At 34.7% G+C, this 57671-nt stretch carries 40 protein-coding genes (2 of these 40 cut by a window edge); 19 read left to right on the top strand and 21 right to left on the bottom strand.

Annotated features, from left to right (window positions below; genetic code table 11):
- The 4 genes in view from AVL50_RS02930 to AVL50_RS02915 are tightly spaced (at most 15 nt apart) and all read right to left on the bottom strand, a layout consistent with a single transcriptional unit that may run on beyond the window.
- Positions 1–593, bottom strand: the 5' portion of a protein-coding gene (locus AVL50_RS02930) for a transglutaminase domain-containing protein (protein WP_062614976.1). Its footprint begins 553 nt before the window's first position; 593 of the gene's 1146 nt are visible here — the first part of the coding sequence; the start codon lies at positions 591–593; the stop codon falls past the left edge of the window.
- Between the two features lie 15 nt (positions 594–608).
- The gene (locus AVL50_RS02925) at positions 609–1799 is read right to left on the bottom strand and encodes an ABC transporter permease (protein ID WP_062614975.1); all 1191 of its coding nucleotides are present in this window, start codon (positions 1797–1799) and stop codon (positions 609–611) included.
- Complete coding sequence (locus AVL50_RS02920; RefSeq protein ID WP_082795629.1) at positions 1799–3037, bottom strand: ABC transporter permease; 1239 nt, start codon at positions 3035–3037, stop codon at positions 1799–1801. The genes AVL50_RS02925 and AVL50_RS02920 overlap by 1 nt, the downstream gene beginning before the upstream one ends.
- 2 nt (positions 3038–3039) lie before the next feature.
- Complete coding sequence (locus tag AVL50_RS02915; protein WP_062614973.1) at positions 3040–3732, bottom strand: ABC transporter ATP-binding protein; 693 nt, start codon at positions 3730–3732, stop codon at positions 3040–3042.
- 295 nt (positions 3733–4027) lie between these two features.
- Here AVL50_RS02915 and AVL50_RS02910 point away from each other — a divergent pair, with 295 nt between their 5' ends.
- Together AVL50_RS02910 and AVL50_RS02905 are read left to right on the top strand one after the other, a co-directional pair.
- Positions 4028–4606 carry an HAD family hydrolase gene (locus tag AVL50_RS02910; protein ID WP_062614972.1) on the top strand — a complete coding sequence of 193 codons (579 nt, stop codon included), beginning with the start codon at positions 4028–4030 and terminating at the stop codon, positions 4604–4606.
- A gap of 103 nt (positions 4607–4709) precedes the next feature.
- Positions 4710–5867: a DUF1624 domain-containing protein gene (locus AVL50_RS02905; RefSeq protein WP_062614971.1), complete on the top strand. Its 1158-nt coding sequence runs from the start codon at positions 4710–4712 to the stop codon at positions 5865–5867.
- 50 nt (positions 5868–5917) lie between these two features.
- On the opposite strand, the gene AVL50_RS02900 is transcribed toward AVL50_RS02905, so the two are convergent.
- The 4 genes from AVL50_RS02900 to AVL50_RS02885 all read right to left on the bottom strand — a co-directional run bounded on the left by AVL50_RS02900 (position 5918) and on the right by AVL50_RS02885 (position 12249).
- Complete coding sequence (locus tag AVL50_RS02900) at positions 5918–7375, bottom strand: TolC family protein (RefSeq protein WP_172826749.1); 1458 nt, start codon at positions 7373–7375, stop codon at positions 5918–5920.
- Positions 7376–7401: 26 nt separating this feature from the next.
- On the bottom strand, positions 7402–8649 hold the full coding sequence (locus AVL50_RS02895) for an efflux RND transporter periplasmic adaptor subunit (RefSeq protein WP_062614969.1): 1248 nt from the start codon (positions 8647–8649) through the stop codon (positions 7402–7404).
- 581 nt (positions 8650–9230) lie between these two features.
- Complete coding sequence (locus tag AVL50_RS02890; protein WP_062614968.1) at positions 9231–10658, bottom strand: DUF5723 family protein; 1428 nt, start codon at positions 10656–10658, stop codon at positions 9231–9233.
- Positions 10648–12249: a hypothetical protein gene (locus AVL50_RS02885; protein ID WP_157491117.1), complete on the bottom strand. Its 1602-nt coding sequence runs from the start codon at positions 12247–12249 to the stop codon at positions 10648–10650. Before AVL50_RS02885 ends, AVL50_RS02890 begins: the two co-directional genes overlap by 11 nt.
- 241 nt (positions 12250–12490) lie before the next feature.
- On the opposite strand from AVL50_RS02885, the gene AVL50_RS02880 reads away from it, so the two are divergent.
- The 3 genes from AVL50_RS02880 to AVL50_RS02870 all read left to right on the top strand — a co-directional run bounded on the left by AVL50_RS02880 (position 12491) and on the right by AVL50_RS02870 (position 15792).
- A complete protein-coding gene (locus tag AVL50_RS02880) occupies positions 12491–12913 on the top strand; it encodes a helix-turn-helix domain-containing protein (protein ID WP_157491116.1) in 423 nt (140 codons plus the stop codon).
- A 171-nt stretch (positions 12914–13084) separates the two neighbouring features.
- The gene (gene acs / locus AVL50_RS02875) at positions 13085–15010 is read left to right on the top strand and encodes an acetate--CoA ligase (protein ID WP_062614966.1); all 1926 of its coding nucleotides are present in this window, start codon (positions 13085–13087) and stop codon (positions 15008–15010) included.
- A gap of 95 nt (positions 15011–15105) precedes the next feature.
- Complete coding sequence (locus tag AVL50_RS02870) at positions 15106–15792, top strand: hypothetical protein (protein WP_062614965.1); 687 nt, start codon at positions 15106–15108, stop codon at positions 15790–15792.
- A 47-nt stretch (positions 15793–15839) separates the two neighbouring features.
- On the opposite strand, the gene AVL50_RS02865 is transcribed toward AVL50_RS02870, so the two are convergent.
- From AVL50_RS02865 to AVL50_RS02855, 3 genes are all read right to left on the bottom strand, one after another.
- Entirely contained in the window at positions 15840–19670 is a 3831-nt protein-coding gene (locus tag AVL50_RS02865) for a DUF3859 domain-containing protein (protein WP_062614964.1), read from the bottom strand.
- Positions 19671–19760: 90 nt separating this feature from the next.
- Positions 19761–20207 (bottom strand): hypothetical protein, encoded by a 447-nt coding sequence (locus AVL50_RS02860; protein WP_062614963.1) that lies wholly within the window; start codon positions 20205–20207, stop codon positions 19761–19763.
- An 8-nt stretch (positions 20208–20215) separates the two neighbouring features.
- Positions 20216–24367 carry a DUF3859 domain-containing protein gene (locus AVL50_RS02855; protein ID WP_062614962.1) on the bottom strand — a complete coding sequence of 1384 codons (4152 nt, stop codon included), beginning with the start codon at positions 24365–24367 and terminating at the stop codon, positions 20216–20218.
- Between the two features lie 427 nt (positions 24368–24794).
- Between AVL50_RS02855 and AVL50_RS02850 the strand changes: the two genes are divergently transcribed.
- From AVL50_RS02850 to AVL50_RS02840, 3 genes are all read left to right on the top strand, one after another.
- Positions 24795–26639, top strand: a complete 1845-nt coding sequence (locus tag AVL50_RS02850) for a histidine kinase (protein ID WP_062614961.1) — start codon at positions 24795–24797, stop codon at positions 26637–26639.
- Positions 26640–26644: 5 nt separating this feature from the next.
- Positions 26645–27379, top strand: coding sequence for a LytTR family DNA-binding domain-containing protein (locus AVL50_RS02845; protein WP_062614960.1), 735 nt, complete (start codon positions 26645–26647; stop codon positions 27377–27379).
- A gap of 134 nt (positions 27380–27513) precedes the next feature.
- A complete protein-coding gene (locus AVL50_RS02840) occupies positions 27514–29049 on the top strand; it encodes a hypothetical protein (protein ID WP_062614959.1) in 1536 nt (511 codons plus the stop codon).
- 116 nt (positions 29050–29165) lie between these two features.
- Here the strand turns inward: AVL50_RS02840 and AVL50_RS02835 are convergent, their stop codons facing one another.
- From AVL50_RS02835 to AVL50_RS02800, 8 genes are all read right to left on the bottom strand, one after another.
- On the bottom strand, positions 29166–30389 hold the full coding sequence (locus AVL50_RS02835) for a VWA domain-containing protein (protein WP_216639003.1): 1224 nt from the start codon (positions 30387–30389) through the stop codon (positions 29166–29168).
- 10 nt (positions 30390–30399) lie between these two features.
- A complete protein-coding gene (locus AVL50_RS02830) occupies positions 30400–32655 on the bottom strand; it encodes a DUF5682 family protein (protein WP_062614958.1) in 2256 nt (751 codons plus the stop codon).
- Positions 32656–32658: 3 nt separating this feature from the next.
- Positions 32659–35703, bottom strand: a complete 3045-nt coding sequence (locus tag AVL50_RS02825) for a DUF4132 domain-containing protein (protein ID WP_062614957.1) — start codon at positions 35701–35703, stop codon at positions 32659–32661.
- A 41-nt stretch (positions 35704–35744) separates the two neighbouring features.
- Complete coding sequence (locus AVL50_RS02820) at positions 35745–36827, bottom strand: AAA family ATPase (protein ID WP_062614956.1); 1083 nt, start codon at positions 36825–36827, stop codon at positions 35745–35747.
- Between the two features lie 36 nt (positions 36828–36863).
- Positions 36864–38513 (bottom strand): DUF5691 domain-containing protein, encoded by a 1650-nt coding sequence (locus tag AVL50_RS02815; RefSeq protein ID WP_062614955.1) that lies wholly within the window; start codon positions 38511–38513, stop codon positions 36864–36866.
- Positions 38513–39850: an SWIM zinc finger domain-containing protein gene (locus tag AVL50_RS02810; protein WP_062614954.1), complete on the bottom strand. Its 1338-nt coding sequence runs from the start codon at positions 39848–39850 to the stop codon at positions 38513–38515. The genes AVL50_RS02815 and AVL50_RS02810 overlap by 1 nt, the downstream gene beginning before the upstream one ends.
- A gap of 204 nt (positions 39851–40054) precedes the next feature.
- A complete protein-coding gene (locus AVL50_RS02805) occupies positions 40055–40423 on the bottom strand; it encodes a YraN family protein (RefSeq protein WP_062614953.1) in 369 nt (122 codons plus the stop codon).
- Entirely contained in the window at positions 40410–41519 is a 1110-nt protein-coding gene (locus AVL50_RS02800; RefSeq protein WP_062614952.1) for a transporter substrate-binding domain-containing protein, read from the bottom strand. The genes AVL50_RS02805 and AVL50_RS02800 overlap by 14 nt, the downstream gene beginning before the upstream one ends.
- Positions 41520–42540: 1021 nt before the next feature.
- Between AVL50_RS02800 and AVL50_RS02795 the strand changes: the two genes are divergently transcribed.
- The 7 genes from AVL50_RS02795 to lpdA all read left to right on the top strand — a co-directional run bounded on the left by AVL50_RS02795 (position 42541) and on the right by lpdA (position 53776).
- Complete coding sequence (locus AVL50_RS02795; RefSeq protein WP_157491115.1) at positions 42541–43911, top strand: T9SS type A sorting domain-containing protein; 1371 nt, start codon at positions 42541–42543, stop codon at positions 43909–43911.
- Between the two features lie 160 nt (positions 43912–44071).
- Positions 44072–45451 (top strand): hypothetical protein, encoded by a 1380-nt coding sequence (locus AVL50_RS02790; protein WP_062614950.1) that lies wholly within the window; start codon positions 44072–44074, stop codon positions 45449–45451.
- A 136-nt stretch (positions 45452–45587) separates the two neighbouring features.
- The gene (locus AVL50_RS02785; RefSeq protein WP_062614949.1) at positions 45588–46997 is read left to right on the top strand and encodes a T9SS type A sorting domain-containing protein; all 1410 of its coding nucleotides are present in this window, start codon (positions 45588–45590) and stop codon (positions 46995–46997) included.
- Positions 46998–47408: 411 nt separating this feature from the next.
- Positions 47409–50207: a 2-oxoglutarate dehydrogenase E1 component gene (locus AVL50_RS02780; RefSeq protein WP_062615052.1), complete on the top strand. Its 2799-nt coding sequence runs from the start codon at positions 47409–47411 to the stop codon at positions 50205–50207.
- A gap of 10 nt (positions 50208–50217) precedes the next feature.
- Positions 50218–50652: a GNAT family N-acetyltransferase gene (locus AVL50_RS02775; protein ID WP_062614948.1), complete on the top strand. Its 435-nt coding sequence runs from the start codon at positions 50218–50220 to the stop codon at positions 50650–50652.
- 34 nt (positions 50653–50686) lie between these two features.
- Positions 50687–52228 (top strand): 2-oxoglutarate dehydrogenase complex dihydrolipoyllysine-residue succinyltransferase, encoded by a 1542-nt coding sequence (odhB, locus tag AVL50_RS02770; RefSeq protein WP_062614947.1) that lies wholly within the window; start codon positions 50687–50689, stop codon positions 52226–52228.
- Positions 52229–52381: 153 nt separating this feature from the next.
- The gene (gene lpdA, locus AVL50_RS02765; RefSeq protein WP_062614946.1) at positions 52382–53776 is read left to right on the top strand and encodes a dihydrolipoyl dehydrogenase; all 1395 of its coding nucleotides are present in this window, start codon (positions 52382–52384) and stop codon (positions 53774–53776) included.
- 76 nt (positions 53777–53852) lie between these two features.
- Here the strand turns inward: lpdA and AVL50_RS02760 are convergent, their stop codons facing one another.
- Both AVL50_RS02760 and AVL50_RS02755 read right to left on the bottom strand, forming a co-directional pair.
- Positions 53853–54257 carry a hypothetical protein gene (locus AVL50_RS02760; RefSeq protein ID WP_062614945.1) on the bottom strand — a complete coding sequence of 135 codons (405 nt, stop codon included), beginning with the start codon at positions 54255–54257 and terminating at the stop codon, positions 53853–53855.
- Complete coding sequence (locus tag AVL50_RS02755) at positions 54251–54448, bottom strand: hypothetical protein (RefSeq protein WP_062614944.1); 198 nt, start codon at positions 54446–54448, stop codon at positions 54251–54253. The genes AVL50_RS02760 and AVL50_RS02755 overlap by 7 nt, the downstream gene beginning before the upstream one ends.
- Before the next feature lie 379 nt (positions 54449–54827).
- Between AVL50_RS02755 and AVL50_RS02745 the strand changes: the two genes are divergently transcribed.
- From AVL50_RS02745 to AVL50_RS02730, 4 genes are all read left to right on the top strand, one after another.
- Complete coding sequence (locus AVL50_RS02745; RefSeq protein ID WP_062614942.1) at positions 54828–55250, top strand: hypothetical protein; 423 nt, start codon at positions 54828–54830, stop codon at positions 55248–55250.
- 74 nt (positions 55251–55324) lie between these two features.
- Positions 55325–55891: a carboxymuconolactone decarboxylase family protein gene (locus AVL50_RS02740; RefSeq protein ID WP_062614941.1), complete on the top strand. Its 567-nt coding sequence runs from the start codon at positions 55325–55327 to the stop codon at positions 55889–55891.
- Positions 55892–55973: 82 nt separating this feature from the next.
- Positions 55974–56810: an AraC family transcriptional regulator gene (locus tag AVL50_RS02735; RefSeq protein ID WP_216639002.1), complete on the top strand. Its 837-nt coding sequence runs from the start codon at positions 55974–55976 to the stop codon at positions 56808–56810.
- Between the two features lie 266 nt (positions 56811–57076).
- Positions 57077–57671, top strand: the 5' portion of a protein-coding gene (locus AVL50_RS02730; RefSeq protein WP_253764247.1) for a YHYH protein. Its footprint extends 191 nt past the window's final position; only the first 595 of its 786 coding nucleotides appear in the window; the start codon lies at positions 57077–57079; its stop codon lies off the right edge, out of view.

The following is a 57671-nucleotide window of genomic DNA, read 5'->3' as shown; positions in this document are numbered from 1 at the left end:
GCTTCATCCAAGATAGTAATCGCATCATTTTTTGATGGAGAATTATTTCCATTATGATTCCATCTTGTTGCCACCCAGTTTAAGACTTCTAATACAACTTCAGTATCTGATTTAGAGTGGTCAAGAAAATCTAGAGGATACTTTTGAGCCAACTGCTTTAGGTATTCATTTGGCTTACTTTGGTATTTGATTTCATATCCCAATCCGTTTTTCTGATCATATTCGATCTTTTTAAACGTAAAAGGTTTCGCCTGAATATTTAACCTCACTATAGAGTCGGTTTCAAAAACCACCTCAATTATCTGATTAGTGTTTTGCACTAAATCATACTCAACAGAATCAGTATCGGACTTAATTTTAAGTTTTTCCGATTGAGCATAGCAATTCAATACCCAATCAACTTCTTTTGCTAGTGTATCTACTTTCAGCCAGTTAAAATGACTATCAACACCTTCGTTGATAAAAGCGGTAAGTTGGCCGGATTTAGTGTGAATCACTAGTTTCTCATTGGTCGTTTGTTTTTTAGAGGTAGAACAACCAATATTTAGGATTAATAAAATGAAGAATAAATTGAAGTTCGATAAATGATTCATAATTGGAGTTTGTTTTTAGAGTTCATGTAATGCCTCATTCGGCGTTACTTTCGTGGCTAGTTTACTTGGATAGTACCCACAAGCAACCGTAATGAGTAGTACGAAACCTAAAGATAATAAAGCTCCCATAAAATATTCTGTATTACTATAGTTAAATGCACCTAGTATTGGGAATTGAATAGCGAAAACTCCTCCAAGGATTACTCCAATGATAAATAATAATATCACTTCGCTAAACATCTGTAAGAAGATGTCTTGTTTAGATGCACCCATCGCTCTGCGGATTCCGATTTCACTTTTTCTTTTTGTGATGTTGTACCAAAGTACACCGTATAATCCTAAAGCGATATTAATCACTAAGAAAAAGGCAACAAAGGATATCAAGAAAAGAGGTAAAATTTCCCATTGATTTTTTTCTGCTTGAAGATCTTCAAAATAGTCAATTCCTATTTTTAAATCAGGGTTTAACCTTTCTAATGAATTAACAATACTAGCTTCAATCTTTCTAGGATCATTTTTAGTTTTTACAAAAATATTGCTTTGGTGACCGTCTTTGAACCAATCATAATGATCAAAACATCTAATAGCAAGATCCTCTTGATCCTCAAAGTCACTACTTCGGTTATAATAATCGATGACTCCAAAGATTTTAATTTTTACTTCCTCACTAATCAACATGTCCTCTTCATTGAGATAAGGCTTAAGTTTTTCATAGAAGTAATTGGTAACAATAACGGGTTCATAATCGTGTTGAGCATCTTCAAAAGTAAAAGGTCCACCTTTTATATAATTGAAGTCCATAAACTTCACAGCACTTGGTCTAAGGTTTTGTTCAATAGGCCAGAAAGTCACCCCATCGTCTAATTTCCATCGAGTTGAATTGGTACTGCCCGAGTAGGGGTGTGCATAATCCATCTCTGCAATTTCTTTTACTTCTGTATTTTGAGCAATAACCTGCTTTACGGCATCATAAAGAGCATGTTGTCCCTCTTTAGAAGTATTTTCTTCGGGTAGTTGACTTAAGTCTAGTTTCACAATCATCACATTTTCAGTTTTAAAACCTACTGGATGAGCATAGTTTTGAAACTTATTGTAAAGAAGTGAGAAAAGTAAAAATAAGATGATGAAAGAAAAAGCAATCTCAACTACCATTAGTGCGTTTTTCTTTTTTCTTGTCCAAAGGATCTGAAGTGAATGCTTTATCATTATTGCTTGTCGTTTTTAAGTGAAGAAATAATACCGAAATTGGAAATTTTGAGGGCAGGGTAGAAACCCGATAGGATACTGAAGAATAATGTACAGGTAAATCCATACCCTAATAAAATGAAGTGAATTTCAAGCCTTTCATCCTCACCCATCCAACTGTAATGATTGAATAAGGCTACAACTCCGAACGTCATGATCATTCCAATCACTCCACCAATGAGCGTTGTAAATACATTTTCTACTAATAGCTGTTTTAATAGATCAGAAGAGGAAGCTCCAAATGCTTTTCTAATCCCCATTTCTGAGGTTCTTTCTGAGATACGAGTGATATTTAGATTAATCAAACTAAGGGCTGGAATAAACATACATATGAAAGCAATGAGACTTAGGTAAACTCCAAACATTCTCTCATCATCTACATCAAGCATATTCCAAAATAATAATGCCTTCTCCGTTAAAGCTTTAGCTTCATTTTTCACTTCATTTTTTGAAGCATCGATTGGGAGTGAGGCTACTATTTCTTGGAACTCATTCTGTCCTCTAACCAGGTCTTCCTGATTTTTAAATTTCATATAGAATACACTTGAACCTAAGAACACGTGCCATTCTTGATCAGGTTTTTGATGAATGTTATAAGGCGTGTAAATATCAGCAAACACTCTTCTCCTTAATTTATTTTCTTTTTTAACCACACCAACCACTTCATAGTATCTTGACTTAGTCTTGATTTTCTTTCCTAAAGGCTCTTCATCCCCAAATAATTCATCAGCAAGCTGATCAGTAATAATGGCTACTTGTTTTCTTTGCTCTAAATCTTCTAAAGTAAATGCACGACCTTTTACAAATTCTAATGGGAATATCTTCGTGAAGTTGTGATCGATATCTTCTCTTGAAACTTTCTTTCCTAATTCTTTATAATACACATTGGCAAACCAGTGGCTTTCGCTGACTGAGCTGACTTCAGGGGTTTTCATTTTCGAAAAGTAATCCTTGTAAGCATTGTAAGAAAAAGAGGAGTTGGAGTAACCGTTTTCTCCACTTCTAATAACTTTTAAGTTTGATGCGATTAATATTCTATCGATGTCTTTGTAAGTACCGTTTGCTCCATAAGATGTATCTAAAATAGATCCGACAAACATGATTACCATAATGGTCATGCTAATCCCAAAAAGGATGATAAAAGAGAAGAAGGGATTTTTCTTCAAAGAGTACCAAGCGAGTTTTATATACGTTACCATAATTATGCAGTTTCAAAGTTGTTTTTAGCTTGAACAGATACTTGACGGCCATCAAAAATTCTTACAATTCTATCCGTCATTTTAGCTTGTTGCTCGTCGTGCGTAACCATCACGATGGTAGCTCCCTCTTTATTGAGTTTCATCAACATTTGCATTACTTCTTCCCCCATTACAGAGTCTAAGTTACCTGTAGGCTCATCAGCAAAAATGAGAGAAGGATTTCCAACAATTGCTCTTGCGATTGCTACTCTCTGACGTTGACCACCAGAAAGTTGAGTAGGTTTGTGATCCATACGATGTGATAATCCCACACGCTCTAACGCTTCCTCCACTCTTTTCTTTGTTTCTTTAGAAGAGATACTTCTATATAATAAAGGCATTGCTACGTTTTCTCTTACACTCAAATCGTTGATCAAGTGGAACGATTGGAATACAAAACCTAAATGTTCGTTTCTAAATTTAGCCAGTTTCTTATCCGATAGTTGTAATGGATTATTTCCATTAATCTCAATTGTTCCATCAGAAGGTAAATCCAATAAACCCATAATACTTAAGAGCGTTGACTTGCCACAACCTGAAGGTCCCATGATAGAAATAAATTCACCTTTCTCAATCTTCAATGATATATTCTCTAATGCCCAAGTTTCAACGGCATCTGTTTTAAATACTTTACTGATATTTTTTAATTCGATCATGATGGTAATCTTTTAGTTTTTAATTTGACACGAGTAGAAAACTCAAACGAACTGTACCAAAGTTCACTATTACTTATGAAAAAAGTATTCAAAAATAATTAAGATACTGATTAGTAGATGTTTGAGTTGTGTTGTAGGTGTTTTGAGTAGATTAGGAATGATTCGATTAATTGCAAAGTGTTCCGTTTTGTAGCACTTTGTGAATTGGGTTTCTTTTATTGGTTTGTGATTTTAATTCTGCTAAATTGATATTATCATTCAGATCATATGAATCATAAGAAGAATTAAACTATTTATGCAAACTACCTCCAAGCCTCTCCTTATTTTAGACATTGATGAAACATTAATTTTTGCCACGAAAGAAGAATTAGAACACCCTGCCCATTTTACAATGGACAAGTACTTTGTGTACATTAGACCATTTTTAGAAGAATTTATCAATGAGGTCAAAAATGATTATAGATTGGCAGTATGGTCTTCTGCCGGAGATGATTATGTGCATGAGATTGTAAGTCAATTGAAAGTTTTAGACAATCAATTAGAGTTTGTGTGGGCAAGAAGTAAATGTAAAAGAAAATATGTTCCACAAATGGATGAAGATGGCTATTATGATACAGATCCCAAAAGTCATTATTACTTTGTGAAACCACTCAAAAAAGTAAAACGAAAAGGGTACTCTTTAGAAAGAATATTAATTCTTGATGATACATTTAGAAAGTCTGAAGAAAATTATGGAAATGCAATTTACCCTGCACCCTATTTTGGACATGAAATCGATAATGAACTTCAAAAAGTAGCTTTGTACCTCAAGAAAATAAAAGATGTGGAGAATTTTAGAGCTATTGAGAAAAGAGATTGGAGGGAGAGGCTCTGAATTTTTCATTAGAAATTATTATATCTGTCTTATGCTCGAAAAGAAATGTGTTTATTATTTTTGAGGTAATGAATATGCGATAAGGTCGCAATTAAAAAATAAAATGAGTACAAACCAATTGAATCCCACTGCTAAAAAAAGAATATCTTCTATTGATATATTAAGAGGTCTAGTAATGTTAATAATGTTGTTGGATCATGTGAGAGAAAGATTCTTTTATCATATGCCCGTATCAGACCCTATTAATATAGATGATATATCCGTTGGATTATTCTTTTCTAGGATTTTGGCTCATTTGTGTGCACCAATCTTTGTGTTTTTAACGGGTTTATCGGCATGGTTATATGCTCACCCAAAAGGAAAGGCTCCACGTTCAGCAAGTAGCTTTTTATGGAAAAGAGGTTTGTTTCTTATTCTAATTGAAATCACATTGATTAATTTCTCTTGGTTTGGGAATTATCAAACGCTCTATTTACAGGTGATTTGGGCTATTGGTGTGAGTATGATTAGTCTTGCATTCTTGAGTAAGTTGAAGCATGAGTGGGTTGGAGTGTTAGGCTTTTTGATTGTTTTTGGCCACAACTTACTGACTTCAATTCATCTCAATGAAGATCAGATAGGTTACACTATTTGGTCCGTTTTATATCAGAGAGGATTTATTCTTCCAAATGATTTTATCGCTATAAAAGCTTCTTACCCTGTTTTGCCTTGGATAGGAGTAATTCTGTTGGGGTATTGTACTGGGCCTCTTTTTGGTGAGAAGTTCAATGCTGAAGCTAGGTTGAGAGCCTTAGTAAAAATTGGTTGCAGTAGCTTAGGTTTACTGTTGGTAATAAGAGGTTTTAATATCTATGGAGAGACTTTACCTTGGGAAGTGCGAGATACTTTTATACAATCTTTGATGTCATTTCTTAATTTCAAAAAGTATCCTCCTTCATTGGATTTTATTCTTTTGACGATTGGAGTAGGCTGTTTCTTATTATGTCTTTTTGAAAAAGTAGAAAACCGTTTTACTGAGTTTCTAAGGACGTATGGATCAGCCCCCATGTTTTTCTATATACTCCACCTTTATGTACTATTAGTTGCCTATAAAATCTTAGTCAATATCTACGGAACAAACCAAGGGGAATACTTTGGCTTTGATCACCTTTGGCAAATTTGGTTATGTACCATTGCACTTTCATTAATTTTATATTTACCTGCAAAGAAGTTTTCTGAGTATAAAAGGGAAAGTACCTCGAAGTGGATCAAGTATTTCTAATAATTGAATTTCTATTTTAAGGATAATCCAGATTTAGATTATCCTTAAAATTACTGTATCACATATCTAATGTTCTCTTCCGTTTCAAAATCATATAACGTAACGGTTCTCAACTGATAATAACTCACCCAATACGATTTCAAAGTATTGATATAAGCATTTTTTGCCTGATCTTTTTCATCAGTTGACCAAACCAATTCACGAATATTGATATCTCCTAATTCATAGCGTTGCAAAGCAATAGAGTATTTCTTTTGTGCTACCTCATCGGCTTTTTGAATATAATTCACTTGTTCTGCCATCGTTTCCAATTGCTCACTGGCATTGATGACTTCTCGATGAAAATCTAGTTTATCTTGTTCGATTTGAGCCTGTGTGAGTTCGTAACTAGTAACGGCAGAGTGGATTCTTGCTCTTGCTCTTCCCCAGTCCAATACCGGTACAGCCAATGTAACATTGAATTGTTGTGATTGAATATTATTACTGTAAGCCTGGCTGATATCGTTGGACTGATTACTCAAACCAAATGCGACTTCGACATTAGCTTGGAATCGGTTATCTCGTTTAGCTTTTGCAATTTGACTTTCACCCTCTACCGTTCTTCTCTGGTAATTGATAAAATCCTTACGATTTCTTTTGGCAAATTCCCATGCTTTATCGGTATTAATTTGACTAAGGTTAAAACTAGCAGGAACCAATAATTGAATGTCTACTTCGTTGTAAGAATCTACCTGCAAGTAATTCAACAACGCCCTCATAGCTGTTCTGTAATTAAGGTTGGCCGAAGCAAAAGTTTGTTCTGCTGAAATTACATTTAATTCCACTTGTAACACCTCACTTTCAGACGCCCTGCCCATTTCTTTTTTTGCTTTCGTGATTCTCACAATCTTTTTATTGTCTTCCACATTTTGAAGTGCAATTTCACTATTCAATTGTGAAACTAAAGCATCAAAATAAAACTGTGTAGTCTGAACCGCAATCCATTCCATGTCCTCAATAAATTGTTTTTCAGCTTCCTGAAGTTGTAGAGGAGCCAACTTTTTTTGCCATTTCAATTGGTTGTATTGGAAAATAGGTTGATTGTACCCCACATAAAAAGGTTGAGCTTGGTATTGATGAACATCACTTTGGAAATCATCAAAACGGTTGATCTGACTACCAACAAAAACGGATCCACCTGTTGCTGCAATTTGTTGTGTAAGATTCAATTGCATGTTGATATTGTTTTGTTCCACAGCTTGGTAGACCACACTTCCATCAGGTTGTGTAATGGGATTGTAGTTTTTACCATAAGAAGTAGGAGTGCCTTGTAACATCATTTGTGGTCTTAAATCGGTCTGGAAAGATTTGAAGTTTGCTCTTTCAATTTCTAATGTTTTTCCAGCAATTTTTACATAGTTTGAATTGGCTTGAGCAAGGTCGATAGCTTGTTTAAGGCTCAATACTTTTTGACCAAATAAAGAGGAAGTTATAAAAAGCAGAAGGCTCAATAATGATAGGTTTTTCATTCTGAAATTCATTTATCTGTCAAAAATTATTTTAATTCAATTTGCGGTGAATTGATAAACTTATCTGTAGGGGAGATTATGATGGAGTCACCCTCTTGCACAACATTTTTTAATTCCACCCAATCAGAATTTCTGAATCCAGTGTTGATCGTTACTTTTTCAGCCTTGCCATTTTTGATGATAAATACTTTTTCATTCTTCACACCTTTGAATGCTCCACGATTTCTAATTCTTAATACATTTTCATGTTGCTCTCTGATGATGGAAAGGTCTACAATCATGTCAGGACGTAATAAATCTAGGCCTTCTTGTTCATCAATCTGTACTAAAACAGTGATCATGCCATTGTCAGAAGAAGGAGAGATACTTGTTACACTTCCAGTGTAATTGGATTTGGAAGTTTTGGCCAAAACATCCATTCCAATAGAAAGCGAAGCCACATATTGTTCAGATACTTTTCCACGGATTCTAAACTGATCCATATTGGCCACTCTTGCCAATACTTCACCTTCAGTAATTGAAGCACCCACTTTATCTTTGATGAAGGTGATGACTCCGTCCATTCCAGTTTTTGTTTTGGCTTTCTCTAATTTCCTTTCCTGTTCTTTTATACTCTTTAATTGGATAGATAAGGACAATTCTAATGATTTAATTTCTTGAAGAATCCCTTGCTCTTTGATTTTAAGGTTATGATTTAATTGCTCTTGCTTTAGTTTTTCAACTTCTAATAACGTTTTTGCTTGCTTTACTTTTTCTTCAGTAGAACCACCAATTTCCAGGAGCTTCGTTTCACTTTTCAGTGCTTCTTCTCTGCTGCGTAATTGAAGGTTGTTAATTTCCGTTTCCTTTTTAAGATCGAAAAGTTCTTTATTCAATCTTAGCTTTTCTTTATTGATTTCTACACGTTTCATTTCCGCCTCATCTTTCATTGATGAAAGCTTATTTTCTGCTTCAGCAACATTGATTTGTAAAAGGGCTTCATCACTTTTTACGTAATCACCAATTCCTTTATGAGTGGCTTCAATAAATGATGAAAAAGGAGATGTAATTGCTTTTTGAAGTGTAGGCTCAATTTTTCCACTTCCGGAAATAGTCAAGGCCACATTTCCTCTCTCAACAATACCAATAGAGATGTCTTTTCGGTCAATTTTTTTAGTTAAATAACTATTTACTAAATAAAGTATTCCTAACCCAAGGATTAACCCAATACCAATTTTAAAATATTTCTTCTTTTGGTCTTTTTGTTTCTCTTCTTTTGTAATTATTCTGTCCATTTTTGATGCTTTTAATGTGATGCACCATTATTAATGAAAAGAATAAGCCGTAGAATGTTTTGTTGTTGTAAATGAGTGAGTTAAGTTTGTTTTTCTATTTATAAAAGAAAGGAATAATGTATTTGAAAGTAACAAAGTGCTCCATAATGACGCACTTTTATGATTTACTACACTGTAAACTAAGTTTTCGAATATTTATGGTATTTAGAAATTAGGAGATTTCTGATGATCTGTAGGACACAAATGATGCTAACGCTTAACATTCACACTAGTGGGCTTTCTACCATTTTTAGTTTGGTAGTGCTTCCCCCGGCCTTGAAGGGAAAAGCGTTAAGAATTCCATATATTGAGCCGTTAAAAATGATTTTCTTGTTTGAGCATCTCAAAACGACATAGTTTTGATCGAGTTTAAAATCATTTAGGCGAGAGGAGTGGAATTTAGCTTTTGACTTCTAAGCCTAGATTTTTTGCTTCGTTTTTCATCAATGGAAAAATGAAGAGGAAGTAAGCTTGGAAGTAGGACATAAAAAGCTTGCAGAAAAATCGATTGAAAGTTGACGATAATTTAGTTTACAGAGTATTTACCTTTCCCATTCCATAATTTGACTAGCTCGAGTTTGCCTTTTGTTGAGGTAGTTTTGCTTTACATAACCGAAATTAAGGTTGACACCAAATCGAATGCCAAGAGATTGAGAGTCTTTCCAGTTTGTAATATTTTTAACCAAATCATCTGAAATAGCATATACTTTTATTCCTGGAAACCCAATAGATATAGCACCACCAATGCGGGAAATTCCACTTTTATCTGCAGTGTAATTCAATCCCAATCCTAAGAAATCTGCAAATCTTTTATTCATGCTGAAAGAGACTCTAGGGTTGAAATAATTTTCTATATAGCTAAAACCCGCAGTACAACCCACAATAAATTTATGCCCCAAATCTATACTTGCTGCTACGTTCGTATACATTGGAAGTGTGGTGGTGTATGTTCCTCCCTCACTATTTTCCAATTCATGGAAATCAAATAGTTTAACTAAAGAGTCGTATTGAGGATTGGGCTCATCAAAGTTTTCGCTGTTGAAAACATCTTGGGGGTTCGACCCAGTAAGCACCACAGTGTTATAGTTCTCAGCCCCAAGCTTATAATCTTGTCTGGAGTTACTCCAAATGATCTGACCGATATTGGTGGCAGTCAATTCAAGTAAAACTCTATCGGTTAATTGATACGTTAATCCAAAGTCAAAAGCAAAACCATTACCGGCGCCTCCTGCTAAATAAGAACCCAGTTCGGCAGTGGAGATATTTTTATCTGATGTCAATAGCTTATTAAAACCAGCAGTTCTGATAGGTGTATCTCCCATTGAAACAGTGATGGGGTAGTTGGCTGCATCTTCAGTTTGCAAAGTGATTTTAGCATCCTGCATACTGATGTTCATCAGGCCCGAAAGGTATTTGGCATTGACACCAAAAGTCCACCGGTCTTTGATATTATAATTAAAACCAAAACCATATTCTCTGTAATGACTTAGATTGAAAGAAGGAGCAACATTGAATTCTTTATTAAGGTTATCAGGATGGGCAGTACCTTTGGCAAAGAGTTCTCCTACATCCTCTTTAATTTGCATTACACTTGAAATTCGTTCTCTGACAAATAAGCTAAAACTGATTTTATCTGAAGTAATCGTTAGCCCCACAAGATCCACTACAGCAGTAGATTCCATTATATTTTGATCTTGCAGTTTTTCAAATAATTTTTCTAAATCAACATTGGTCCCATCCAAATCTTCTGTAAATATGTTATTGTAAGAGAAGGTAGTAGATTCTGCATTCATGTAGACTGAAGGCAAAATTATAGAGGTTTTATAAACACTTTTATGGGCAGGGTTGAGCTGTAAAGACTGAGGCATGTCTTTCATAAAATAAAGCATAGTTTCCTGCTGTCCAAAACAGACCAAAGTGCTTAAAAGCAAGCCTATTAAAAAAATATATTTCTTACAATTATAAGTCATCAGGCGATAGAGTTACTGAAGCAAAAATACCTGCTTTAATCAATAATTTTTGTCCAGGGACAAAAGGAACAACTTTCCCGTTAGGAGTACTGAACCTTCCTTCTACATAAAGATAGTTGGCTTTGAGGATTCTTTGTGCATCTTCTTGCGTAATTCTGAAAGCACTTTGTATGGTGGTCGGGTTGACAACATTGTCATTTTCATCCAATTCTGCAGCTTTCATAAATACAAAATCATTCTGATTTATTTCAGAACTCAAATCAATCTGAAACGGAGCTTCATCTTCCATGCTTTCTTTAGTATAAATCGATAAAACACCATCCATAGGAAAATGATTTTCGAGTTCTAGGCGAATGGATGCAGAGTCTAACGCTGAAATACTTTCTTGAAAATCCTGTTGTCTGACTATTGTAGTTGAAAAAGCTACATTATCCATACCAATTTCAAATGGTATCTTGAGTATAAATTGCTCTTTGATATAGGAGTCTGATTCAATATAATAATCAGTTCCCCTCTTCATCTTGATTTGAAGTTGACCATTCATAATCAGTTTATTAGGTTTAAGCGTTAATGCCGCTTCAGGCTTCAAAACCGATAAAGTGTCTATTTTCTCATTGAATTCATTTCTAGGTCTGCCTATTTGAGAAGAAGTGAAAATGATGGGTGTCAGTGCACTATCAATTGAACTTTGTGCAAACACTTCAATATTACCTGCAAAAATATCTAAACCAAATGTGTTGTAAGAAATAACGTCCAATTGAAAATCCGATAATGTAACCCCCCCATTTTCAAGGGAATTGTCAAAAATACTGATATTCATAAAACGCTCATTGATTGGAATATCAAGGTCCACATCTGCATAAGGAGTAAAATGCAAGCCACCCACTTCTTTAATATGAATGCCTTGATCAGGCGATGGATCTATCTGATAAGGAGCATTTTTACCTCTGATTATATTTCTAAAACGTAATGCTGTTTTTAGATTATCTGAACTATGCACAACAGCATTTCTGATGTTCAGTTTTAATTCATTGCTGACATTGGGTTGAATAAAGTATTCTGCTTTTTCAATGATGGTGGTATCCTTGTCATTGAATTGAATCAATTCCATGGTGAATGTAGTGGCAGTGAGTGCTTTATTGATAAAAGAGGCCTTGAATTCTCCAGTTGCAACTGTTATGGTATTGACTTCAAAAAAAGGATTGACAGTAGTGACGGGCACCATGATCTCTTTTTGAATAATGATGTTTTCAAATGAATTAAGAAGAGGAACGGCAAGGCTCGTTTGAAGTTTAAAATACTCATCGTTTAATATTTCTGTCCCCGTTACGAGAGGAGTTACGGTGTCTTTTTGGGCCTGTGTGTTCCAAGATCTATACTCTAGATACCACGGAACTTCATCAGTATTAAGGTGAGTACGGTCAGCTCTTGACAGTAAATCCTGTAATTCTACATTTCCATCCAGTAAAGGAACTGCGACAGATTTAGATTCTAAGGGTTTAACACCAACGTCGTTAAAATCATTGGGATCAAAACCACAAGACATGCACAGTACAATGAACAGTAACTTTATTAGTTGAGTTAACTTCATATTTAAAAAGTAATTGAATTGTAAAATTAAGCTTTTTTTAGAGTTGTGCTATTTTTAATCTAAAAATCCCATCAATTGTAAATGCTTCTGTGTAAAGTGTGATCTCGTTTAAAAATGTTAAAAACTTAGAAAAAGTGTATTTATTACATGAATATTGGTAATTAAGTATATATATGCTAATTAAGTATACTTTATTGTACTATTCTATTTATCAGAAATACAGAAGTACTTATTCATTTTTATGACAATATCAGAATTATCCTGTCCGAAATGTGAAAGTAATAGCTTTATAAAGAGTGGCTTTGTGAAAGGAAAGCAACGTTATAAATGCAAGAACTGTCACTATAATTTTTCCGTTGCCAAAAAAGGAAGGGAGGTAGAACGGAAGTATGTGATCAAAGCATTGCAATTGTATTTAGAAGGGGTGAGTTATAGAGAGATTGAAAGAATTTTAGGGGTTAGTCATGTCTCAGTGATGAACTGGGTGAAGAAATATAATATTCCGCGTTTGGAAACCGATGCCTACGCACCTTCTTATCAATTGATGAATCACAGTGAATTATTGACCTATATTATCAATAGGGAAAATCTGAAAACATCTTCCTCCGTCATCACACAAGTGGGAGATAAGTATATGGTCATCTCATGGCAAATGAAAAAATAACTATACTAAATTAGCGTAAGTATAGTTAAATCTCTTTTTTTTATTTCTCAGTCTCTATATTCAAATTCGAAAACTTCAGTAATATTTTAAACACTTAAGACTTTAATAGTAATGTATTTAAGCTGAATTGATGCTTGATACACCGTCTATTACTCAAACTTTACGACACTAATGATTAGCAGAATTAACAACTTGGAAGACTACGCTGTAGCCTATAGACGCAGTGTGAGCGAACCTGAACGCTTTTGGTCAGAAGTAGCGGAACAATTTGTATGGAGAAAGAAATGGGACAAAACTGTCGAATTTGATTTCGATAATTACAATGTCAGTTGGTTTACAAATGGTAAACTCAACATCACCGAAAACTGCTTGGACCGTCACTTACTTTCTAGAGGTGACAAGACAGCCATTCATTGGGTAGCCAATGATCCTCATGAAAAAGACAGAATTTTCTCTTATCGTGAACTGCACGAACAAGTATGTCTTTTTGCCAATGTTTTAAAGAGAAATGGCGTAGGAAAAGGCGATAGAGTTTGTCTTTACATGCCGATGGTACCAGAACTGGCGATTGCTGTATTGGCATGTGCTAGAATCGGAGCCATTCACTCTGTAATTTTTGGAGGATTCTCGGCTCAAGCATTAGCAGACAGAATCAATGACGCTGGTGCAAAAATCTTGATCACAGCGGATCAAGGCCCTCGTGGTAACAAAGTAGTTGAATTGAAGAATATTGCAGATGAAGCTTTATTCCAATGTCCTGATGTGGACAAAGTAATTGTGTACCAACGTACGGGAGGTGACGTGAAAATGGATCCTGAACGTGATGTATATTGGCACGATGAAATCAAATCTGTACCAACAGTTTGTGATCCAGAAGTGATGGATTCAGAAGATCCTTTATTTATTCTATATACCTCAGGATCAACAGGAAAGCCTAAAGGTGTAGTGCACTCAACAGGTGGGTACATGGTTTACACTTGGTATTCATTCAGAAATGTATTCCAATACCAAGAAAATGATGTGTATTGGTGTACAGCAGATATCGGTTGGATTACAGGTCACTCTTATATTGTATACGGACCATTGTTGGAAGGAGCCACTTCAGTGATGTTTGAAGGTGTGCCGACTTTCCCTGATGCCGGACGTTTCTGGAGAGTAGTTGACCGTTTGAAAGTAAATATTTTCTACACAGCTCCAACAGCAATCAGAGCGTTGATGGCTCAAGGTTTGGAATATGTAGAGTTATATAAATTGGATAGCTTGAGAGTTTTAGGTACGGTAGGGGAACCTATCAACCGTGAAGCTTGGGAGTGGTATCACCAACATATTGGTAAAGGAAGATGCCCGATTGTGGATACTTGGTGGCAAACGGAAACGGGTGGCATCATGATATCACCTATAGCAGGCGTTATTCCGACCAAACCAACTTATGCAACTCTTCCATTACCAGGTATTCAACCTGTCTTGGTAGATGGTGAAGGTAATGAGATTGAAGGAAAAGGAGTGGAAGGAAACCTTTGTGTGAAATATCCTTGGCCTTCAATGTTGAGAACCACTTGGGGTGATCACGAACGTTGTAAGTCGACTTACTTCTCTACTTTCAAAGGATTATACTTTACAGGTGACGGTTGTCGTCGTGATGAGGATGGTTACTACAGAATTCTTGGTCGTGTGGATGATGTAATGAACGTATCAGGTCACAGATTAGGAACTGCAGAAGTAGAAAATGCCATCAACATGCACAATGCAGTGGTAGAATCTGCAGTAGTGGGTTATCCACATGATATCAAAGGTCAAGGTATCTATGCTTATGTGGTTTGTGATTCTGCGGAATTGGAAGTGAGCACTATTTCAGAATTGAAAGAACAAATTCTAGAAGTGGTGATTGACAAAATCGGTAAGATTGCAAGACCAGATAAAGTACAAATCGTAAGAGGTTTACCAAAGACAAGGTCGGGTAAAATCATGCGTCGTATTTTAAGAAAAGTTGCTGAAGGTCAGACTGACAACTTCGGTGATACTTCTACTTTATTAGATCCTTCAATTGTGGAAGCAATTAAAGAGGGTGTGGTAAAGGATGATGCAGTTAAGGTGTAATTAACACAAGACGAATATATAATTTAAAGGATCGAACGGTTAAATGTTCGATCCTTTTTTTTATGTTTTTACCCTTTTCTAAGTAACTTACTTCCATGAAAACTAAATTAATTACAACGGTACTTTTATTGATTTCTTCTTTCACTTTGGGACAAAATACCATTGTGATTCAGTATGACTCTCTCTATTCTAATGATTTTTTTGACCCTATGATATGGAAACTGATTGGAGGAGAAACTGTCTCAGGTCATGACTTTAAATTTGAATCTAACAGTAATTTTGAAGGTGATTTTCCTGCAACTTATCATTCTGCTACATTAAACTCAACAATTAAAAACTTACAATTTGCATCCGTTTTTAATGATACAATCTCTGTTGCTTATCATAGTAATCTTCATGAAATGAATTTTACTGCTATGAAATATTTTTATAAACCTATAGAAGAGAATACCTTTTTAAGCGATAAAATCCAACATGTCGATACAATAAACATACATATAAGAGTAACGGGGTGTTTTCATTCAAGTGAAAAGGGGATAGGGTTAGTAATCGATTTTGAAAATGATACCATATTGAAGATTGACCGTAAAAAGCAAACCGAAAGACAAGTCTCAATAAACCTATTAAAGTCTATCAAATATATCGAGAAACATAAAGGGGATAATTGTGGAAGTACTTCCTCACAAACTATCTATTTAGAGCTAAATCATGAAATTTTAACCATAAGATGTGATGTTTGTGAAGAGAAGTTTGAGAAGGTATTAGCTGAAATTATAAATTAAACAGTGGTTCAATGAATAAGCTTTCCATCAAACCACTGAAATAAGTTTTACACTATTACCTTAAAACTCTTCCTCACCAACAAATTCCCCTCTTCATCAAAAGCACTCATTTTATATTCCCCTGCAATCAGTTCCTCTTCACTTTCAAAATGCCATCCTAAGAAAATATTAGAATTGCTTAATCCGTTTTGCCTCCATGAAGATTGAGTGTAGGAAATTGCTCCATTCTCATCTTTAATTGGATGATCAATGCGAACCATATGCTGACAAACCTTTGGAGCTTTATCATGATTTTTTACTGTAAAACGTAGACCGATATACTGATTGATTTTAGCTGATATTTGGTCAGTTTCTTCTAATAGAACTGGTTCATTAGCTATTTTACGTTCTCCACCTTCATCAGTATTGCCTAGCATCTTATAGATCCCAAAATCCACAATAACGTATTCAATGACCTTCTCTTTCAATTGATATTTTTCAATCAACATTTTCACATGTTCTTTGATTTTAGCAGAGCTACTATTTTCCAAAGAAATGATATATTGATAGTACTTTGGAAGGTGGGCCATGATGGAAAGCATAGGGATTTTAATCTCTGTTTTTTCACTTTCTATTAATGGAGCACCATCTGTTTCTTTGAATATCTGTAGATAAATATTCGGATTGGAGAGTTTGGTTTGAGATAAAAAGTATCTGAAAATGGTTGAATAATCTACCTTACTTATTTCTAGTAATTCGAAGTATTCTTGAGGTGATTTTTTTAAGTTAAGAACTAAAGCCTCCTCAGAAATACAGCCTAGTAAGTAGAGTACCCTTTTTTGTAAAGCATCAGGGAGATGATCAAAAAGGTCTTTAATTGAAGTTTCAGAATAATCATCCTCTTGATTAAATCTCCATTTATCGATTCCATATTGACTAATCAGTTCCACTTTTTCTTTGTCACCGCCGTAAAGTAAAAATGACTTGATGCTGTTTCTCCAAATCTCTTTATAATTGAATCTCATGTCAGAAGATAGTAATTCCTTTAGATAATCGGCAGGGCAATTTTGATCTATGATAATACAATGCGTGTGAGCATAATAAATATTCTCTTGATCAAACCCTTGTTGCAATAACGATAACACTCGCTCACCATAAATAGGCGTTAATTTTTCTCCATTTTTTTGAAGAATAATGTAACGCCACCCCTTGATCTTCCATAATTCCTCTTGGGCTTCTTTTGGGTTAAGCTCATCCTCATGTTCGACTTTGATATCTTTAATAATGGTTTGTAACAACTCCTTATGATGTTGCCAAGTGTCCCATTTGATGTATTCACAAAAGATTTTTTCACCTTCAAGTCTATTCTTTAGATAAATAGGGTTGTCCTCGAAGATAAACTCCTTTCGAAGTTTGCGATCAAAGTATTCTACAATCGACTTTTTATAATTCACCTCTAAGGGAGCGACTCCTACTACCTTCTTTGCTTCAGCTAATAATTTGTTTTGAAGTCTAAAAGGTAGTTTTTGAATACCTTTAGTAAGGCTAGATTGATTGGGTGTACACTCACATTTTACACTGAATGCCATGTTTCTTGTACCCTGCCAAATGCACAACATTTCCTTGTACTCAATGCTATCTTCAGGGTTTGAAGTATGGTAAAATTGTTCCATTGCATAACCCCAATACCCTTCTTCTGTAAGACCAAATTGGAGCAATAAATCGAGCATATTCAAAAACTGCTGAGGAGTGTCGTATCGATAGGGATGTTCTTTATAAACCTTATCTAGGAAATGAACTGTTTTTACTGGGGCAATTTGAAAAGCTGATTTTAATACAAAACGTAAAGCCTTAATTTGATGGATTTCTTTTTCATTAAAAATATAATGAATAGCCACTAATAACTTTTGCGTTTTATCAGAAAAATTATCCATCCATTCAATATGAGGTTGCTCTTTTGAAATAGGGCTGTCTTCCTCTGTTTTTAGATGTTTCTCTAACAATTGAAAAGTCTCAATACCTAAATTTTCAGATTTTAAATGATCTATAAAAAGGTGATAATCATTTGCTAAAACTTCATATTCCAATCTTTGTTTTTCTTGATAGTAATCTGGTGCTTTTTGAACTACCCCTTTTTTAATAATCAAATCAGAGAATGTCATAGATCGAATTAAATCACTCACTACTGAATCATATAAGTGCTTTTTAATGAAATCAATAGCATTTATAGTCAAAGCATCTTGATATTTCTTTTTTCTGTCATTATGAACTAAATAAGAGGCAAGCACTAATACTTCTACATTGCCATAACTTTTGTGTGAGCGACTTTTTTTCTGATGAAATAAAGATTGATTTAAAAGTGAAATTGCCTCTTGACGATTTTCTTCGATTAATAAATAACCTTTCTCAAGTTGTTCCCTTGTAACAGTACTTGAATAGCCACCAAATTCATTTAATACAAACTCTAGTTCTGAAAACCAATGCGCTTTGTATCTCGATTGAAACTCTGAATCAGAACAAATCTGATGCTTTGCTAAAATTGTTTGTGTATCATTTTCAAAAGGCTTTCTATTTAACCATCTAAAAATAAGATCTAAGAGTCGAAGAGCCATTTGTTTTTCAGCGTTTTTGATGTTTCCTTCTTTTGTCCAATGAATAAAGTGAGCCTTTAAAACTCGATCAAGGTCTTCATATAAATCACCATTACTATGAATGTATTCTTGCTCAAACAGTAAGATCAAATCAGCATCATGAGCATCGATTTTTTGATACAGATCAATTGCTTCAACTTCAGAAAAATTAAACACCTGCTCACCCGTTTTGATGTAGTTCCAAATTTGTATTCCATTAGAAAAGGAGTCTAGAATAAAAGGTTTCCAGCATCCTTCTAAATCGGTTTTAGGTGCACGTTTTTCTTTGATGGATTGAATGTAGGCTACATATTCTTTGTGACTAGGGACAATAGGTTGCTGATTGACATCTTCGATGTATTTTGTGATTTCATCAATTTCCTCTCTCGCTGATTTATGGATAAAAGTGTGCTCTAGGTATTCTATTTCATCGAAATCATCTCCCTCTTCAGGATGATGAACCATGAGGAGTTCAATGACGATTTCCTTAATTGGATTTTCAATATAATAGCGTTCATCATCAGTATGTTGTAAAAAGGGAAGAGTTTTAAATCTTTCTGCTAATGTCTTTTTGAAAAAATCATAAGAGGAAGGATCATTTCTGAAATGAGTAATTAAATCGAAATGACAATCCACTTTTTCAAAAGAATAACCATAGATGTCAAATCCTAGCATCACCTTTCTTGCAGAACTGTTGTCACAGTAACAGTAAGCTTTGATGGTATCTGAATTAATGCCGAATTGATCACTCCATGAAGAAAGTGATTCAAGTGAATCAGGCATATGTTCATCATCCCAATAAGGAATAAAAAAGCTTCCCAACAGATAACCGTATTTTGGATAAACTGACGCAAATAGCATCAACCATTCTAAAGCAAAAGGCTCTTCACAATTGATCCACATTTCAGAAGAATCATTCGTTTCCCTTGAGAAAGTCACTACATCTTCTGCTACAGATTTTACAACTTCTTCAAGTTCCGGAAATCGTAATGCATTGGCAAAGAATAGTGTCTCGGTCAACATTGAATCTTCTAAGTTTTCAGTTGTTGTATCGTACTTTGACTTTACAAGTTTATTCAATTTGGCATGCTCCGCAAATACGTCTTTTGTAATTGCTTCTGAAGGTTTGAATTGAATCACACAATAGTCGTCCCTAAATCCTCTTTTTGAAAGGACCAAGTTTGCATATTTTTTTGATGCCTCAATGATAGATTCAATATCATTTGGGTTATAATCTAGGACATATTTTGCCTCGTATTCTTCGTACATTTTGATGGAGTAATAATTTGAGGCGTAGAGAAATAAGCCTCATGATTAGAATTTAATTATTTGTTGGATGTCTTCTAAAAATCTCTCGATTTAATAGGTCCTACATTCCATATCTTCTTTACAATCCTCACTAACTCTCAAACCCTGAAGTGCTTCTTCTGATATAAAAAAGCTGTAAAGATCACTTTCATTACGAAAGAAATGGATTTCGTTTAGTTCAGGTTTTCCTTCAAGAATAAAAGTGTTTTCATCAGAACCATCAGATTGTAAATTGTCTTCAGAAAGATTGAAATTCATATAAGCATGGCTTACTTTATCCACAATATCTCCATCTCTATCTTCCACTTTTGCAGGGGTGAGTTCGCAACCGACATAGAAGTGAATATTCTGCTTTAACCTTCCATAATCAAATACAAAAAGATTAATGTATGGAGTGAAATTGATCAACATTTCAGGTTCACAACCAAACATTCTTTGCGTTGCATCATCATAGAAATTGGACCAGTTCTCTTTATTTATTTTGATTAATTTTCTCATTTCGATGTTTAGTTTGATGTTACCACTTCCAGTTTTTCTAGGATTTCCGAACCAATGATTTCTTGTAGTTCATCTCTGATCACTTTCTTAAATATTAAATTGGAAGTTTGATTTTCAATAGTGAAAATGAGTGTGTTTTGATGAACTTCCGTTTCCTCCGAACCGAAATAAATAGTGGGTTTTATAAGGTAATAAGGAATCGATTTGCCATCTGAAGTATTGATGAGGGCAGGGATGAAGAAACATCCAAATGGATGATGCTTACCAATTGCTTTTGCTACTTTTTCAGAAACCAAAACATAATCACAAATAATGATATTGTTAAGGTCACTTTCTGAAACTCCATAACCATCAAATTCAACAGCTTTATTAGGTACAATGGGTTGATTATTTCTTAATAGTTGCTCTCCTTCCTCTATTACAATTCCTTCTGTTTTTGGACTACAGAAAGTGTAGTAACCATCACTTTGCTCTTCCTCATTATGAACTTGTTTAAGTTGAGTAAGCACTTCAGATTCTATTAAAAATGACTTTTCAGCGATAAGATTTCTTCGCCAATCATAGATTTTAAAACTATACTCACCAGAGATTAATTCATCTGCAGTCTCAAAAGTCCAACCTGCAAAAATTGCTTGTCCATTTTTCCCTTGTTGTGTCCATTCACTGCGTTCCGATGTTTTGGCACCATCTTTTATAATTGGATGTTGAACATATACAGTGTGATTTATAATATCTCTATCATCATTTTTGCCGACGACAAAACGAAGACCAAATGTAGTTCCTATGATAGCAACAATCTTATCAGTTTGATTCTGAAGATTTATTTCAGAAGCACAATAATCGTATACCCCAAAGTCATAGAGGTTTTCGCATTCTTCTTCAACAGGTTCTTGCACCTTGAGTTTTTGAAGAATATGACGAGCTTTGTCTTTAATTTTTCTAGAAGAATCATCTTTGAAAAGACCTATAAGCTGTTCTGCACCTGATTGGTCTTTAAAATGATCAATCAGACTATTCTTCCTAGATTTATTCAATTCAGAAACGACATCATCTAATTCACCTCTTCTTCCAAGTTTCCCTAGATAATTACCATAAGCTTTTTCCTCCTGATCAATACAGTATTTTATCAAACGAATTTTATCAGCACCTAACGAGAAAACTCTATTAATATAGTAGGCATGTGCTTGCTCTTTTATTTCATCATCTTTAAAGTCAAGATCAATGATATCTTTGAATTTAAGCTGTCCTTCTCTGACTAACTTTTCTTTATAACCTCTTTCTAAACCATTAAACAAAATGGAGAAAGAGGCAGAAGTGCCATTCGATAATAATTTGATCAAACGATCTTGTTTACTTTCGCGAAGTCCCCAGAAAAATTGTTCAAAAGAATAAGATTTATAGCTATCCACATAAGTATGAAATCTCTTGCCTTTAATTTTTGACCAGAAAAGAGGAGCAAAAGTATCGTAATCCAAATTGCCTTCTATGTAGTCTATCATTTTTGCGACCATATCAGCAATGCCCTCTTTGGAATCGTCTTTCCAGTTTAATGTAAAAAAAACATGTAGATAATCATGAAATAAACTTTCCGTTTCCTTGTCAAAATTATACCCCTCATCAGAAGCTGACAGATCACGATGGAATTGAACTACATTAATATCATCTGCAGATTTCAAGCCCTCTTTCAATTGTTCCACTCTGTAATGAAGCATATCAAACATTGCATCGTTTTTATCCATTTGCTGGACCAGCTTAAATGTATTGATCCAAGGTAAATATCTTTTGAGATCTTTTACTGTTCCTTTTCCATAACTATTCTGAGATTTGACGATTTCAAATGCAAATAGGAGAGAGTCGGGAACGCCTACTTCAGAGAGAGATTGGAAGAACGCTTTTTCTTTTTGAGGAGATTCAAATTCCAAATCACCATAAGAGGAAGAAGCAGTTTTAAGTATTTTATTCAATACCCAAAAAGGTGAAAGTGCCAACATCAAATTCCAAAATCTTTTGGCTCTTGGATCATCTTTAGAGTATGAAAGTGTTTGAGCCCAGAAAGAGAAAATTAGAACCTTTGATATATTGTCATCGAATCTTAAAATGTAATAGCTTCTTTGCGTTTTTGAAAAATGATGTACTCTAGCTCCATTATACTCTTCTTCATAAGGAACAAGTGTATCATTTAAGAGCGCCATCATTTCCTCTTGACTTAGTAGAGGAGTATCTATAGCAGTGATATAATTGTTGATTTTCTCTTTGGTGTCTTCAGAAATAAGATCTGAAAAACGGTCTCTTTCAGTAAAAATAGAAGCTACTTTTTCCCACTGAAATGCCTGTAAATATTCTTTTAGTTGTAAGGTGTATTGATCTTCGATTCCATTTTGCTCATCCATTTTTAGCATATAGCTGGCAAGGGCTATATCACCTGCATTATGCTTACCTAAATGATCGGTATTATAACATCCTCTTGATGTAGAAAGACAATAATCTAGTTTTTTTAATAGATCAGTATCGATTGAATCTCTGTCATATGGAGTGGAAAACTCTTCCACAATAGAGGCCATTTGTTTCACCAAAAGGGGAGGTAATTTGCCATTTTCTGCATAATTTTCCTCGCTATATCGATCATAAAACTCTGCGGTGGAGAGACAATACTCTTCCTTATCTTCAATGATACGTTCACATACATCATCTACAAAAGTGGGTTTACCCAACAACACATAGAAGACATCCAACACTCTGATTAGTTGCTGATATCTTACTTCACCTCTATGTTCAGGTAGTGGATTGAAAGCTTGAGGGATGTCATCTGCGTAAAGAGATTCATCATTAAATAATGTAAGGTCATCAATGATTTCTCGTAGACAATGATCCATTTCATCCACCAACCCTTTGTTTTTATTCATTGGGTTGCAATCATCATCAAGATCTACACCAGGGAGGTGATAACTGATCTTGTGATAAAGTGCAGGACTACTTTCTAATGCTAACCCCATCACATCCACTTTGTCCAATGAATTAATAAGCTCCGCATTCTCTCCATTCTCCACGTACTGCCATATTTGAGCACCATATTCTAAGGCCATCACAAATGCCCTAAAATCCATAATGCCTTCACCTGGAGTATAGGTGTCTTTGTCAGTATATTGTCTTGCCTCTTTTTCTAGTTCTCCCTCACCATCCAATCGCATTAATGGCTGGTCGGTACTATTAAGGATGGAATTGTAAAGATCGGTAGCTTCGTTTTCTATTGTATCAGAAATAAAGAATTCAGAGATAAATTCATCCTCCTCATCATGGATAGCATCTACACTTCCATTTAATGTATAATAAAGGCTTAGTACGGGATTCTCACTATCGTCTTCCCCTTTATAGTACAGCATAGGTTCATCTAATAACCTCTCTTTTATACTTTCTTTGAACCAAGCATATTCTTCTGGATTTTCTTTTAAGAAATGAAACAAAGTAGGATTTTCATCTTGTGGGAGGTTGCCATGATAATACCCTATTCTCATCATTCCAGCCCTGAAATTAGGGTTGTCACAATACAAATAGGCTTTGATTAATGGGCGAATCCAACCGTGTTGCTTCACTAATTCAAAGAGATAGCAATCATAATCACAAGTATAGCGTTCATCCCAATACGGAATAAGGTATTGAGCAAGTATATAAGCATAATTGATGTCATTACAGGTTAATATATACAAGGCAACAGCACCATAAGCACTAGAATTGTAGGTCCACATGGACTCACTATTGTTATAATGACGACTGATTTCAGCAATTCCTTTTGCTGTTTTGATAACCTCTTCTTTAAGTTCTTCGTGTTCCAAAGCAAGAGAAAATAATAGAGGTTCAGAGAGAAGTGAAGCTTCAAAGTCATCTCTATAAGAGTCCTCTTGTTTCATTTGATCAAAAGAAGGGCTTCGTACAGCAAAGGCTTTTTTAAAGGTTTCAAAATCCTTAATATCTGATGTTTTCAGGTTTCTTGGTTCATCACCAGAATCTTCCATAAATTTCACATCCATTTCCATGTGAAATCCTTTATTCGAGATAGCCGTTCGGTTATTTAATACTACTTGATATTTCTGTAGAGCATTTTTGATTGATGCAACGTTATCTTTCTGTAGGTAGATAACTTGGTTTTTGGTGTATTCTCCCACTGTAATTTATTTTTTCAGATGTTATTTATTTAATGTGGGAGTGAATTTATAATGTTATGTGCAAGTGTTGAATTATAATTGATAAGTGTATTTTAAAAATTGATAAGTGCGTTGAAGACCTAATTAATGTTAGTAGAAAAAGCTTTTGGATGTATTTAAATATTTAGAAATAATGAAAGTTTAATCTAGTTGAGTTTTCAATAAGACATGTCTATTAAAAAATAGAAGTTGTATCTCTTTTTTTGATCTGTGATAGCTAAGAATGAATACCTTTTCAATCAAATACCTACTTTTTCCGCCATAATAATGCACTTAATAAAGTCTAATGTCAATAACTCATAACATATTTTTTAATCAAAAATAAGCCTGTGATATTAGTTGATGAAGTACAACTAACTACAGATACGATTGAAGATCTAAATTATATATGAGAATTTTTTTAACTGTATTGCAAATGTGTTTTGTATTGAGTCTCTCAGGACAAACACTAAGTGATTCTCAATTTGATACACTAAATGATTTAATCCGTAAAGGATCAGCTGATGGAACTGTCGTTCATAAAATTGACAGTCTATTTAAAAATAATGAGAATACAGAACGTGATAAAGCAAGATTGTATTATTTAAAGGCAATCTATTATGCTGATATTGAAAATTCACATGAAGCAATTATACTTTTCAAAAAGTCACTTAATTATTTTATAAAAGAGGGAGACTTGACTTTTGAAGCGAGGATACGTTTGGGCTTGTCAAGAATTTATGCTGATGATAATCTTTTTGTAGAGTCTTGTACGGAGCTTTTCAAAGCAAGAAAAAATGCAATTGAAGTGGATGATAAAGTGCTGACCGCTAAAATCATTGAAAGTCTTGCCCATTTATATTATAAAAAGGGAGATTTGACACATGCTTTAATTGAATTGGAAAAAATTATTCCTTATTATGTGGAGTTTGATGATAGTGTGAAACTCTCTAGAGTGTGTAATAACCTAGCTGTATTGTATAAAAACCAAGGCGCTTATCAAAAAGCAATAGCTTATAATGTGCGGTCGCTAGAGTATGGAATTTCTTACAGTAATAAGTGGGAGATCTCTCAGTCTTATAATAATATCGGGACCAATTACCTCAATATGTTTTTAGAGACGGATAGTTTGTATTATGCAGATATTGCAATTTGGTATTATAATAAATCCGCAAAATTAAAAAAACTATATCCTCACAAATGGAATAATGCACTGGCGAACTTGGAAGAAGTTTACAATGCGATGGGGGAGGGAGATCTTGCAGTGAAGTATGATAAGGAATTAATAAAGCATACTTACAATTCTCCCAAATACATGAAAGTGATCTATGAGAAGAGTTTGAAATATGCTATTCAGAACAAGCAGACAAAGAAAGCTTTAATGTATTATTCTAAGTTGGATTCTGTAGAAAATATTCTGAAAGAAAAGATTTCCTATGATTTCGAACAGATGTTGAATACACAAGACCAACTTTTTAAATCGGAAAGAGAGAAAGAGAAAATCAAGCAAGAAGAAGAGGAAAAGCGATTAGAGGCTGAAAGAGAATTTGAGAGAATTATTCTAACACTAACGGCGGTTACTGTCATAGTCGTAATTTTATTTTTACTGTTCCTGCTTTATTACAAGAATATTCAGCATAAAAATGAGCAAGAACGTACTCAGTTAAAAAATACAATATTGAGGAATCAGATGAATCCACATTTCATTTTCAATGTACTTACTGCAATACAAAATACATTATTTGATAATGACCCTTTGACTACTTCTTCGTATATCTCACGTTTTTCAAAGTTGATTAGGCAAAATTTTGATTTGACACATAAAGAAAAAATCACCTTGTCAGAGGATTTGAGTGCGTTGACCAATTATATAGAAACGCAACGGATTCGTTTTGGACATAAATTTAATTATAGAATATCAGTAGAAGAGCAAGTGGATTTAGAGTATTCAGAAATACCTCCAATGATGCTACAGCCACTTTGTGAAAATGCCATTGAACACGGACTTCGTAAGATCAAAAAAGATGGTTTTCTAGAAGTGAAAGTGACTAAAAATGAGGGGAAATTATATTTTGAAGTCATTGATAATGGCATTGGTCTTCAGGGAGTTTCTGACGATAAAAAAGAACATTCGCTTTCTGTATTAAAAGCTCGATTGGCCATTATGGGTAATGGTGATGAACATACACTTTCAATTAATAATAGAGATGACAGCACTGGAGCTGTTGTCAGCTTTTCACTCACACTAAACTAAATGATATGTATAAGATAGTGATCATAGAAGATGAGTTTAACGCTCAAGAGGCATTAAGTAAGATGCTCAAACTACTTTATCAATCTATTGAAATTATAGGAATCTTTCCTTCCATCCATGAGGGGGGTGCTTTCTTAAATCAAAATAAAGATGTGGATCTTATCTTTTTAGATGTTGAGCTTGAAGATGGGAATAGTTTTGAGCTGTTGAACCAGTTGTCTTCCATTCATTTTAAAATTATTTTTACCACTGGATTGGAAAATTATGCTATTGATGCCATCAAGCGAAATGCCGTAGATTACTTATTAAAACCAATTGACCCAAATGAATTAAAAATTGCAGTAGATAAAGCTTTTGTTCAAATTGAAGAACAGAAAAAAGCAACAGCCATTATCTCTCAGTTTGAAGAAGAACAGAAGGAAAAGGAGCAAAAAATCATTGTAAAAACGGCTGATAATACTCATTTCATAGAAGTCAATAGCATTATTCTCTTTGAGTCAGAAGGAGCGTATACCAAGATTGTTTGCCTAGATCAAACCATTCTGGCTTCAAAGCATTTGAAGTATTTTGAGAACATTGAAGAACTAAATGCCTTTATTAGAGTACATCATTCTTTTTTAATAAATCCATCACATGTAATCAATATTTCCAAAACAGGAATAAGCTTGACAGAGGGGTATATGGCAAAAGTTTCGACTAGAAAATACTCACAAGTAGTCCAACAATTGAAAACAACTTAATTTCAATAGAAAGCGTATTTGATCATTTATTAATTATACCTCTGCATTTATCAATTGGTTTTGGGATATAAATATAGAACTGTCAATTTCGAATCATCAACTAAACACAAACAGATTCTATTTAAATATAAATTATGATCAACAGATACTTTTTATTGATTTTTTTATTCCTATCAGCTATAAATACTAATGCGAAAAATAATCCAAGTCAGCTGTTAAACAATATTCCATCAGAAGGTTTATCATTCTTATTTTATTATGATGCAAACCGCCTTCTTGAACAAGAATATTTGAAAGATGTATTCTCGTCTGATTTTAAAGAAATTTTTGAAATTAGCAAAGAAGCAGTCGTCTTTGTACAAGATGTTGATGCTTATTGTGGTTTGACAATACGTTTTAAGTTAAATGAAGGAGTCGATTTTAATAAGATTCATGAAGTGATAGAATCTTCTAAATTGCAGGTGAGTAGTACGAAAGGAAACTTTATTTACTTAAAAGAAGAACAGAATTCTCAATTTGGTTATGTAATGAAAGGGGAAGAATATCTTATTGTAAAGATTTTTTACAATAAAGGTATCATTGATAAAAAATACAGTGAGCAGTCTTATGAAGTTTATCAAGAGTTTAGATTAAATAAAATCACTTATGATGAGTATTCTACGGTAAGAGATTCACTTCATGCTTTAGATGAAGTAAACATTGTACCTTATTTCAATAAACTGATTGCTAACGATGAAAAAGTAATTTCAGAGCAGAAAGTATTTAAGAAGCAGGCACAGATTCCAAGTGATTTATCAGGTTCACCTTTTATTCTCCATTTTAATGAAAAAACCTTTTTTTCTTTAATCACAATCATAGGGTATGACAATTCAGTATTCGACTTTATACTTAAACCAAAATCCAATGACTTTTTTGAAATTTTAGAGCAGTTTCAAAAGTTTCATTTATATGAAACATCTTGGATTGGATGTGATTTTGAAAAAAATAAATTGTCAATTGTCAGTGTGACTTCTTCAAAAGAGGAACCTAAGAAAGTAGGGATTGACATGGATTTAGTACAATATATGCCAGAGCAAGTGTCAAGTTTTATATGTTACGGGGCGGATTTGGGTATGTTTAGAGATAAAATAATGGATCATATCAATTACGATGTTGATAGAACTTTATCAGAGATGAAGCTAGGCTTTTTGATGCTGGATGATGACTTTCTTAACTTTTTCCAATCAGGGATGATAGCTTTTGATATGGAACCTAATAGTCTTGATCAAGAATTCATACTTAAGGCAGCTTTTAAAATGCCAAATGAGAAAAAAGGGAAGCAGTTATTGAAGTTGTTGAGTGAATTTGATTATATCCAAAAGGTTGATGAAAGCCAAGAAGATTACCTTATTACTTATTCAGGTTTAAATGATACAACCTATTTAGTGATTGAAGGAAATGTTTGGATTTTCGGTACTCAAACACCTAGACAATTGAGAAAGAAAAGTAAGAAAATGTTGAAGAAGAACCCTGAACTTTCAGGTAGCAAAACAACATTAGTAGCAAAACTTCAAGGTGATATTATGGGGCGTGATATTGGAATCGGTGAAATTTATTCTAAATCAGATTTTCTCGATAAGAAGACCATAAGAAACATCATTACAGTCGAAATCAATAAAGAAATATTATAGTGTGTATAGTTTGCCTATTTTGAGATTTACCTAATTGTATTAGCCCATTAACATAAACTACAGAAGCCACCCTATTTTGAGGTGGCTTCTTGTTTTTTATACAAGGGTATTGAAATTTATTGAAGTACAATGTCGTGTTCTGAAGCCCAAGTTTTAATGTCATTTTTCTGTATTGCTGACGCCATCATATCAGGGAACAAATCTGGAGTGCAGGCAAAAACAGGAATGTTGTTATTGGCAAAAAATGTGGCGTTTTGTTTATCGTACCAAGGAGTGCCATTGTCATCTAAAGCTAAAAGGCAAATTACTTGAACACCTGATTCTACTAGTGATAAAGCACGTTTTTTCATTTGTTGCAGATCTCCACCCTCACATAAGTCAGTGACTAAAACCAAAATTGTATCATCCGGTTTTTCGACTAATGTTTCACAGTACTGTAGTGCTTTATTGATGTCTGTACCTCCGCCTAATTGCACGCCAAAAAGTAAATCAACAGGGTCTTCTAATTCTTCAGTCAAGTCAGCGATCTGAGTGTCAAATACCACCATTTTGGTTTTTACATTTGGAAGAGAAGCCATCACAGCTCCGAAAATGCCAGAGTAAATCACGGATTCACCCATTGAACCACTTTGGTCAAGACATAAGATGATGTCTTTTAAAGAGCGTTTTGATTTCTTTCCATAACCCACTTTCACTTCAGGAATGATCGTTTTGTATTCCGGCTGATAGTGCTTCAAGTTCTTTTTGATAGTAGCCGACCAGTTGATTTCATTGTGTCTTGGTCTGAAACTTCTAGCACTTTTATCCAAAGCACCTGATAAACTAGCAATGGTCTTCTGCTCCAATTTATCCATCAGCTCATCCACTACTTTTTTGACCACCATTCTAGCGGTTTCTTTGGTTTTTTCAGGAATCAATTTGCCCATTTCCATTAAGGAAGCCACTAAATGAACATCAGCTTCCGCCTTTTCTAAAATCTCAGGCTCCATGATCATTTTTTCTTTCAGACGCTCATTTTTCATCGCATCTGCCTGCATGACATTCACCACAGACTGAGGGAAATATTTTCGGATGTCACCCAACCACCTCGCAATAGAAGGAGTACCTTTTCCTCTTCCTCCTTTACTGCTTTTCTTTTTTCCATCAGGACCATAATCAAAACTTCCTTTGCGTTCAAATTCATACAACGCACTCAAAGTTTGATCTAATTCAGTAAGTTCTTCAGATAATTGGTGACCTGTGCCATCAGCATCTTCACCACCTAACATCAATCTCCATCTTTCCAAGTTCTGTTGCTTGCTTTCGGGAGTTTCCATTACTATATCATTATTTTGATTCATGTTTTTCAATTTAAATTCCCATCAATTCACTTAACACTGGAAGGATTTGACTTGCTCTTTCTGTATCAAAATCACTGTCTTCATTATTATCAGTAAATGCATCTGAAGTGACTAAACCTCTTTTGGCTTTTTGACCTATTTGGAGACGGTCTTCAGGTTCAAATTGAGAAAAGGCTCTTCTTAACATCGGCAACATTTCAATAAAAATGTCTTTGGCTAAAGACCCAACCCAAGTATAAAGCAAGTTCCATAAGTGGTTGTCGTAAATAAGAATACTGGCATTGCCTCTTAAAAAACCTTCAATCCAAGATGCAACTTCTTGAGGAGGATTACCCACAGATAAATTGGTGGAAATCTCTTTTTCAGTTACTTCTTGTGTGAGGAATTGAGCATCTGAAAGCAAACGGCAAGTACAACCTCTGATAATAGCGTGAACTCCAGATGATTGCATTACTTTGTGCAATGCCTGATACCACTGTGCCGTTAATTCTTTATCTTGATAGATTCTTACTGCATTATTGACATCTAAAATCAATTTGAACATCTTATTGGAATTCTCCTCATCCAATTGATAACAAGCATTCGGCAGGTTGATGTAAACTTTGATCAATAGATTATCAACGATATTACTCAACACCGTCAAGTCTGATTTTCTCACATTACCATATCTGCTTAGATCCACTAACTGTGGTAAGGCAGACATCAAATCCTTGACATCAGAAGAAATAGCGGAAAGCTCATTGATGCGATCCAGTATAAATTCAATGGCTTTGAAAAGTTCGGCAGGTATACAAGCCTTGAGTAATGAAGCCGCATTGGAAATTTCATTGATCTGTTTGCCGTCTTCAATCACTTTACTTTGAGTGGCCGTTTCAATCGAATTACCTAAGTAAGCATGCTCAATTATTTTGACCATGATCTCTGGCTCCCAGTCCAGTAACCATAATTCCTTAAAAGTACCCTTTGATGTGGCGTGCGTTTTTTTGGCCCAAGGGACTTCCAGTAATTCTAAACGGTGGAAAAAGATACTTTTATTTAGATCATTTTCTTTACGGAGATCAAGTTTTACTTCTTTGGCAAGCGTATTTAATTTCAGCCTGAATTTCTTCACCCACTTCTCAAAATCCTCTTGCAATGGAACTTTAGGAACGGAATCCGGAACTTCACCAATTTTCTCAGCGAGCACTAATTTTTCCTTTATCAATTCCATTTTGATTTCATCTCCCATGCACATGACAGACAAAACCGCTTCATCTAGAGTTTGTTTATTGACAAAAGAGTGTCCTCTTAAAGTAGCCAATGCCACAGCAAGTTTGTAAGCTTCCATGATATGTGCAGTAGACATATCGATGTCTTTCTTACGGTAGGTATTTGCCACTTTTGTTAGCCAGCTGATTTCAACATCCTTCTTGGTTTTCCATTGATGTTCGTACCACCCAGGTGATGTAATGCCTGCTCCGTACCCCGAAGCATAGCTCAATCTTGAGTTGGTCCATGGAATCCAAGTAGCCGAAATTTTGAGCTTACGTTTAGGAACCGTTTTTAATATTTTGTTGTCCTTTTTAGAATCAGAGAAATCGTCTTTTAAGGCAGGTCCGTGCCATGCACCACACACAATAGCAATGGTGTGGTGCATTTCATTTTTTGCTTCGCGAATAATATTTCGCATATAAGCCTCACGGATTTCATTTTCAGCTTCCATTGTAGACGGAATACCTTCTTCACGCAATGCCTCCATGGCATACATAACTGCCTCAAAATGCTCTTCTGAAGAACCAGAATTTTGCTCAAACTGTTGGTCCCACCATTCTTCCGAATTAGAATATCCAGCCGCTTTGGCTAAATACCCCAACGGATCAGTGATGGGAGCTTTTGGTTCCTCCTCAAGCACATCTTCCAATTCGTTCTCCTCCAATTTTTTGAGCAGTTCTTCTTCTTTCTTTTTCTGCATCAAAAAAGAAGCAGCTGCAGGTAGATCCATTGCTCTTACCTCCACATTATTTTGCTGTCCATAATTTATGGTGACCCATTCTGGAGAGTAAGAAGCAAAAGGATAAAAGCTTGATTGTTTGGGGTCCATAGTGTTGTACACCAACAAGGCCAATGGCGGTTTGAACGTTTTTTGATCCACCATTTTAAAAAGTTCACTCACTTCAGGAGGACCTTCAACTAGAATGAGGTCGGGTTGAAGTCTTTCTAACTCCTTTTGTACTTGTTTGGCAGAACCAACACCATGATGTCTTATACCTAAAATATGAACGCTCATAAATTATGCTTCTAATAGTTCTTGGATATCAGCAAGTACTTCTGAATAAAATACTGCTGGAACATCTTTTAATGTAAATTGTTTTTTTCCGTCTCCTGAAGAGCAAGAGTAGAAATGACGACCTTCAGGTCCAAAATAAATGGTTTCAACAGTAGCTTCTTCTTCACCCATATAGAACATTGCAGGACCTTCAATATACGGGTAAGCAGCAATTCCTTTTGTATGGTGAATTTTCTTAAACTCAGCACTGCCTCCACCGGAAGCCTCTTTTCTCCAGCTTCTTCTCTCTAAGAAAGTGCCTACAAAAGAAGCTCCTCTTGGTACTTTTTGACCTTTAAATCTATTTGTTTTATTACTTTCTAATTCCTCCTGTGTAGGGTGAATTATTTTTCTTTCAAGAATTGGGAAAACGGTTTTAATATCATTGTCATACACTACTTGTTTCCAAGCTTGTAATTGCTCTTCTGATAAATAAATAGGGTGGAGGATGCCAATAAAGTGCTCTTCCTCTAATTCCACTTCATCACCTTCTGCATTGTAAAAACACATATCCTCATCACAATAAAAACTCTCTTGTAATGCTCCTTTTTCATCAAATGCTCCCCAAATCAATTGGCTGGCGTAGACAAATAAAATTGGGTTATTGAAAAAGAAAGATTGCCACTCCTCATTTTTCCATCTTCTTTCCTCAACAAGGTATCGTTCCAAACGAAGCGTTTGTCCCTTTGTAGCCTCTTTGATTCCTTTCTCAATCTCTTTTAGCTCTTTCTTGACTTCAGCAGAGATGCCTTTTGGCATTGATTTACGCATCTTATTGTCTTCATTCAAATAGTTTAATTTGAAATCAGAGTTAATAAATGCTCTATATTCTTCACCTTCCACCTCGAAGGTTTTAAAGTTATCTTCAAAATCAAAGTTCGGAATGATACGATCAGCTAAATCATCAAGCGTAATATTTAACTCATTTGCAGCCACTACTAAAGACGTTTTTGCCACTTCAGCTAAAGAAGGTTTTTTGTTCATGTACTTACGGTACACTTGATCAATCATTCTTAAAGCTTTATCAGTGCCAACCATAGCAAGTGCTCCTAAAATATATTCGCACATTTTCATTCTTGTGTCACGCATGCTTTGATTGAAAAGTGTTATCAATTGTGCAGTCACCTGATCGTCTCCTAATAAGCCAGCCAATGTTAGATAATACTTGATTTTAGTATCTGCATTAGAATCCTTAAAAGTCTGAATTAATGTTTTCGCAAACTTATCCGCTTTTTGAAGGTCAATGAGTTGTAATAATTGTTTTGCTTCAATGTCAGAATTGATTCCTTTTGCTCTTTTCATTCTATAGAAAAGAAAACGAACCGCTTTTTCGTCAAGTTCTGAACCATCCTTATAATAGAGTTTAGGCAATGAGCTTTCGTCTAATTTTTTCTCACCCCATTTCGAGAGCTTCTTACGTAAAGCAGCCGCCTCAATCATCGCTTCTACTTTTTCTTTTGTAAAGGCCTTTTCAAAACGTATATGATGAATTTTTTGAAGAATACTATCTCTTGAATCATCATTCCCTTCTAGCTCTACAATTTCAGCTAAAGCAATTAATGATTTTTCTCCTTCTAGTTTATTTAAAACCTGAACAGCAATGACTCTTTCTTTGGCTTTTTTACTTTTTGTCAATTCTAAACACCTCGCAATGCCCGCATCTGATTTACTGATTAAACCACATATCGCATCTTTAGGATCTTTTAATGTGCATTTAAAAGCGAAGTCAAATAATTCATCAACGCATTCGTCTAAATTTGATTGTAGAAATGCTTCTGTCAGGCTTTCAAAATAAAAGCGACTCTCCTTATACGTTTGTTTGTCTTTTTTCAATCCTAAAATGAGAAGAGGTTGCATCTCTTCTTTATAATTATTTTTTAGGAAGTCAAAATGATGTGATAGGAGGTAAGGTGATTCAACAAAGAACGTTGAGATTCTTTCAAATGCAGCCGCCTTATCCTGTTTCATTAAGTAATCAAAATAGGCTTCACTGATATATGGTTCTCTCTTATGAGTAAAAATTTCTTCTTTACGACGAAGTTCTCCTTTTATGAATGTTGTTTCTAAATATCTTTCACCACATTGTTTTATTTGTTCATCATACTTTTCGTCAGCTTCATTGAATAATATATACATTGTAAGTTGTTCAGCAATAGTTGCTTCCTTATCATCCATCATGTGTTGGATAATGGTTTCTATATACCCTTCTGTATCAAGTTTGATGAAGAATTTTAAGGCATCAAAATCAATTTTCTCATTTCTGTAATTTCCATTACGCTTTGTAAGCCCTACAAAACTCTTTTTAAATACGTCTTTAAAATAAGCACGTAAGAAATAAACTAATTCTAATTTATGTTCTCTATAATTATTGAAATGAACATCTTTTCCAATTAAAAAGTCAAATAGTTTATTAGTAGGAGTGTTAGCTAAATAAGCCTTTAATACTTCTCCAAATTTGGTTAAAGAAAGCTCTTGACCTTTGTCAACTGAAGATGAAAATTCTTTGTGATAATGATATTGATATAAGAAATTATCATTATATCTTTCGAAATTAAAATTAAATATCTGTGCTTCAGAATAACCTAAGTCTAAAATGAAATGAAAATTTTCTATTGCTTTATCCGTCTCCAAAAATTCCACACTTCGTCTTAAAAATACTCCAACTGAATCAGTTAAATAATACTTATCTGCTACCGTTTTTTCTAGGAGAGAAGATAAAAATTGGCGTTGATTCAAGACCCATGATAACTCTGAATTAGTAAAGGCTTCATGAATTACCTTTGATAGGAAAGAACGTGTTTCTGAAAGATAGCTTTTATTCACTTTATCCAAAAAAGCTGTATTTACCTTTTCGTTTTTAGGAATAAATGTAGCAAGTTCTCGGATAGTTTCCGCTTCCAAAGCTCTTGATTCATCATCTCTGCTATAGTAATAATCTTCGCTATTTAGACGAGTAATAACCTTATCTGTAAATTGATTTAAATTATGATTGATTTCAATAGTACTCATGATAATAATAGGTTTTTAGTTTAATATTTAATGGTTTAGTTTTAGAAGGATAGTTCTTTACAAGCTCTATAGATATCGCTCCACTCTTTTCTTGGTTTTACAATCACCTCAAGGTATTCATTCCATACCGTGGCATCTTGAACAGGATCTTTGACAATAGCACCGATCAAGCCCGAAGCAATGTCGTGAGCATTTAAAGTACCATCACCAAAATGAGCGGCAAGTGATAAGCCATTGTTCACTACAGAGATAGCTTCAGCTGTACTGACTGTACTTGTAGGCGTTTTGATTTTAGTACGTCCATCTTCTGTAACACCATTGCGAAGCTCTCTAAAAATGCTTACCACTCTTTGAATTTCTTTTAAAGTAGGTTCTGCGGCAGGTAAACCTAAGGCTTTGATGGATGAAGAAACTCTACTTTGTACAATATTGATTTCTTCTTTTGCTGTTGCAGGAACTGGAAGGATCACAGTATTAAAACGTCTTTTCAAAGCAGAAGAAAGTTCATTGACCCCTTTGTCTCTGTTGTTGGCTGTCGCGATGATATTGAACCCGCCAACAGCTTGAATTTCCGTATTCAATTCTGGAATTGGCATTGCTTTCTCTGATAAAACGGTCAGTAAAGTATCTTGAACATCAGAAGGAATACGAGTAAGTTCTTCAATTCTCGCAATTTTACCATTTTTCATCGCTCTCATCATTGGCGTTTCTACCAATGCACCTTCTGTAGGTCCTTCAGCCAATAATTTGGCATAATTCCAACCGTAACGAATAGCCTCTTCTGAAGTACCGGCAGTACCTTGAATCAACATCGTGGAATCGCCAGTAACCGCAGCTGTTATATGTTCTGATACCCAAGATTTCGCAGTACCAGGAATTCCATATAATAATAAAGCTCTATCTGTAGTTAAAGTGGCTACTGCAATTTCCATTAGTCTTTGGTTACCAATATATTTTGGAGTGATTTCAAAACCGTTGTCCAGTTTTCCACCCATTAGGTATTTTACAACAGCCTGTGGCGATAATTCCCAATTAGTAGGTCGGTGGGCTTTATCTTGACTTTTTAATGCTTCTAGTTCTTCAGCAAATTGTTGTTCGGCATGTTGTCTTAATACTGTACTCATTGTTTTTATATTATTAGTTTGATGATTATGTCTTAATTATTCAGTTACAAGTTCTTCCTCTTCTTCTAAAAGAGTTCGAATTTCTATTACTTCTTTGATAGGGATATAGATTTTATTCTTCCAAGTTTGCAGATCTTCTTCTTTTGCATCGTGGCTCATGTCTTTGGCTAAAGTCATACTTTCTACTTTTTTATTGATAATTTCTAATTCTCCCAAAATGTCTTTTGAAAGAATAAGCCCTAATTGGTCAGTGCTCACTCCATATCTCCAGTCTTCAGACTTTCTTTGAATTTTTTGAAGAAGTTTTTTACTTAAACTATAAGAGAAGTTTAAGTCTGGAACTTCAGAAGAATAGTTGCACATGATATTTATTGAAGTTCTGTAAATGTTGTTTTTGACAATCAATTCTTCAATTTCATCAGGTTGAAGTGAAAAGAGAATATCTTTCAACTCATAATCATTGTGATTTCTTCTTTCAATAAAAGCTTGAACAAGTTTAACAGAACTTTGTGCTTGATAGAACCTCACTTTATGGGTTAGTTCATTGATAAACATAGATTCAACACCGTCTGCATATTTTATTTTTTGCTGCAATTCTTTACTATCAAAAAGACAATTGATAATATGTTCCTCTTTTGTGTTCAAAGCATCCGCAAAAGCTTGGAAAGGAATGTATTGGATAAAATAGGCCATCCAACCTTCTTCTTTGGTAGAATGATTGTGTGGCATAAATCCATTGATATCCAAACCATACTTTTGCAACATACTTTTTTCATTCCAGAAGCCGTCACTTTGTTCCTTGGGAAAGTTCAGCTTCCATTTCAGTTTGCTTATTAGTGCTCGTTTAGTAAAGCAAGGAACGAGTTGTTGTAATGTTTCCTGACTTAATTTTGAGGATGGAAACATTAATAATATTTTAGAGAGAATAGCACGGCCTTCTCTTTGTTTTTCTTTCTCTGTTTCAGAAAACTGATACTCATTATCATAAAGCTTTTCTAAAAAAGGAACTAAACTTTCTGAAGGTTTTTCAAAAATTGTATTCAGCAAAGACACCTTGTTGTTGAGAGTCTCTTGAGGCCATGCTTCTTCAAGTAATGCAATCGCTTTTGGAATATCTTGCCCTAACAAGTATTCGAGGTAACTTTTTCGTTCTGCCATTTTGCCGGTATACCAACCTTCTTCAGAAATAGGAGTGGCAATCCAGTTGTTGTTGACTTGATGAAATTGCATACAAGCTTTCAGTGTATTTCTTGAAAGGACTTTAGTAATTTTATCCTTAATTTCTACGCCCTTTCTTTCGCCAAACTTGATCAAGTCCTTAAATAAAGGATAGCCGACAACTTGTTCTTTTTTAATAATAAGGTCCAGCCAAAGGTGTATTAATTTAGTTTTAGTGAAAGAGGTGTCAAGGTTATTGATTCTACTGAAAATCAACTGCATTGAATGAGGAATTTCAAAACGCTTTTCTTCCATATATTCTGCAAGAACTTCTCCTTCATATTTCTTTGCCACTTCACCGCTTTCATTGTAATACTGAGCGAATGACAGTAGCGTAAGAAAGTGATTTTCTTTGTCTTGCTCATCTACTTTTTCAAGTTGGTTGAGAAGTTGTTCAGGAAGCTGATCCTTTTGGATTTGCTTTCGGTCAGTTCCTAAAAACCCGGTTTCTACAAGGTGCTTCCACATTATAATTTGAGGTATTTCTGTTGATTAAAAAGTCCAAGTGGTAATAATTTACCATTCCTAAATAAACCTACAATATGTGCAGGAGAGGAGCCTTCTAAAGCATACCAATTCAATAACACATCTTCTGGGCATTCGTCTTCAATGGGAATGTAGTTTTGAAAAGTATCACAAATTAGACTCCCTTTTTCCTGAAGTACTAATTGAACCGATTTCAAACAGACTAATTGTTCTAATTCCCAAGGGTTTTTCTTCAGAGTTTCAGCTCTCAATTGATAGATTTCATTCATATTATCAATGAAATCAGGTAAAACTTCGAGCTCTTTCAGGTTAAAATTTTGCTTTGAAACCACAGCCCTCAACGGAGTGATGGAAGGAAAGAACTTCAGTGTTCCTTCAAACAACATTCCCGTTGAAAGGGAGTGGTCAAAGTTAGAGTAATTGGTTTTAAAGCTAAGAATTAACGCTTTTCTGTTAGTCTGTAAGCCCAATAACCAACTTTTTTGAGTAGTAATGCCGTCTCTTTCAGTAGTTTCCTGGCCTACTACTAACCAATGATCTTCCAAACTTTCAGCTTCTGGATCGTTGATTAATTCTTTGGTTGATTGGTTCCACCCCACTAGCGTTTTAATAGTTTGCTGCCATAAAGGGGAAAGTTGATCATAGTTGTTAAATGTTTTGATTAGGAGAAATAACCTCGCTGTAGTTTTCAAGGCTTCTTCTCTCCATATCTGCTCATTGTTGAAATTCAGTTCGGCATAAGATCTTACCCAATTCGAGAGACGAGTTGCTTTAGCATCAATCATTCTTTTAGATAATGCATCAATCTTCTTTCTTTGATTAGGTAATTCTAGAAAACCTATACGAACCATGTCTTTCAGCCAGAGTTCTAGTTCTTCTATGCCCGATTTCACCTCTGCAAATCGCTTTGCTTCAGTTTTTAGTTTATTATTATTTTTTTTAGCTATGTCTTCTTCTGTCAGCTCTTCCTTTTCGGTTACTTTTTCCTTTTTGACGGTACGTTTATCCAGCCATTCTTTTACCCATTCAGGTTCATCTTTCTCCTCCACTTTTCCGTCTAAACCTACATATAAAAGCATTAAAGCTATACCATGTTTGCAAGGAAACTGTCTCGAAGGACAAGAGCATTTGTATGCAAAATCAACCGTGTCGATTTGAGTTCTATATGGTTTTTTACCACTTCCTTTTAATTCTCCCCATAGCCCTCTTTCACTTTTTCCATAAGACAGCCACTTTGCAGGAATTGATAACTTTTTTCCCGCACTAAATGCTGTAGTTGTTGGAGCTATAGATTGAATATATTCTTCCGTAATATTCATGCTTTGAGTTGTTGCTTAGTGTGCTTTATAGCTGTATGGCATTTAAAATGTTTTATCCAGTATTATAGTTCAAAATAATAGTTTTAAAATGTATAACAAATGACTTTACCCGTTTGATAAAGGTGATTTGTATTTTTTTGATACTACAAAGTAAGAGGAGAAGAACGTAAAGTGATTACGTAGTTAAAATTTTTTCAAAAAAAATTAGAAGGCATCTTCTAAATGTAGAATTTCCAAGACTTCATTCTTGTTCATAATGAGGCTGATAATGTCATACCTTACCAGTAAAAAGGTACCACTATATTCATTTTGATATTGAATTGAGGCTTCTTGGATACAGTTGATTTGTTTTTGAGAGACGTGTTCTTCGGGATTGCCGAATGATTTACTTTTTCGTGTTTTAACTTCAACAAAGACTAAAAAATTATCTTTTTGACAGATAATATCAATCTCATTTCTTTTATATCTATAATTACGTTCTAGGATTTTGTATCCTTTTTCAATTAAAAAATCTGAAGCAATAGCTTCACCTTTTGTTCCAGTTTGTTGTTGTTGAGTTTTAGTTGATGTCATCCATATTGTATTTTTTCAGCAAGCGGTGCCATGAATCTTTATCAATATTATCCACGATTTCAGAATTGATTTTCTTATATAGCTTACTATTTCTTGGCATAAAGAAGGAATAATAATTTTGCTTGAAGTTGGCAGGTGAAATTTCAAATAGATTGCTTGCACCTCTTTCTTTGATGACGTGACGCATAATAGGCTTATCATGTACAAAAGCGATAATTTCACCATTATTCAAAGCGTCTAGTCCTTCATCAGGGTTCACAAACGTGGCAGGATTGATTTGATGTTTTAAAAGATAGCTTTCTGCACCAGAGTGGGCAGTAACACCAATTTGCCCTTTCATTTTTCTCAAATCTGCTACAGATTTTATTTGAGCTTCCAATTGATTAATTGTTAAGGTAGATGTAATTGTTGCCGTAAAACTTGAAATCAAACTGATTGCGACAAACATCCAAACCATTGAAATTACTCTTCCTAGAGTGGTTTTTGGCGTTTTATCACCATAGCCTACAGTAGTAATAGTTACAGTAGACCACCAAATACCATCCATTACGCCATCAATTCCATCTCTAAAATCAGAAGCGTTATATTTTTTTTCGACCCACCAAACCAAGGTGCCAAATAAGAATACAATGACTATCAGCGTAAAAAAGAGCTTCATAAACCCAATAGAAAACAGGTTACTGAAGAAAAGAGTAATTTGATCTTGTTCATTCTTTTTGACCACCACACCTAGAGACGTAGTCATAAAAGGGTACGTCACGTCCAATTGTCGAATTCTTGTAGAACTAACAGGCATTGGATTCGCTGAAATATCGATTTGTCTTCTTGAAAGGGCCAAAATTAAGCCGGGCATATGTTTGTATTCGACAAACTCATAAACCAGGTGTAAATCTTCTGCCACCATATGCCAAAGGTCAATACTTAACCCATAAAAAGAACCGTCCACGCTTTTGATTACAAAAGGAGGGTCTTCCCTAACGCCAACTCTTAAGATATGATTTTCAAGTATCTTTTTTCTTGAACTAAGACCTTTTTCTTGAGCAACAGAAGTAGTGGAAATAAATAGAATAAAAAAAAGTAGAAAATGACGAATCATTCAGGTGTTTTTAATGGTGATTATAGATTGAATAGATCTTACTAATTTAAATATAGAAAAGTATTTATAAAATATCACCCTATGATCTTGTTTTAAATATAAATCAAACTCATGAAATGGGATAGAGGTATTGTAAGAACAAACTAATGTAGTATATAAGGGAGGCGAGAATTATGGAGTCTCATTTATAGAATATTATCTTTTTGGAAAAAGATATTAAATGCTGATCAACAAGTAGACTTTTTTCATTATATATCTATAGGTGATAGCTTGATAAAATACTTTTGATATGAGTTAAGTGTTTGTTCTACAGTTTATTAGTTTTAGTCCTTTTAATATTATGATTACAAAAAATATTTGCTGAATTGTAGTTGTTAATACCGGAATGTAAAAATGTTTTAGTGAAAGAAATACTAAAAATAATGCTGCTTTTCGAGTTGTATTAACAAAAAATACATCAAAAATGGGGGTGTTTTACTCAAAATAGGATTTAAATTCTGAAAGATGTTATGAAAATGAGGAGTTTAAATTTAAATTTGGGTCTGGAACTACATACACTACTGCAAGCTCTAAATTTTTTATTAAATGAATTTTTCTAATCGTATTTATTTTTACTTACTAGCTGCGCTCACTATTCCAACCACCAAGAATATTCTAGCAGCTGTTTTTACATCGATTCAATCTAGAAGCCTTGTTAACTTTTCTAGGTTCTATGATTTAGAAGGTCATCTCCAAAAGATAGGTCTTGAAGGTGCATTATTTCCAAATAATAGTTTCACATTATACAATTAACCCTAAAAATTGAATTAGCACGGGTTTATCAATTCAATTTGGTAATAAATGGGTTCAAAAAAAACTAAATATTAATCACTCGTTCAAATAATTGCTGTTACTAATAGAAGTAGCATTGTGGCATTGTTGTGTTAATTTTCGAGTTGCATTATTTGGTGATTTTTTTGGATTAAATTTATTGCTAAACTTAACTTCAATCATTAAAATACACTCTATAATTTATAATTAAATGAAACTTAATAATAACTTTTTTTCGTTTATAGCTCTTTTTCTTTTGTTATTTGCTACAGCCGTTGAGGCACAAACTACTTTTCGACCTAATAAATTAGGTACTTTAAATATTTCATCTACTGGAGATTGGCAAACCGCAAGCAATTGGGATTGTGGAGGTTGTGGGAGTTTTCCTGGGAGTGGAGATATAGTATTATTTGGAAATGATAATATTTATTGGGGAGACGCAGCAATTATAATTGAAAATGTTACTTTAAGTGGTATAACCTTTACAGCTTCTGCTGAAGGTGCTGCACTAACTATAGGAAGTGGTGCTACGGTTAATGCTACAAGTATCAACGAAATCGGAAAAAATACAATTTCAATTAATTCTGGAGGAACGCTTACAATAAATAATTCTCTTACATTAGATAATGATGGAACAGCTTTTAATGTAGATGGAGATGTAACTATAAATGGAGACCTTATTCTATCTGGCGGAGCAGCTCAAACTATTAATTCGTCAGGAACACTAACAGTAAATGGAGATTTAAGTACAGAAGGAGGTTCTCTAAACGTAACAGGTGGTAATGTAGGAATTACTGGAGATTGGACAATTCCATCAGATCAAGCCAATGGAAATAATGGTATTTCAATTAGTTCAGGTGCTTCAGTTGCTATTGGTGGTGATATAGCGTTCCTTGGAAATAATTCTATCCCAAATCCAGATTCTCAGATTAATATAGACGGATCATTCACTTTTAATGGTAGTTGTACCAATAATGATGGTGGTAATGATCTATGCCAAACATTTCAAGACATCAATGATGATTCCCTACCTGTAGTCCTTATTTCTTTATTTGGTATACAAACTGAAGAAGGTTTCTTGGTGAAATGGACAACAGCTTCTGAGCAAAATAATTCACATTTTATTATTGAAGGATCTAATTCAACTGATAATTGGAAAGAAATTGCTGAAGTAGATGGACAAGGAAATACGAATACTTCAACGGATTATGAAATTGTTTTAAAAGGAGAACAATACAGTTACTATAGATTGATTCAATATGATTTTGATGGTTCATTTGAAATTTTCGGAATCTTAAATCAAGATATTTCAAATACAGATAGATCAGTACATATTTTTCCTAATGAAGTAAATCAAGGTCAGTTTATCAATCTATTATTTGCAAACGGTAATGCAGATTTATCAATTACATTACAGTTGTATGATTTGATTGGTAATGTGTTGGATTATCAATCAGTACCCAACTATAATTCTTCATTATATCAATATAAAGTGCCTAATACTGCCAAAGATGGCGGGTACTATATTTTGAGTGTACTAATTGGAAATAAAAGATTCCATCAAAAAGTCTTGATTAAATAGTATTTTTTCTTTTTTATAAGACATATTTAAAAAAAATCCTCAGTCAGCATCATTATGTTGAAGACTGAGGATTTTTTTAGTTGAAACGATTGTTAGTTAAGTGCTGGTATTTAGTATCCCTACTGGAACTAAGTGAATTCTTAACAATCTATTTCAATCGATGAATTTTTTATATCTAAAACCTTTGAGCTTTGCAACTGTACTTTTACTTTTTATTGAGAGCAATATTTTTGGTGCAGTATTTAAACCCATTCCAACCGGATCTACGGTTACTTTCTCTAATAATTCAGAAACAGGTGGATGGCGTGATACTTCAAAATGGTCGCTGGTAAGTGGTGGTCCCGCTGCTTATAATTATCCTAGTGAAGGAGATGAAGTGCAGTTTGGTAATCCTGGGCATGAAACTGGGTTAGTAATAAACTTTAACCTTGCGGCTAATTATCCATCCATTATTTTATCTTCTAATAGTGATGGGTCTGAGTTGACTATTGGTTCAGATGGCGTGGTGACAGCATCGGCATTAAATGTGAGTGATAGAGTAACAATTACGGTCAATAGTGGTGGTGCTTTTACGGTAACTTCTGCAGTAAGTATCACTAATACTAATTCAATTATAGATAATGGAGGAACACTGCGTTTGCAAGCCGGGCTTACATTGCCGGGAGGTGGCGCCAAAACATTCAATAATTCTGGAGATACTTATATTACTGGTGATTTTACAATGTCAGCCACGGATGTCAATATAACAGCAGGGAGTTTTAATGTAACAGGAAGCTGGGTGATTCCAAATGCTGAAGGTAATGGAAATAATGCTGTTGAGGTGGCAAGTGGTGCTTCTATGAGCATAGGTGGAAGTGTCAATTTTGACAATCAGGCTATAACAGGGGACTTGAGTACGAAAATACAAATATCGGGTACTTTTGAAGCGAATGGCTGTAATGATAATGGTAGTTCAGTTTGTGATGAAATAGAATCTCAGGGTGGTGATTTGCCTGTAGTGCTCATAGCTTTATTTGGAGTGCAAACAGATGAAGGATACCTCATTAAATGGACTACAGCTTCAGAGCAAAATAATTCTCATTTTATAATTGAAGGTGCTCACTCAATTGGTCAATGGAAGGAAATTGTGTCAATTGAAGGGCAAGGAAATTCCAATACACCTACCGATTATGAAATTGTTTTAAAAAGGGAGCAATACCGTCATTATAGATTGGTTCAATATGATTTTGATGGCTCATTTGAAATTTTTGGAACTCTAACTCAAGAGATTTCCAGTACAAATAGAACTGTTCAAATCATTCCAAATGAAATAAATCAAGGACAATTCGTCAATTTATTGTTTTCTAATATTGATTCGGATATACCAATAACGTTACAATTATTTGATCTAATTGGTAATGTATTAGACTACCAATCTTTATCAAGGACAGCTTCATCTGTTTACCTTTATAAAATTCCAAGTTCATCAAGGTGTGGTTACTATGTTTTGAGTGTTTTGGTAGGAAATAAAAGATATCATCAAAAGATTTTGGTCAAATAATGAATAGGTTTCAATTAATGACATAAATATTACTGAGGTAAGAGTAGCGGTGACATAATGTTACAAGTGGTTGTTTTTAAAGTGTAAAGCTTTGTTAGAGAAAGAATTACGTATAGTTTTAAAACGTCAAAACTAAATGAATTCTAACAATCTAATTGAATCAATGAACGCTTTCAATCTAAATCACTTTTATTTAATCATTGCATTTTTTATTTCATCAAGCCCTACAGTATTAGCCGCAGTTTTTGAACCTTATGTTGGAAATACAGGTACAGCAGTTTATAATAATGCTGGGGATTGGCAAGATTCTGACAATTGGATTCTAGTCAGTGGAACTTCAGCTTATAATTACCCTGTATCTGGAGATCAAATAAATTTTGGTAGTAGTACTCAATATGGGAACAATGCCCTTGAAGTTAATTTTGATGTAACCTCTGATTTAGGGTATACAGGTTTTATTCTTGAGTCCAACAGTTATGAGTCGTCAGTTACTATTGGCGACGGTGGTAATTTGTCTATTCAATCATTAAATGATAACAATAAGATCTTTATTAATGTTGAATCTGGCGGTACTTTGTCTGTTTCTGATAAGTTAATATTGGATGCTACTAGTACTGAAGTTACTGTTGGAGGAACTTTAAATCTTAATGGAGGTTTCCAATTTGGAGGTGGCGGTAGTCAGATATTTAATAATACAGGAACTACAAATGTGACAGGTGATTTTACGATGGAAGCTGGAGATATTAATATCACCTCAGGAAGTTTCAATATTTCAGGAGACTGGATCATTCCTTCTTCCAATGGTAATAATACTAACGCAATCGAAATATCTAGTGGAGCTTCAATGTCTGTTCGCAGTGTTGATTTTGTAAACCAAGCTATTACGGGTGATTTATCAACGAAAATACAAATTTCAGGATCTTTTACAGCAGCGAGTGGATGTGATGATGCTGGTAGTTCAGTTTGCGAAGAAATCGAAGCAAGTGGAGGGGTTCTTCCTGTTGTTCTTACGTCTTTATTCGGACTTCAAACAGAGGAGGGGTACCTTATTAAATGGACAACCGCCTCAGAGCAGAATAACTCTCACTTTATGATTGAAGCTTCTAATTCTAAAAACAATTGGATAGAAGTAGCAGAAATTGATGGGCAAGGAAATACAAATACCTCCACTGATTATGAGATTTTATTAAAAGGAGAGCAGTATACCTATTACAGGTTAGTGCAATATGATTTTGATGGTTCTTTTGAGATTTTTGGAATTCTAGCTCAAGATATTTCAAACTTAAGTAATGGATTACAGATTTTTCCTAATGCTTTAAATAAAGGGCAATCAGTTAACCTATTTTTCTCGAATGCTAGTGCAGATACTATGCTCTCATTACAGTTGTTTGATTTGAGTGGCAATGTTATAGAGCAACAAGTTGATCGTGACTATTCATCTTCTTACTGTCAGTTTGCATTACCTTACACATTAAAAAGTGGTATTTATCTCTTAAATATCATTGTGGGCAAGGATAAATATATTAAAAAAATCGTTGTCTACTAGAATATAAATCTCAATCACTAATAGCTTATTTGTCAAGTTTTATTCCTTTGTGAAAAGGTAAACTTAATAGAAAGTTTTTAATGAAATAAGAAAATAATTCTACACGAAAAAGCACTCTTGTAACTTCTGTAAGAGTGCTTTTTTTGTCATTTTAAAAATTAGTAATTGAAATATTTATTTATAAAATCAAGTTCAATTAATAGCTCTTAAAAACAACAGACTAGAATGAACATAATTTTTGAAATTTGTAATTATTATACAATAAAATAGAGGTAATGATAGGCGTAGAAATAAATGATAATTAAAATTTTAATTGAATTGATGTATTTGAGTAATTGCTTAGACAAATATTGTAAATAAAATTGTTTTAGTATGTTTGTCCCGGAGCAAGTAAATAACCTCAACAAACACATGGACAAGTATTCTTATATCGCTAACGCTCATGGAGATTACATCGAACAGATGTACGAGTCGTATAAGCAAGATCCAAGCTCAATTGACGAGTCTTGGAGCAGATTTTTTGAGGGTTTTGAATTTTCTATTGAGAAATTCGGAGAAAACCCTGAACTGGACAACAAAGCATCCCACTCAAACGGAGTAGCTACAAAGGCTACAGGAGGTATTTCAGAAGAAATGCTTCAAAAAGAAGTTGCGGTAAGACAGTTGATTAACGCTTACCGATCTAGAGCTCACTTGCTTTCTGATACGAACCCAGTTCGTAAGAGAAAGGATAGAAAAGCACTATTGGATTTAGAAGACTTCGGTCTTTCTAATGCTGATTTGAATACTAAATTCTCAGCAGGTTCTTATTTAGGTATGGGAACTGTTCCTTTGAAGGATATCGTAGAGAGATTGAAAAAAATCTATTACGGTAAAATCGGTTTTGAATTTATGTCAATCCGTGAGCCTGAAGTATTGGCTTGGATCAAAGACAAAATTGAAAACGAGTATCCAGGTCATGAGTTCTCACAAGAGGACAAGAAAAGAATTCTTAGCAAGCTAAATGAAGCTGTAGTATTCGAAAATTTCCTTCATACAAAATATGTTGGACAAAAACGTTTCTCTCTTGAAGGTGGTGAATCAACAATCGCCGGATTAGATACAGCCATCTTTACAGGTGCTGATCTTGGAGTAGAGGAAGTAGTAATCGGTATGGCACACCGTGGTCGTTTGAATGTATTGACGAACGTCATGGGCAAGACTTACGAAGAAGTATTCAACGAATTCGAAGGTCAGGCAGTACCAGAAGAAACAATGGGAGACGGTGATGTGAAATATCACTTAGGTTTCTCTTCTCAAATTGAAACACACAATGGTAAGAAAGTACGTTTGGACTTATCGCCAAACCCGTCTCACTTAGAAGCAGTTGACCCTGTAGTTTTAGGTGTGGTACGTGCGAAAGTAGATTCTATCTACGATAAGGATTCAAGACGTATTCTTCCAATCTTAATACATGGTGATGCAGCTATCGCCGGTCAAGGTATTGTTTATGAAACAGTACAAATGTCAAACCTTGCGGGTTATGATGTAGGTGGTACAATCCACTTCGTGATTAACAACCAAGTAGGTTTTACCACTGACTTTGACGATGCTCGTTCATCAATCTACTGTACAGACGTTTCTCAATTAATTGAGTCACCTGTACTTCACGTAAATGGTGACCACCCTGAGGAAGTTGCTTATGCAATGAAATTAGCGGTTGAATTCCGTCAACGTTACAACAGAGACATCTTCGTTGATATGGTTTGTTACCGTCGTCATGGACACAACGAATCAGATGAGCCTAAGTTCACGCAACCTAAGCTTTATAATATCATTGCGAAGCACCAAAACCCTCGTGAGATTTATATCAAGAAATTAGTCGAGCAAGGTGAAATGAACGCTCAGTTAGCAAAATCAATGGACAAAGAGTTCCGTCGTTTGCTACAAGATCGTTTAAATAACGTGCGTCAAAATCCACTTCCATATAGACCTCAAGAATTAGAGATCCAATGGAAACAATTGAAAAGAGGTAAAGAGGCAGATTTCGATAACTCTCCTGATACTTCTATTTCAGAAACAACAATTGAAGCAGTTGGTCACGCTTTAACAACAGTGCCTGACGGTTTCAAACCATTAAAGCAAATCGATAAGTTGATTGCAGAGCGTAAGGAGATGTTCTTCGATAAGAAGGAATTCAACTGGGCAGCTGCTGAATTATTAGCTTACGGTTCTGTTCTTTTAGATGGTAAAATTGTTCGTTTATCAGGACAAGACGTTCAGCGTGGTACTTTCTCACACCGTCATGCAGTATTGAACGATGCGGAGACGAACGAGAAGTACAATTCATTAGCGAACATAAGTAAGCTTCAAGGTCCTTTCTACATCTACAACTCATTACTTTCTGAGTACGGTGTGTTAGGTTTTGAATATGGATATGCAATGGCCAATCCTGGTGCATTGACAATTTGGGAAGCACAATTCGGTGATTTCTCAAACGGTGCACAAACAATGATTGACCAATTTATTACTTCAGGTGAAAGCAAGTGGGGTAGAAGTAATGGTATGGTGATGTTATTACCACACGGTTACGAAGGACAAGGTCCAGAACACTCAAACGCTCGTCCTGAAAGATATTTACAATTAGCGGCACAGTCGAACATTGTAGTGGGTAACTTCACTACTCCTGCCAACTTCTTCCACGCTATTAGAAGACAGTTGACTTGGGACTTCAGAAAGCCATTAATCGTAATGACTCCTAAGTCAATGTTACGTCATCCGAAGTGTATTTCTTCACTTGAAGACTTTACAAAAGGAAAATTTGAAGAAGTTTATGATGATGCATCAGTAAAAAATGCCAAGAAAGTAGAAAAAGTACTACTTTGCACAGGCAAAATTTACTACGACTTATTGGAGAGAAAGGAAAGAGACAAGCGTGACGATGTTGCGATTGTAAGAGTGGAGCAAATCCATCCTTTCCCAGAGAAGAAAGTAAATGCCATTTTAAAGAAATATTCTAACCGTAAATCATTGAAGTGGGTTCAAGAAGAACCTGTGAATATGGGATACTGGACCTTTATTATGAGAGCATTTAGAAACGAGGAGGAGTTGATCAACATGAAGTTAGTTTCACGTAAACCTTCAGCATCTCCAGCGACTGGCTTCCCTAAAGTTCACAAAGAGGAGACAGAACGTATTGTTTCGGTTGCTTTTGACAAAGAGGACCTATAAACATTAAATTATGATTATTAAAGAAGTAGCTTTTAATTCCGCTGACCACAAATTAACAGTAGCATTACGTGACGAAGTTTTACGTAAACCACTTGGATTACAATTTTCAGAGGAGGAATTATCTGAAGAGTTCGATAGCTATCACTTAGCAGCTATGAACGATAATGATGAAGTTGTTGCTTGCCTAGTATTAAAACCGATTTCTCCAGAAGAAATTAAAATGAGACAAGTATCTGTTAGGGAAGATCAGAGAGGTAAAGGCTTAGGTTCTTTAATGGTCCAGTTTAGTGAGTTTTTCTCAATGGATCACGGTTTCGAAACGATGTCTTTGCATGCAAGAGCAGTAGCAAAGGAGTTTTATGAAAAAATGAACTACGAAGTAGTGGGTGATCAGTTTGAGGAGGTAGGAATCCCTCATTATAAATTTATAAAAAAACTAGTTTAGAACTCTCGCGAGGAATCGCAAAAAATATAAAATTATGAGCTTACAAATGAATGTTCCAGCTGTCGGTGAGTCGATCACTGAAGTAACTATCGCAAGATGGTTAGTAGAAAGCGGCGATACAGTTGAATTGGATGATGTCCTTTGTGAATTAGAATCTGATAAAGCTACTTTTGAGTTAGTAGCAGAAGCAGACGGTGTAATCACAATCGCAGAAGGTGCTGAAGAAGATGCAACTTTAGAGATTGGTGCATTATTATGTACTATCGAAGAAGGTGCCGGTGGTGCTCCAAAAGCAGCATCAACTGAAGAAGCGGCTCCAGCATCGGCAGCGTCATCAGAAGGTCCAAAAGCAACTGGTGAAGTAATGGAAATGGTTGTGCCTACAGTAGGTGAATCTATTTCTGAAGTTACAATTGCTTCATGGGCGAAAGAAGACGGCGATTATGTGGAATTAGATGATCTTCTTTGCGAGATCGAGTCTGATAAAGCAACGTTTGAATTGACAGCAGAAGAGTCAGGTATCTTAAGAATCATTGCTCAAGAAGATGAGACTTTAGAAATCGGTGCTCCAATTTGTAAGATCGAAGTAATGGAAGGTGGTGCTCCGGCGGCCGCTGCAAGTTCAGATGCTCCAGCAGCATCAGCTCCTTCTGCAGCAGTTTCAGGTGACACTACTTATGCTACAGGTCACGCTTCTCCAGCAGCGGCGAAGATCTTAGCTGAAAAAGGTATTGATCCATCTACTGTAAAAGGTACAGGTGTTGATGGTCGTATCACGAAGGAAGATGCAGAGAAAGCGCAAAAGCCTGCTGCAGCTCCTAAGAAATCTGCACCGAAAGCAGCTGAAGCTCCGGCTCCAGTAGCAGCTCCAGGTGAAAGAGTTCAAAGAAGAGAGAAAATGACTGCTCTTCGTAAAACAGTTTCTCGTCGTTTGGTTTCAGTGAAGAACGAAACGGCTATGTTGACTACTTTCAACGAAGTAGACATGAAGCCTGTAATGGATCTTCGTAAGAAATACAAAGAGATGTTTAAAGACAAGCATGAGATTGGATTAGGTTTCATGTCATTCTTTACAAAAGCTGTAACTGTAGCCTTACAAGAGTGGCCAGCAGTAAACGCTTACATCGACGGAAACGAATTAGTATACAATGACTATGCAGATGTTTCTATTGCGGTTTCTGCTCCAAAAGGTTTAGTAGTACCAGTAATCAGAAATGCGGAGTCATTAAGTCTAGCTGATATCGAGAAAGAGGTAAGACGTTTAGCGTTAAAAGCTCGTGATAATAAATTGACTATTCCAGAGATGGAAGGAGGTACATTCACAATTACAAACGGTGGTGTATTCGGTTCAATGTTATCGACTCCAATTATCAATGCTCCACAGTCGGCAATCTTAGGAATGCACAACATTGTGGAACGTCCAGTAGCAATCAACGGAGAGGTACATATCAGACCTATCATGTACGTTGCCTTGTCTTATGATCACAGAATCATTGACGGACGTGAATCAGTGAGCTTCTTGAAGCGTGTGAAAGAATTGCTTGAGGATCCAATCCGTTTATTATTAGACGTATAGATCTAAGCTTTTGAGCGTTGTTGGAACAGCTCTAACCGTAGATTTAATTACTTTAATTAAACTACACAAAACAAACTTACTAAAATAAACACTAAGGAATGCTGGAAACATTTCTAGCATTCCTTTCTTTAAAATACCTTTTTAGGATCAGATATGACATACGATTTAACAGTGATCGGTTCAGGTCCCGGCGGTTATATTGCTGCCATCCGTGCTGCTCAATTAGGAATGAAAGTAGCATTAATTGAAAAATACTCTACTCTTGGTGGAACATGTTTGAATGTTGGATGTATTCCTTCAAAAGCATTGTTAGACTCTTCAGAATTGTATCATCAGGCGGTTCACCGTTTTGCTGATCACGGTTTAGAAGTAGAGACTCCAAAAATTGACTTTGGTAAAATGATCGCAAGAAAGGGTGAAGTAGTAAAACAAACTACGGACGGTATCGCTTTCTTGATGAAGAAAAATAAAATTGACGTTTACGAAGGTTTTGGTTCATTTGTAGATAAAAATACAATCAAAATCGACGGTGAAGAGTCAAAAGTAATCAACACTCAAAAAACAGTTATCGCAACAGGTTCTAAGCCTACAATGCTTCCTTTTATTGAGTTTGATAAGAAAAGAGTAATCACTTCTACTGAGGCTTTAAAACTAGAAGAAATTCCTAAGCACCTTATCGTAATTGGTGGTGGTGTAATCGGATTGGAATTAGGTTCAGTTTACGCACGTTTAGGTGCTGAAGTAACAGTAGTAGAATATGCTGATTCTTTAATCCCTACAATGGACGTTTCTTTAGGAAAAGAAATGCAAAAGGTATTGAAGAAAGAAGGTTTCAAATTCAACTTGAAGACAAAAGTAGAGTCAGTAAAAGTTGAAGGAGAAGAAGTTGTAGTAAAAGCAACAGACAAAAAAGGTAAAGAGATTGAGATCAAAGGTGATTATTGCCTAGTTTCTATCGGACGTCGTCCTTACACTGATAAATTGAATTTCGAAGAAATCGGTGGTAAAATGGATGAACGCGGTAGAATTGATGTCAACGAGCACTTACAAACTTCAGTAGAAGGTATCTACGCTATCGGTGACGTTGTGAAAGGAGCAATGTTAGCACACAAAGCGGAAGAAGAAGGTGTTTATGTTGCTGAACACATCAATGGTGAAAAGCCTCATATCAACTATAAATTAATTCCTGGTGTAGTTTACACATGGCCAGAAGTGGCTTCAGTAGGTTACACTGAGCAGGAGTTGAAAGAATCGAAGCGTGCTTACAAAGCAGGTTCATTCCCATTCAGAGCATCAGGTAGAGCAAGAGCCTCTATGGATATTGATGGTTTGGTGAAAGTTTTAGCGGATAAAGAAACAGACGAAATCTTAGGAATGCACATTATCGGTCCAAGAGCGGCAGATATGATTTCTGAAGGTGTAGTAGCTATGGAATACAGAGCGTCAGCAGAAGACATCTCAAGAATGTCTCATGCTCACCCTACTTATTCTGAAGCAATCAAAGAGGCTTGTTTAGCTGCTACAGGTGACAGAGCATTGAATATGTAATAACAATTCAAAGTTGTTCATCAAAAAAGCCATCAGGATTTAGGTCTTGATGGCTTTTTTTGGTGGTTACTTTTTTCTACAAGTAGAAAGAAATACCAAGTTTTGGTGAATTCAATACTGTTTCAAAAGTGAAGTCATTACTTACATATTTATCTTTAGAAACCTTAAATGTGGTATAGCTGTAGTTGATATTTCCTAGGACTAAGTTCAAACCAAATTTAGGAGTAATGAAATACAAAAGTCCAGCACCTGTGCCTACGTTTAAATTGAAATAACCGTCGGGAGTATTATCACCTAAGTATTTTGCTGAGCTAAGTCGTGGCTGTATATACATAACTAACTTTTCTTTTAAGGTGAAATGAATTCTAGTATAAATACCATAATGTAATGTTCTACTATTATCTTCTAAGGTTCTAGCTTCACTTGAAGTAGAAGACCGATATTCTAAAAATCCACCTAAAGCCACTTTGTCACTTAACATAATATAATCCCTATGGAAGGAGAAAACTTATAAGTAGAAGTTTTAACCTTATCATCTGAGTTGGCATAACCAAAAGAAGTAGAAGTGAAACTTAAATCACCTTCTAAAATAACTTGATTAGTTTGCTGTGCGAATAGGAAATTAAGACCCGTGAATAGAGTCATAATAATTACAGAAATAAATTTCTTCATGAATAGTTCAAAAATTTGAAGAGTTAAAAAAAATAATTAAGACCTACCTATGGTATATTATTACTAGATATTAGGTTTTGACTCTTACATGAAATTAAAGTAGAGTCTGTTACTTATAGTTTGCAAATAAAAAAATACCAGTTGAAGTCACATCATTTTAAAGGTAGTTAAATATATTATGTAATCTAAAAAATATTTACTCATTGTATGATGATCATTGTGAATGTTTGTAAAGCAATTTTCATAGAGATTAATTAATGCTTTTTTGTCCATATTTTCACTAGTATAAAAAGTCCATATCCTTGAACGTTTTGTCCATTTTCTTAAAAGTTCTATCCATGATATTTGTATCATAAGAAAAACAAAAAAAGAAAAGAAGATGAAAGTTTCAGAAAAAATAGCGACCGCATTTATAGCCTTGTTTTTATTTATGCCGGGCTTGGTGAAGTTTACAGATCAATTTTCTTATAATTTTGCTACGCAGATTGAGATAGCAGGATTGCCATTTCCAAAGTTATCCTTCTTCATAGGTCAAAGTAGTGAAATTATAGTCGGTGCAATCGCCCTTCTATTACTCTTCTTTTACAATAAAATAAAACCCGAATTGGCAGATAAGCTTTTTTATGGTATGAGCATTATGGTGCTTCCTATTATGATTGTAGCCTTATTTGTGCATTCCGATCCCAATGTGCCCGTAGAAGTGTTGCCTTTTGAAAGTAGACCGCCTGTATTGGCTGTTTTATTAATCCTGGCATCAACACTGAATCTATCAGTTCACAACCGAAAGATCACATTATTTTAATTCATTAATCAATGAATTCTTAAGGCCTTCAAAAAGTAGGTCTAGGAATCTAACACCCTAAATTTTATTAGATCATGGCAAATTTTAAAATCCACAATTCAGAAACAGCTCCTCAAGAAAGCAAAGAATTATTAGAAGGAAAGAAAAAAGCATTTGGTTTTGTACCGAACTTGATTGGTACATTAGCTAACTCTCCTCAATTAGCGAAAGCTTATGATTATTTACATGAGGCCTTTGCAAACACGTCTTTCAATAATGATGAACTGACAGTTGTATGGCAAACCATTAATGTCGAGAACGAATGTCACTACTGTGTTCCTGCTCACACTGCTATTGCTAATGCTATGAATATTGCTCCTGAAATCACAGAGGCATTGAGAAATGAAACGCCTTTGCCCAATGAAAAATTGGAAGCATTGAGAACATTTACAGTAGCCTTGGTACGTGAAAGAGGTTTCGTAAATAATGAGCAGTTGGATGCGTTTTTCAAGGCAGGGTATACACAAACAAATGTATTGGAAATTATACTAGGGCTGGCACAGAAGACCATTAGTAATTATACGAATCATGTGGCTAAAACACCACTAGATAACGCTTTTCAACCTTTTGCATGGGATAAGAAAGGTGTAGAGCATGTTTAACATGAACAGCTCAGCAGTTTAAATTTTATAAAAGAGGTGATTGTTTGATCATCTCTTTTTTCAGTATCTTCACCTTATGAAAATGGAAGGAGCAATTAGTTTTAACTACCAAGGGAGGCCTCTTATTGAGAAAACAACCATCAAAGTGCCTTATACTAAGGAGAGAGTCTTTCAAAATGAGGGATGTTTTCTGTATATGAAAGATGCTCATATAAAGTTGCATTCAGGACAAGATAATGTGGAAGTGAAGAAAAAGGAAGCTATTTTATTACGATGTGATACTTACTTTTTGGAGTTTCTACAAAGGCAAGAAAAAGATAGCGTTGAAGTAATAGCAGTACATCTATTTCCAGATTTATTAAAGAAATTGTATATTAATGAGCTCCCAAAGTTGATTGAAAAACAAATGACTAACCCTAAAACAAGAATTGTAGAGGATGAGGCAATCATTGCCCGTTTTATTGATTCATTAGAATTCTATTTTGATAATCCGTCTTTGGTCAATGAAGATTTATTGGAACTGAAAATTAAAGAGTTGGTGCTTTTGTTGATTCAAACCAACAATGTTTCTTCGGTGATGGAATTAATCAACGATCTTTATTCCCCACGTACTTCTCAATTAAAAAAAGTCATTGAATTGCACACTTTTTCTAATTTGTCTTTAGAAGAATTGGCCAAACTATGTCATTTAAGTTTATCGTCTTTTAAAAGAGAATTTCAGAAAGTTTATGAAGAAACTCCGTCAAAGTATTTATCTAGTCAAAGGATAAAAAAAGCCAAAGAATTATTACAGTCCACTTCGTTACCTATTAATGAGATAGCGTATGATTTAGGATATAATGACCCACTTTATTTTACAAGAATCTTTAAAAAGAAAGAAGGGATTTCACCTTCACAATTCCGTAGTACCCAAAAGTAGAAATTGTATTATTGCTGTGTGTAAGTAACTTTTATGAGAATAGTAAGCTGTTGTAATAGTAATATTTTGTAGTTTATGATTGATTTCATAACTTATAAATATTGAATATTAAAAAAAAATCAATAAAAGTTGAGTACAATTGAATCAATACATCCTTTCTATGGATAGATATTGATTGAAATCACAACCATTACGCTTTACACACTTATTCTTAATACACTATGAGAAAGACTTATTTTGTTATTTTACTGCTATGCACTTTTTTTATGAATTGTTCCAACAGCAATGAGGATGATTCTAATGTGACACCTCAAGACCAAACTTCCGACGACAACGATATCAATGATGATAGTTCTAATGATGACAACTCAGATGATGATTCTAACGATGATTCAACTGTAGATTTGTCCGTTTATAGAAAGATTTATGCAGCTTCTGATATTTACGTGGAAGGAGATTATGTGGTGATAGAGGTAGACGGTTTGCCAGATCACGGCAGCCCTTATTATCAAGATACAGAGTGGAGTAGTCGTTATGAGGCATACAACAGTAATGACTTTCATTTGAACCCTAATAGAATTGCATCTTTCGATCGCGTAGTGAAGCTTCCATTGCATCCTCAAGAGGCAACAAATCATCAGCCTACTTCATTAGGTACAATGGGGATCGCTGTCAATGGTGTTTCTTTTTATAACCAATATGCGGGGCCAAATAATCAACCTCTGACAGATGAAATCTATAGTTTTGATCAATATAATGGTCATCCTCAAAAAACGGGTGAATATCACTATCATTTAGAACCTACTTACTTGACAAGCCAAGATACAATTGGTACTGAAGGCTTACTAGGTTTCTTACTGG

The sequence above is a fragment of the Flammeovirga sp. SJP92 genome (genome assembly GCF_001583495.1).
Lineage (GTDB): Bacteria > Bacteroidota > Bacteroidia > Cytophagales > Flammeovirgaceae > Flammeovirga.
This window is presented reverse-complemented; position numbering and strand designations above follow the sequence as displayed.

Excerpts from the sequence above, each read along its gene's own strand:
- AVL50_RS02805 (WP_062614953.1), bottom strand. The coding sequence starts at position 40,423 with ATGACATCAACTAAAACTCAACAACAACAAACTGGAACAAAAGGTGAA.
- odhB (WP_062614947.1), top strand. The coding sequence starts at position 50,687 with ATGAGCTTACAAATGAATGTTCCAGCTGTCGGTGAGTCGATCACTGAA.
- AVL50_RS02820 (WP_062614956.1), bottom strand. The coding sequence starts at position 36,827 with ATGAGTACAGTATTAAGACAACATGCCGAACAACAATTTGCTGAAGAA.
- AVL50_RS02895 (WP_062614969.1), bottom strand. The coding sequence starts at position 8,649 with ATGGACAGAATAATTACAAAAGAAGAGAAACAAAAAGACCAAAAGAAG.
- AVL50_RS02900 (WP_172826749.1), bottom strand. The coding sequence starts at position 7,375 with ATGAAAAACCTATCATTATTGAGCCTTCTGCTTTTTATAACTTCCTCT.
- AVL50_RS02915 (WP_062614973.1), bottom strand. The coding sequence starts at position 3,732 with ATGATCGAATTAAAAAATATCAGTAAAGTATTTAAAACAGATGCCGTT.
- AVL50_RS02780 (WP_062615052.1), top strand. The coding sequence starts at position 47,409 with ATGGACAAGTATTCTTATATCGCTAACGCTCATGGAGATTACATCGAA.
- AVL50_RS02865 (WP_062614964.1), bottom strand. The coding sequence starts at position 19,670 with ATGTACGAAGAATACGAGGCAAAATATGTCCTAGATTATAACCCAAAT.
- AVL50_RS02870 (WP_062614965.1), top strand. The coding sequence starts at position 15,106 with ATGAAAACTAAATTAATTACAACGGTACTTTTATTGATTTCTTCTTTC.
- AVL50_RS02825 (WP_062614957.1), bottom strand. The coding sequence starts at position 35,703 with ATGAGTACTATTGAAATCAATCATAATTTAAATCAATTTACAGATAAG.
- AVL50_RS02850 (WP_062614961.1), top strand. The coding sequence starts at position 24,795 with ATGAGAATTTTTTTAACTGTATTGCAAATGTGTTTTGTATTGAGTCTC.
- AVL50_RS02860 (WP_062614963.1), bottom strand. The coding sequence starts at position 20,207 with ATGAGAAAATTAATCAAAATAAATAAAGAGAACTGGTCCAATTTCTAT.
- AVL50_RS02755 (WP_062614944.1), bottom strand. The coding sequence starts at position 54,448 with ATGAAGAAATTTATTTCTGTAATTATTATGACTCTATTCACGGGTCTT.
- AVL50_RS02845 (WP_062614960.1), top strand. The coding sequence starts at position 26,645 with ATGTATAAGATAGTGATCATAGAAGATGAGTTTAACGCTCAAGAGGCA.
- AVL50_RS02735 (WP_216639002.1), top strand. The coding sequence starts at position 55,974 with ATGGAAGGAGCAATTAGTTTTAACTACCAAGGGAGGCCTCTTATTGAG.
- AVL50_RS02830 (WP_062614958.1), bottom strand. The coding sequence starts at position 32,655 with ATGAGCGTTCATATTTTAGGTATAAGACATCATGGTGTTGGTTCTGCC.
- AVL50_RS02800 (WP_062614952.1), bottom strand. The coding sequence starts at position 41,519 with ATGATTCGTCATTTTCTACTTTTTTTTATTCTATTTATTTCCACTACT.
- AVL50_RS02835 (WP_216639003.1), bottom strand. The coding sequence starts at position 30,389 with ATGAATCAAAATAATGATATAGTAATGGAAACTCCCGAAAGCAAGCAA.
- AVL50_RS02910 (WP_062614972.1), top strand. The coding sequence starts at position 4,028 with ATGCAAACTACCTCCAAGCCTCTCCTTATTTTAGACATTGATGAAACA.
- AVL50_RS02925 (WP_062614975.1), bottom strand. The coding sequence starts at position 1,799 with ATGATAAAGCATTCACTTCAGATCCTTTGGACAAGAAAAAAGAAAAAC.
- AVL50_RS02790 (WP_062614950.1), top strand. The coding sequence starts at position 44,072 with ATGAATTTTTTATATCTAAAACCTTTGAGCTTTGCAACTGTACTTTTA.
- AVL50_RS02815 (WP_062614955.1), bottom strand. The coding sequence starts at position 38,513 with ATGTGGAAGCACCTTGTAGAAACCGGGTTTTTAGGAACTGACCGAAAG.
- AVL50_RS02795 (WP_157491115.1), top strand. The coding sequence starts at position 42,541 with ATGAAACTTAATAATAACTTTTTTTCGTTTATAGCTCTTTTTCTTTTG.
- AVL50_RS02810 (WP_062614954.1), bottom strand. The coding sequence starts at position 39,850 with ATGAATATTACGGAAGAATATATTCAATCTATAGCTCCAACAACTACA.
- AVL50_RS02745 (WP_062614942.1), top strand. The coding sequence starts at position 54,828 with ATGAAAGTTTCAGAAAAAATAGCGACCGCATTTATAGCCTTGTTTTTA.
- AVL50_RS02890 (WP_062614968.1), bottom strand. The coding sequence starts at position 10,658 with ATGACTTATAATTGTAAGAAATATATTTTTTTAATAGGCTTGCTTTTA.
- AVL50_RS02760 (WP_062614945.1), bottom strand. The coding sequence starts at position 54,257 with ATGTTAAGTGACAAAGTGGCTTTAGGTGGATTTTTAGAATATCGGTCT.
- AVL50_RS02920 (WP_082795629.1), bottom strand. The coding sequence starts at position 3,037 with ATGGTAACGTATATAAAACTCGCTTGGTACTCTTTGAAGAAAAATCCC.
- AVL50_RS02740 (WP_062614941.1), top strand. The coding sequence starts at position 55,325 with ATGGCAAATTTTAAAATCCACAATTCAGAAACAGCTCCTCAAGAAAGC.
- AVL50_RS02840 (WP_062614959.1), top strand. The coding sequence starts at position 27,514 with ATGATCAACAGATACTTTTTATTGATTTTTTTATTCCTATCAGCTATA.
- lpdA (WP_062614946.1), top strand. The coding sequence starts at position 52,382 with ATGACATACGATTTAACAGTGATCGGTTCAGGTCCCGGCGGTTATATT.
- AVL50_RS02880 (WP_157491116.1), top strand. The coding sequence starts at position 12,491 with ATGACAATATCAGAATTATCCTGTCCGAAATGTGAAAGTAATAGCTTT.
- acs (WP_062614966.1), top strand. The coding sequence starts at position 13,085 with ATGATTAGCAGAATTAACAACTTGGAAGACTACGCTGTAGCCTATAGA.
- AVL50_RS02775 (WP_062614948.1), top strand. The coding sequence starts at position 50,218 with ATGATTATTAAAGAAGTAGCTTTTAATTCCGCTGACCACAAATTAACA.
- AVL50_RS02785 (WP_062614949.1), top strand. The coding sequence starts at position 45,588 with ATGAATTCTAACAATCTAATTGAATCAATGAACGCTTTCAATCTAAAT.
- AVL50_RS02885 (WP_157491117.1), bottom strand. The coding sequence starts at position 12,249 with ATGAAGTTAACTCAACTAATAAAGTTACTGTTCATTGTACTGTGCATG.
- AVL50_RS02905 (WP_062614971.1), top strand. The coding sequence starts at position 4,710 with ATGAGTACAAACCAATTGAATCCCACTGCTAAAAAAAGAATATCTTCT.